At 46.3% G+C, this 57,671-nt stretch carries 50 protein-coding genes, 1 tRNA gene and 1 riboswitch (1 of these 52 cut by a window edge); of the genes, 45 read left to right on the plus strand and 6 right to left on the minus strand.

From position 1 onward, the window contains the following. The 16 genes from ACTNBR_RS00845 to ACTNBR_RS00920 all read left to right on the plus strand — a co-directional run. Positions 1 to 257 carry the final stretch of a tRNA dihydrouridine synthase gene (locus tag ACTNBR_RS00845; RefSeq protein ID WP_441017336.1) on the plus strand. It extends 685 nt beyond the left edge of the window, so 257 of the gene's 942 nt are visible here — the last part of the coding sequence; the start codon falls outside the window, past its left edge; its stop codon occupies positions 255 to 257. A gap of 64 nt (positions 258 to 321) precedes the next feature. Beyond that, entirely contained in the window at positions 322 to 1,146 is an 825-nt protein-coding gene (locus tag ACTNBR_RS00850) for an amino acid kinase family protein (protein ID WP_441017333.1), read from the plus strand. Between the two features lie 53 nt (positions 1,147 to 1,199). Continuing rightward, on the plus strand, positions 1,200 to 2,114 hold the full coding sequence (locus ACTNBR_RS00855; protein ID WP_441017330.1) for a DMT family transporter: 915 nt from the start codon (positions 1,200 to 1,202) through the stop codon (positions 2,112 to 2,114). A gap of 126 nt (positions 2,115 to 2,240) precedes the next feature. Then, positions 2,241 to 2,936 (plus strand): UMP kinase, encoded by a 696-nt coding sequence (gene pyrH / locus ACTNBR_RS00860; protein WP_427807091.1) that lies wholly within the window; start codon positions 2,241 to 2,243, stop codon positions 2,934 to 2,936. Between the two features lie 28 nt (positions 2,937 to 2,964). Further along, the gene (gene frr / locus ACTNBR_RS00865) at positions 2,965 to 3,516 is read left to right on the plus strand and encodes a ribosome recycling factor (RefSeq protein WP_427807090.1); all 552 of its coding nucleotides are present in this window, start codon (positions 2,965 to 2,967) and stop codon (positions 3,514 to 3,516) included. Positions 3,517 to 3,628: 112 nt separating this feature from the next. Then, complete coding sequence (locus ACTNBR_RS00870; protein ID WP_427819763.1) at positions 3,629 to 4,345, plus strand: isoprenyl transferase; 717 nt, start codon at positions 3,629 to 3,631, stop codon at positions 4,343 to 4,345. Continuing rightward, on the plus strand, positions 4,338 to 5,141 hold the full coding sequence (locus ACTNBR_RS00875; protein WP_441017327.1) for a phosphatidate cytidylyltransferase: 804 nt from the start codon (positions 4,338 to 4,340) through the stop codon (positions 5,139 to 5,141). The genes ACTNBR_RS00870 and ACTNBR_RS00875 overlap by 8 nt, the downstream gene beginning before the upstream one ends. Positions 5,142 to 5,201: 60 nt before the next feature. Next, complete coding sequence (dxr, locus tag ACTNBR_RS00880) at positions 5,202 to 6,344, plus strand: 1-deoxy-D-xylulose-5-phosphate reductoisomerase (protein WP_427807087.1); 1,143 nt, start codon at positions 5,202 to 5,204, stop codon at positions 6,342 to 6,344. Between the two features lie 3 nt (positions 6,345 to 6,347). Beyond that, positions 6,348 to 7,376: an RIP metalloprotease RseP gene (gene rseP / locus ACTNBR_RS00885; protein WP_427819766.1), complete on the plus strand. Its 1,029-nt coding sequence runs from the start codon at positions 6,348 to 6,350 to the stop codon at positions 7,374 to 7,376. A 151-nt stretch (positions 7,377 to 7,527) separates the two neighbouring features. Beyond that, entirely contained in the window at positions 7,528 to 8,031 is a 504-nt protein-coding gene (gene greA / locus ACTNBR_RS00890; protein ID WP_427819767.1) for a transcription elongation factor GreA, read from the plus strand. Between the two features lie 179 nt (positions 8,032 to 8,210). Then, positions 8,211 to 9,827 (plus strand): dicarboxylate/amino acid:cation symporter, encoded by a 1,617-nt coding sequence (locus ACTNBR_RS00895; RefSeq protein ID WP_427807083.1) that lies wholly within the window; start codon positions 8,211 to 8,213, stop codon positions 9,825 to 9,827. A 77-nt stretch (positions 9,828 to 9,904) separates the two neighbouring features. Beyond that, positions 9,905 to 11,557 carry a dicarboxylate/amino acid:cation symporter gene (locus ACTNBR_RS00900; protein ID WP_441017320.1) on the plus strand — a complete coding sequence of 551 codons (1,653 nt, stop codon included), beginning with the start codon at positions 9,905 to 9,907 and terminating at the stop codon, positions 11,555 to 11,557. A gap of 101 nt (positions 11,558 to 11,658) precedes the next feature. Next, positions 11,659 to 11,703, plus strand: a riboswitch (PreQ1 riboswitch). Between the two features lie 125 nt (positions 11,704 to 11,828). After that, positions 11,829 to 12,803 carry a nucleoside hydrolase gene (locus ACTNBR_RS00905; RefSeq protein WP_427807081.1) on the plus strand — a complete coding sequence of 325 codons (975 nt, stop codon included), beginning with the start codon at positions 11,829 to 11,831 and terminating at the stop codon, positions 12,801 to 12,803. A gap of 13 nt (positions 12,804 to 12,816) precedes the next feature. After that, the gene (locus ACTNBR_RS00910; RefSeq protein ID WP_427807080.1) at positions 12,817 to 13,377 is read left to right on the plus strand and encodes an ECF transporter S component; all 561 of its coding nucleotides are present in this window, start codon (positions 12,817 to 12,819) and stop codon (positions 13,375 to 13,377) included. Between the two features lie 2 nt (positions 13,378 to 13,379). Then, a complete protein-coding gene (locus ACTNBR_RS00915) occupies positions 13,380 to 14,039 on the plus strand; it encodes an SDR family NAD(P)-dependent oxidoreductase (protein ID WP_441017317.1) in 660 nt (219 codons plus the stop codon). 196 nt (positions 14,040 to 14,235) lie between these two features. Beyond that, entirely contained in the window at positions 14,236 to 15,339 is a 1,104-nt protein-coding gene (locus ACTNBR_RS00920; RefSeq protein WP_427807078.1) for a phosphotransferase enzyme family protein, read from the plus strand. Positions 15,340 to 15,451: 112 nt separating this feature from the next. Here the strand turns inward: ACTNBR_RS00920 and ACTNBR_RS00925 are convergent, their stop codons facing one another. Beyond that, complete coding sequence (locus ACTNBR_RS00925) at positions 15,452 to 16,516, minus strand: AAA family ATPase (RefSeq protein ID WP_427807077.1); 1,065 nt, start codon at positions 16,514 to 16,516, stop codon at positions 15,452 to 15,454. A 192-nt stretch (positions 16,517 to 16,708) separates the two neighbouring features. Between ACTNBR_RS00925 and ACTNBR_RS00930 the strand changes: the two genes are divergently transcribed. Next, positions 16,709 to 17,317 carry a VanZ family protein gene (locus tag ACTNBR_RS00930; protein WP_427807076.1) on the plus strand — a complete coding sequence of 203 codons (609 nt, stop codon included), beginning with the start codon at positions 16,709 to 16,711 and terminating at the stop codon, positions 17,315 to 17,317. Positions 17,318 to 17,354: 37 nt separating this feature from the next. On the opposite strand, the gene ACTNBR_RS00935 is transcribed toward ACTNBR_RS00930, so the two are convergent. Then, complete coding sequence (locus ACTNBR_RS00935) at positions 17,355 to 18,152, minus strand: ABC transporter permease (protein WP_427807075.1); 798 nt, start codon at positions 18,150 to 18,152, stop codon at positions 17,355 to 17,357. Beyond that, positions 18,145 to 18,912, minus strand: a complete 768-nt coding sequence (locus ACTNBR_RS00940; RefSeq protein WP_427807074.1) for an ABC transporter ATP-binding protein — start codon at positions 18,910 to 18,912, stop codon at positions 18,145 to 18,147. Before ACTNBR_RS00940 ends, ACTNBR_RS00935 begins: the two co-directional genes overlap by 8 nt. A 179-nt stretch (positions 18,913 to 19,091) precedes the next feature. Between ACTNBR_RS00940 and ACTNBR_RS00945 the strand changes: the two genes are divergently transcribed. The 14 genes from ACTNBR_RS00945 (at position 19,092) to ACTNBR_RS01010 (ending at position 35,035) form a co-directional block, all read left to right on the plus strand. Then, positions 19,092 to 19,697: an epoxyqueuosine reductase QueH gene (locus ACTNBR_RS00945; protein WP_427819833.1), complete on the plus strand. Its 606-nt coding sequence runs from the start codon at positions 19,092 to 19,094 to the stop codon at positions 19,695 to 19,697. Positions 19,698 to 19,760: 63 nt separating this feature from the next. Further along, a complete protein-coding gene (argH, locus tag ACTNBR_RS00950) occupies positions 19,761 to 21,140 on the plus strand; it encodes an argininosuccinate lyase (RefSeq protein ID WP_427807072.1) in 1,380 nt (459 codons plus the stop codon). Positions 21,141 to 21,323: 183 nt separating this feature from the next. Then, complete coding sequence (gene asd / locus ACTNBR_RS00955) at positions 21,324 to 22,409, plus strand: aspartate-semialdehyde dehydrogenase (protein ID WP_427807071.1); 1,086 nt, start codon at positions 21,324 to 21,326, stop codon at positions 22,407 to 22,409. A gap of 109 nt (positions 22,410 to 22,518) precedes the next feature. Beyond that, complete coding sequence (gene ppk1, locus ACTNBR_RS00960) at positions 22,519 to 24,633, plus strand: polyphosphate kinase 1 (RefSeq protein ID WP_427807070.1); 2,115 nt, start codon at positions 22,519 to 22,521, stop codon at positions 24,631 to 24,633. A 27-nt stretch (positions 24,634 to 24,660) separates the two neighbouring features. After that, entirely contained in the window at positions 24,661 to 26,739 is a 2,079-nt protein-coding gene (locus ACTNBR_RS00965) for a DNA topoisomerase (RefSeq protein WP_427819778.1), read from the plus strand. Continuing rightward, on the plus strand, positions 26,736 to 27,401 hold the full coding sequence (locus tag ACTNBR_RS00970) for a UDP-N-acetylglucosamine pyrophosphorylase (RefSeq protein WP_427807068.1): 666 nt from the start codon (positions 26,736 to 26,738) through the stop codon (positions 27,399 to 27,401). Before ACTNBR_RS00965 ends, ACTNBR_RS00970 begins: the two co-directional genes overlap by 4 nt. Positions 27,402 to 27,435: 34 nt before the next feature. Next, complete coding sequence (locus ACTNBR_RS00975; protein ID WP_427819779.1) at positions 27,436 to 28,311, plus strand: HAD family hydrolase; 876 nt, start codon at positions 27,436 to 27,438, stop codon at positions 28,309 to 28,311. Then, complete coding sequence (locus tag ACTNBR_RS00980; protein ID WP_427819780.1) at positions 28,308 to 29,183, plus strand: NAD(P)-dependent oxidoreductase; 876 nt, start codon at positions 28,308 to 28,310, stop codon at positions 29,181 to 29,183. Before ACTNBR_RS00975 ends, ACTNBR_RS00980 begins: the two co-directional genes overlap by 4 nt. Before the next feature lie 2 nt (positions 29,184 to 29,185). Next, a complete protein-coding gene (locus ACTNBR_RS00985; RefSeq protein WP_427819781.1) occupies positions 29,186 to 29,986 on the plus strand; it encodes an MBL fold metallo-hydrolase in 801 nt (266 codons plus the stop codon). 452 nt (positions 29,987 to 30,438) lie between these two features. Next, positions 30,439 to 31,461 carry a recombinase RecA gene (gene recA, locus ACTNBR_RS00990; RefSeq protein WP_441017398.1) on the plus strand — a complete coding sequence of 341 codons (1,023 nt, stop codon included), beginning with the start codon at positions 30,439 to 30,441 and terminating at the stop codon, positions 31,459 to 31,461. Positions 31,462 to 31,479: 18 nt separating this feature from the next. Beyond that, positions 31,480 to 32,079, plus strand: a complete 600-nt coding sequence (locus ACTNBR_RS00995; RefSeq protein WP_427819782.1) for a regulatory protein RecX — start codon at positions 31,480 to 31,482, stop codon at positions 32,077 to 32,079. Between the two features lie 118 nt (positions 32,080 to 32,197). Further along, on the plus strand, positions 32,198 to 33,742 hold the full coding sequence (gene rny / locus ACTNBR_RS01000; RefSeq protein ID WP_441017395.1) for a ribonuclease Y: 1,545 nt from the start codon (positions 32,198 to 32,200) through the stop codon (positions 33,740 to 33,742). A 134-nt stretch (positions 33,743 to 33,876) separates the two neighbouring features. Continuing rightward, positions 33,877 to 34,419, plus strand: a complete 543-nt coding sequence (locus ACTNBR_RS01005) for an NUDIX hydrolase (RefSeq protein ID WP_427807062.1) — start codon at positions 33,877 to 33,879, stop codon at positions 34,417 to 34,419. Positions 34,420 to 34,492: 73 nt separating this feature from the next. Beyond that, complete coding sequence (locus ACTNBR_RS01010) at positions 34,493 to 35,035, plus strand: stage II sporulation protein M (RefSeq protein ID WP_427819783.1); 543 nt, start codon at positions 34,493 to 34,495, stop codon at positions 35,033 to 35,035. A 15-nt stretch (positions 35,036 to 35,050) separates the two neighbouring features. Here ACTNBR_RS01010 and ACTNBR_RS01015 read toward each other — a convergent pair whose 3' ends face one another. Then, positions 35,051 to 36,373, minus strand: a complete 1,323-nt coding sequence (locus ACTNBR_RS01015) for a polysaccharide biosynthesis protein (protein WP_441017314.1) — start codon at positions 36,371 to 36,373, stop codon at positions 35,051 to 35,053. A gap of 148 nt (positions 36,374 to 36,521) precedes the next feature. Here ACTNBR_RS01015 and ACTNBR_RS01020 point away from each other — a divergent pair, with 148 nt between their 5' ends. The 8 genes from ACTNBR_RS01020 (at position 36,522) to tpiA (ending at position 43,875) form a co-directional block, all read left to right on the plus strand. Further along, positions 36,522 to 36,974, plus strand: a complete 453-nt coding sequence (locus ACTNBR_RS01020; protein WP_427807059.1) for an RrF2 family transcriptional regulator — start codon at positions 36,522 to 36,524, stop codon at positions 36,972 to 36,974. A 43-nt stretch (positions 36,975 to 37,017) separates the two neighbouring features. Next, positions 37,018 to 38,202: a cysteine desulfurase NifS gene (nifS, locus tag ACTNBR_RS01025; RefSeq protein WP_427807058.1), complete on the plus strand. Its 1,185-nt coding sequence runs from the start codon at positions 37,018 to 37,020 to the stop codon at positions 38,200 to 38,202. Between the two features lie 16 nt (positions 38,203 to 38,218). Beyond that, positions 38,219 to 38,662 carry a Fe-S cluster assembly scaffold protein NifU gene (nifU, locus tag ACTNBR_RS01030; RefSeq protein WP_427807057.1) on the plus strand — a complete coding sequence of 148 codons (444 nt, stop codon included), beginning with the start codon at positions 38,219 to 38,221 and terminating at the stop codon, positions 38,660 to 38,662. A 35-nt stretch (positions 38,663 to 38,697) separates the two neighbouring features. Further along, positions 38,698 to 39,795, plus strand: a complete 1,098-nt coding sequence (gene mnmA / locus ACTNBR_RS01035; protein WP_427807056.1) for a tRNA 2-thiouridine(34) synthase MnmA — start codon at positions 38,698 to 38,700, stop codon at positions 39,793 to 39,795. 32 nt (positions 39,796 to 39,827) lie between these two features. Continuing rightward, entirely contained in the window at positions 39,828 to 40,631 is an 804-nt protein-coding gene (locus tag ACTNBR_RS01040) for a histidinol-phosphatase HisJ family protein (protein ID WP_441017311.1), read from the plus strand. Positions 40,632 to 40,792: 161 nt separating this feature from the next. Continuing rightward, positions 40,793 to 41,806 carry a type I glyceraldehyde-3-phosphate dehydrogenase gene (gap, locus tag ACTNBR_RS01045; protein WP_427807053.1) on the plus strand — a complete coding sequence of 338 codons (1,014 nt, stop codon included), beginning with the start codon at positions 40,793 to 40,795 and terminating at the stop codon, positions 41,804 to 41,806. A 113-nt stretch (positions 41,807 to 41,919) separates the two neighbouring features. Next, complete coding sequence (locus ACTNBR_RS01050) at positions 41,920 to 43,113, plus strand: phosphoglycerate kinase (protein WP_427807051.1); 1,194 nt, start codon at positions 41,920 to 41,922, stop codon at positions 43,111 to 43,113. A gap of 12 nt (positions 43,114 to 43,125) precedes the next feature. Next, positions 43,126 to 43,875: a triose-phosphate isomerase gene (gene tpiA, locus ACTNBR_RS01055; RefSeq protein ID WP_427807050.1), complete on the plus strand. Its 750-nt coding sequence runs from the start codon at positions 43,126 to 43,128 to the stop codon at positions 43,873 to 43,875. Positions 43,876 to 43,967: 92 nt separating this feature from the next. On the opposite strand, the gene ACTNBR_RS01060 is transcribed toward tpiA, so the two are convergent. Continuing rightward, a complete protein-coding gene (locus tag ACTNBR_RS01060; RefSeq protein WP_427807049.1) occupies positions 43,968 to 44,609 on the minus strand; it encodes a flavin reductase in 642 nt (213 codons plus the stop codon). A 188-nt stretch (positions 44,610 to 44,797) separates the two neighbouring features. On the opposite strand from ACTNBR_RS01060, the gene gpmI reads away from it, so the two are divergent. Continuing rightward, entirely contained in the window at positions 44,798 to 46,336 is a 1,539-nt protein-coding gene (gene gpmI / locus ACTNBR_RS01065; protein ID WP_427807048.1) for a 2,3-bisphosphoglycerate-independent phosphoglycerate mutase, read from the plus strand. A gap of 274 nt (positions 46,337 to 46,610) precedes the next feature. Further along, positions 46,611 to 47,900, plus strand: a complete 1,290-nt coding sequence (locus tag ACTNBR_RS01070) for an aminotransferase (RefSeq protein WP_427807046.1) — start codon at positions 46,611 to 46,613, stop codon at positions 47,898 to 47,900. Between the two features lie 52 nt (positions 47,901 to 47,952). On the opposite strand, the gene ACTNBR_RS01075 is transcribed toward ACTNBR_RS01070, so the two are convergent. Beyond that, complete coding sequence (locus ACTNBR_RS01075; protein ID WP_441017308.1) at positions 47,953 to 52,206, minus strand: acyl-CoA dehydratase activase-related protein; 4,254 nt, start codon at positions 52,204 to 52,206, stop codon at positions 47,953 to 47,955. 293 nt (positions 52,207 to 52,499) lie between these two features. Between ACTNBR_RS01075 and ACTNBR_RS01080 the strand changes: the two genes are divergently transcribed. The 4 genes from ACTNBR_RS01080 (at position 52,500) to polA (ending at position 57,597) form a co-directional block, all read left to right on the plus strand. Continuing rightward, positions 52,500 to 53,333 carry a hypothetical protein gene (locus ACTNBR_RS01080; protein ID WP_427807044.1) on the plus strand — a complete coding sequence of 278 codons (834 nt, stop codon included), beginning with the start codon at positions 52,500 to 52,502 and terminating at the stop codon, positions 53,331 to 53,333. 57 nt (positions 53,334 to 53,390) lie between these two features. Next, the gene (locus tag ACTNBR_RS01085; protein WP_427807043.1) at positions 53,391 to 54,692 is read left to right on the plus strand and encodes a diaminopimelate decarboxylase; all 1,302 of its coding nucleotides are present in this window, start codon (positions 53,391 to 53,393) and stop codon (positions 54,690 to 54,692) included. A gap of 61 nt (positions 54,693 to 54,753) precedes the next feature. Then, a tRNA-Leu gene (locus tag ACTNBR_RS01090) sits at positions 54,754 to 54,836 on the plus strand. Positions 54,837 to 54,978: 142 nt separating this feature from the next. Next, positions 54,979 to 57,597, plus strand: coding sequence for a DNA polymerase I (gene polA, locus ACTNBR_RS01095; RefSeq protein WP_441017305.1), 2,619 nt, complete (start codon positions 54,979 to 54,981; stop codon positions 57,595 to 57,597). Positions 57,598 to 57,671: the final 74 nt, after the last annotated feature.

Below are 57,671 nucleotides of genomic sequence, written 5' to 3' on the forward strand. Positions count from 1 at the left end.
TCGGAATGATAAAAGGTAAAGGGGCTCCGGAAAAAGAAAGAATTCATGAGTTTCACGACCGCCTTTTGAAAGAATATATAGAAGTGAACTCCGGGGATACGCCGGTTCTATTTAAAATGAAAGAACTCTGGGCATACATGGGAGAAATGTTTCCGGATTCCGGTAAATATCTGAAGAAAATAAAAAAGGCACAGAAGGTGGAGATTTATGAGAAGGCTGTAGACGAATTGTTTCTGGCGTGCGATATGAAGATCTGAGAAAAGAAAACATGAGTTGAGAAATTCTGAGATAAGGAAATATGAAATAAGAAATTCTTTGTGTATGGGAAGAGTTTATGATATGATGGTCCTGATTGTGAAATTTAAAGAAAAAAGTGAGGTGTCACAAATGGATAAATACTTAGAAGAAGTGGAGAAGAAGGCGGCGATTCTGATCGATGCGCTTCCGTATATCCGCGATTTCAGCCAGAAAATTATCGTGATCGAATACGGCTGCAGCGAGTGGCTGAGCGGGATGGAAGAACAGCAGTTGATGAAGGACATCGTTCTTCTTAAAAGCGTAGGCATGTATCCGGTCGTTGTGCATGACACGCGAATGGGAATGGACAAGTTCCGTGAGAACAAGCGGATCGCAAAGCTCTTGGAACTCTGTGGAGTGAAGGCAATCGGCGTTTGCGGAATCGACGTGCAGACGTTACATATGATTCTGGATAACGATTACATTCCGGTCATCGTTCCGAATGATATTGATAATGAATCCGAGTATATTGACCCGAAGGAGACGGCATTGGAAATTGCAGTCCGGCTTGGGGCAGATAAGCTGATCTATCTTTCTAAATATCCCGGAATCTATATAGATGAAAGCCGCAAGGAGGTCTATCCGCGCCTTACCGTGCCGGCAGTGCGTTCGCTGGAAAAAGAAAGAAATTTCCCGGAGGGACTCAGGAAAATTCTGGACTTTGCATTGCTTGCGACAGAACAGGGAGTTAACCGGGTACATATGCTGGACGGCAGGATCCGCCATGTGCTTCTTCTGGAATTTTTCAGCGTTGCAGGTGCGGGAACGATCATCATCAAAGATGAAAACAAACTCTATGATCACGAGCTGAAGAATAAGAATATCATTGAGTATAAAGAAAAAGAGTAACTGGATCGTTACGGGAAAAAATAGAATCTAAAGGATACACAAGGTAACTAATCATGAAGAAAATGAGTTTGAAAAATATTACAATGCTGTTTCTGACGGCATTTATCTGGGGCGTCGCGTTCGTGGCGCAGAGCGTGGGGATGAATTACATCGGGCCATTCACGTTCAGCTGCGTGCGGTCGATCCTGGGAGGAATCGTGCTGATTCCGTGCATCTGGTTTCTGGATCGTTTGAAAATGAAAGAAGAAGGGGTAACGGAAAAGCGCACGATGTCAGAAAAAGAGAAGAAGACCCTTCTCATAGGAGGAATTTGCTGTGGGATTGCGTTGTGTGTGGCATCCAATCTGCAGCAGTTTGGTGTGAAATACACGACCGTCGGAAAGGCAGGTTTTATCACCGCATTATACATCGTGCTGGTGCCGATCTTTGGAATTTTCCTGAAGAAGAAAGTAGGAGTGAAGGTGTGGATCAGCGTGGCAATCTCAGTCGTGGGACTGTACCTGCTCTGCATGACTGAGAAATTTTCTATCAGCAAAGGTGATTTTCTGGTACTTCTATGTGCCATTGTATTTTCCATCCATATCCTGGTGATCGATCATTTCTCACCGCTGGTGGACGGCGTGCGTATGTCCTGCATCCAGTTCTGGATTACGGGAATTATCTCCGCGATCCCGATGTTTCTCTTTGAAAAGCCATCACTGTCCGCCATTTTTGCGGCTGCGGTTCCGCTGCTTTATGCAGGTGTGATGTCCAGTGGAGTTGCCTATACACTTCAGATTGTGGCCCAGAAAGATGCGGACCCGACGGTGGCTTCCCTGATCCTGAGTCTTGAATCCGTGTTCTCCGTGCTGGCCGGATGGGTGGTACTCGGACAGGTGATGAGCATGCGAGAAATCTGCGGATGCGTGCTGATGTTTGCCGCGATCATACTTGCACAGCTTCCGGAAAGAAAAACAGTTCAGCCGTAAGGATGAATCGGTGACTGGAAAGAGAACCAGGAAAGAAATAGAACTTCCATTTTAAAAACAGGTATGATATACTATTTACATAGTGCGAGCTATATGCAAACTGAAAAGACAGGAGCAAGAAGACAGATGAAGAGAGTACTTTTAAAATTAAGCGGAGAAGCGCTTGCAGGTGATAAGAAGACAGGGTTTGACGAAGCAACATGTATCGGGGTTGCCGAGCAGGTGAAGAAGATTGTGGACCAGGGCATTCAGGTGGCGATCGTGACCGGAGGAGGTAACTTCTGGAGAGGAAGAACCAGCGAGACGATCGACAGAACGAAGGCAGACCAGATTGGTATGTTGGCAACGGTCATGAACTGTATCTATGTATCCGATATTTTCCGTCATGTGGGTATGAAGACAGAAGTATTTACCCCGTTCGTCTGCGGTGCATTTACCACATTATTTTCCAAGGATGCCGCAGTAGAAGCACTGAACGAAGGAAAGGTTGTGTTCTTCGCGGGAGGAACAGGGCATCCGTATTTCTCAACAGATACAGGTGCTGTATTAAGAGCAATCGAGATCGAAGCGGATGCGATGCTCCTTGCAAAGGCAATTGACGGAATCTATGACAGTGATCCGAAGGTAAACCCAGAGGCGAAGAAGTACGATGAGATTTCCATTCAGGAGATCATCGATAAGAAGCTGATGGCAGTGGATCTGACCGCATCCATTATGTGCCTTGAGAATAAGATGCCGATGCTGGTATTCGGACTGAACGAAGAAAATAGTATTGTTGAGACTATGAGCGGACACTTTACCGGCACGAAAGTTACGGTATAGGACGCTTGAATTAGAGGAGGAAGAAACCATGAATGAAAGATGTAAAGTATACGAGGAGAAGATGCAGAAGACACTGAAGAATCTGGATGGAGAGCTTGCATCAATCCGTGCAGGAAGAGCGAATCCGAATATTTTGAATAAACTGACGGTTGATTATTACGGAACACCGACTCCGATTCAGCAGGTAGCGAACATCTCCGTACCGGAAGCACGTTTGATCCAGATCCAGCCATGGGAGAAGAAGCTGATCCGTGAAATTGAGAAGGCAATCCAGATGTCAGACATCGGAATCAACCCGACAAACGACGGCAGTGTGATTCGCCTGGTATTTCCGGAACTGACCGAGGAACGAAGAAAAGAACTCGTGAAGGATGTTAAGAAGAAAGGTGAGGCAGCTAAAGTGGCAGTCCGCAATATCCGCCGCGACGGCAACGATGCATTTAAGAAATTAAAAGGCACCGAAGTTTCAGAGGATGAGATCAAGGATATGGAAGAAGATCTGCAGAAACTGACCGATAAATATATCAAGGAAGTTGATAAATCTGTAGAAGCGAAATCCAAGGAAGTTATGACTGTATAACAAGTTGTGATAGAAAGAGGAGGGGCAGCAAAGAAACCTGCAGCCCCTTTATTCTGTTTTATAGAAAGTGCATAGGACGGAATTTTATCTGGAATGCACGGGAGGAAAAAGTATGAACGTACCACAGCATATCGCAATTATCCTGGATGGCAACGGCCGCTGGGCGAAGTCGAAAGGGATGCCGAGAAATTACGGTCATGCTCAGGGGAGTAAGAATGTAGAGAAGATCTGTGAAGTGGCATATAAGATGGGAGTCAAATATCTGACCGTCTATGCATTTTCCACAGAGAACTGGAACCGTCCGCAAAGTGAAGTGGACGCACTGATGACACTGCTTCGCAATTATATGAAGACCTGTCTGAAAACGGCGGAGAAGAACCGCATGAAGGTACGGGTGATCGGAGACAAGACCCGTCTGGATGACGATATCCGTACCCGGATCGAAGAACTGGAAGAGGCATCGAAGAATAACGACGGGCTGAATTTTCAGATTGCGATCAACTACGGCAGCCGCGACGAGATGGTCCGTGCCATGCGGAAAATGATGAAAGACTGTGAGGCAGGAAAGATTACTTCCGATGAAGTGACCGAAGAAGTATTTGAAAGCTATCTGGACACCCACGGAATTCCGGACCCGGATCTGCTGATCCGGACCAGCGGCGAACTCAGATTATCCAATTATCTGTTATGGCAGCTGGCTTATACCGAATTCTATTTCACCGACGTTCCGTGGCCGGATTTCACAAAAGAAGAATTAGAAAAGGCTATTATGCAATATAATAACAGAGACAGACGTTACGGTAAGATAAAGGAGGAAGAAGATGTTTAAGACAAGACTTCTCAGCGGAATTGTACTGGTCATCATCGCATTTCTGACCATTTATAGCGGAGGATATGTGTTATGGACTACACTGGCTCTGGTCAGCCTGATCGGACTCAGAGAACTCTATCAGGTTGTGAACTGTGAGAAGAATCCGCTTGGAATCGCAGGATATCTGGCAGCGATCGCCTACTACGTGGTGCTCCTTGCAGCTTCCGGCAATTTCCAGCTTCAGGTTATGGTATTCATCGCCGCACTGGTCGTTGTGATGGCAGTCTATGTATTTTCATTTCCGGAATTCAAATCAGATCAGGTAACGATGGTATACTTCGGGATCCTCTATGTGGCAGTTATGCTGTCCTTCATTTACCAGACGAGAAATCTGGAAGACGGACTGTTCCTCGTGGGACTCGTGTTCCTCTGCTCCTGGGGATGTGACACCTGTGCCTACTGTGTCGGAGTACTGATTGGAAAGCACAAAATGGCTCCGAAGCTGAGCCCGAAGAAATCCATCGAGGGCGCGGTCGGCGGTCTTGCGGGAGCCGCACTTCTCGGAGCACTTTACGCACTCGCCATCAACAGATGGGGCGGCACGACGGTCAGTCCGGCCGAATTTGCACTGATCTGTTTCGTGGGAGGTATGATCTCCATGATCGGAGATCTGGCAGCGTCAGCGATCAAACGAGACCACGATATTAAAGATTACGGAAAACTGATCCCGGGACACGGCGGTATCCTGGATCGATTTGACAGCGTGATTTTCACAGCACCTGTTATTTACTTTATGGCAATGGCAATCATGTAGTGCTGCACGGCGGACCGTAACAAGTTTGGAAATAGAAAGCCATACAGGCAGGAGGCGCAAATGAAAAAAATAGCAATACTTGGATCTACAGGGTCGATCGGAACACAGACCCTGGAAGTCGTAAGAGAGAATAAAGATATCGAAGTGCTTGCTCTTGCAGCCGGAAATAATATCACATTGCTGGAGCAGCAGATCCGCGAATTCCATCCCAGACTCGTCGGCGTATGGGCCGAGGAGAAAGCCGAAGAACTGAAAAGCCGGATCCGCGACACCGGTACAAAGGTCGTAAGCGGAATGGACGGACTTCTGGAAATCGCACAGATTGAAGGAAGCGAGATACTGGTCACGGCGATCGTCGGAATGATCGGCATCCGGCCTACGATCGCAGCCATCGAAGCGGGCAAGGATATCGCACTGGCAAATAAAGAAACACTGGTAACGGCAGGGCACATCATCATGCCGCTGGCTAAGAAAATGGGTGTGAAGATCCTTCCGGTGGACAGCGAACACAGCGCGATCTTCCAATCCCTGCAGGGAAGCAGACGGAGCGAAGTGAAGAAAATCCTTCTGACCGCATCAGGCGGACCGTTCCGCGGAAAGAAACAGGAGGATCTGCTGAATATCCGCGTTGAAGATGCACTGAAGCATCCGAACTGGGCAATGGGACGCAAGATCACCATCGATTCTTCTACCATGGTCAACAAAGGACTCGAAGTGATGGAGGCAAAATGGCTTTTCGATGTCGATATCGATGATGTACAGGTGGTCGTTCAGCCACAGAGCGTAATCCATTCCATGGTTGAATTCGTAGACGGCGCGGTGATCGCACAGCTCGGCACGCCCGATATGAAGCTGCCGATCCAGTACGCACTTTATTATCCGGAGAGACGATACCTTCCCGGAGACCGAGTCGATTTCTGGAAGATCGGACATCTGGATTTCGAAGAACCGGATATGGATACGTTTTATGGTCTGGAACTCGCCTACGAGGCAGGACGGACAGGGGGAACACTGCCGACCGTATTTAACGCGGCAAATGAGCTGGCAGTCAGCCAGTTTTTGAACCGGGAGATCAAATACCTGGAAATTATAGAGATTATCGAGGATTGTATGAGAGCGCATAAGACGATTGAAAACCCGACTGTGGAACAAATACTGGAAACAGAAGCGGCAACCTATGAAAGAATCAGAAGCAGGAGGTAGTAAATGGGAATCGTACTTGCGATTTTTATCTTTGGTTTTATCGTGTTCTTCCATGAACTGGGACATTTTATCCTGGCCAGAAAGAACGGAATCGACGTAGATGAGTTCTGGATCGGAATGGGTCCGACTCTTCTGCACAAAAAAATCGGCAATACCGATTATTGTCTGAAACTCCTTCCCATCGGAGGCGCATGTATGATGGGAGAAGATGAAGTCGATGATTTGAGCGAGGGAAGCTTCAACAGCAAATCCCCGTGGCGGCGGATCTCCGTCATTGCGGCAGGACCGGCCTTTAACTTCATACTTGCATTCATCTGCAGTATCATTTTTATCGGCATCATCGGTGTCGATAAGCCGGTCGCAGGAAGCGTAACCGAAGGAAGCCCGGCCTATGAAGCAGGACTTCAGGCGGGAGATAAGATCGTGAAGATCGGCAGCAAACACATATATATTTTCCGTGATATCTCTGTCTACGAACAGCTTCACGCGGGAGAAGAACAGGAGATCGCTTATATTCGTGACGGAGAAAAGCATTCCGTCATTCTCACTCCGGTACAAAATGAAAACGGATACTATATGATCGGGATAACAAGCACCGGATATGAGAAAGCCGGTATTTTCGATATGCTAAAATACAGTGTCTTTGAAGTACGCTATTGGATCGATTCCACGATCAGCGGCCTTCGGATGCTGTTCACCGGCAAAGTAGGAGTGAGCGAACTCTCCGGACCGGTGGGAGTTGTCAATATTGTAGATAATACCTACAAACAGTCCAAATCAGGCGGCGCTCTGCTGGTGTTTGTCAATATGCTGCGACTTGCCATACTCCTTTCCGCCAACCTGGGTGTTATGAACCTGCTGCCGATTCCGGCACTGGACGGAGGAAGACTGTTGTTCCTGATCGTCGAAGTCATACGAGGCAAACGTATACCGCCGGAAAAAGAAGGATATGTACACTTGACAGGAATGGTATTCCTGCTCGGACTCATGGCATTTGTCATGTTCAATGATGTAAGGAAGATCTTCTTTTAAAATGAAATTCGATGGTGTGTGGAGAAAATGATACCACACAGCATCGGATTTTCTATTTGCGGTAGCGTGTGGATGTAAAATGGAGTGAACTTTTTATTATTCAGATGAAGGTAAAAGAAAACAATATATATAATAGAAAGGAAGAGATATCATGCGAGAGCAGCTGACAGAAAGTGATGTTAAAAAAATCCGGGAGGAAATCGAATACCGTAAGCTTGTTGTCCGGAAGGAAGCGATAGAAGCAGTAAAAGAAGCAAGAGCACACGGGGATTTAAGCGAAAATTTCGAATATCATGCGGCAAAGAAAGATAAAAACCGAAACGAAAGCCGAATCCGCTATCTGGAAAGAATGCTGAAAACAGCAGTGATCGTATCGGATCAATCAGAAGATGGAGTAGCCGGAATCAATAACAGGATCACCGTTTATTTTCCGGAAGATGACGAGGAAGAAACATTCAAACTGGTCACTTCCATTCGCGGAAATTCGCTGAACGGATATATCAGCACCGAATCTCCAATCGGAAAAGCAATATTCGGACATAAGGTTGGCGATACCGTATCGGTGAAAGTCAGTGACGACTATTCTTATGATATAAAGATTGTTAAAATTGAGAATACGACGGATGATGAAGAGGATAGGATTCGGGCGTATTAGTTGTGGTAGTGATCGCTTGGACTTACAGAATAAATTAAAAGTAGTTTGTGATTATTCTGCAGATGTTGGTTCGCCGCAAAACAAGTCAATGCCAGAGATGTATTTTCATCTGATGATTGGTACTATGCGAAAAAAGAAAGTTAGAAAAATGATATATTCATGAAAAGGAGGTGAAATATTTGGCAAACATAACACAGACAGAAAATTTTTCCCTTACTGCATCATCAATAGACGCCATTTCAGAAATAGCCAACCGCTGTTGCACAGGGTACAAAATGGAGAGAAAAGACGTGATTCGCATCCGTCTTTCAATCGAAGAGAGTCTGGGAGTTTGGCTGAATACATTGGGAGAAGGTGCAACGGTATCATATAAAACGGGAACCAGGTTTTTGAGGTCATATTTCCAGATCAGTGCCAAGGGAGAAGCGTGCAATCCGTACAGCGTAGAAAGTGAGGACTTCGGCCACGGAAGTAAGAATATGTTGGTGAATATCGGATTGATTCCCGAGTATTCTTATGTGGACGGCAAAAATATTTTGACATTTCAAATGAAGAAAAAGGCACTAAACCCTGTGCTGTCGCTGCTGATGATTATACTATCGTCAATAGTTGTGGGAATTCTCGGCAGATTGTTGTTTAGTCCCGATGTTCTTGCTATGATAAATGAAAATATTATTTTGCCCATTGAGGACGCTGCCTTCCGCATCCTGTCCTGTATTGCGGGGCCGATGATTTTCCTTTCGGTTGCGTGGGGAGTTTATGGCATCGGAGACGTTTATACGTTGGGAAGAATCGGGAAAAAGCTGATGCTCAGCTTCGTGTCGGTTGTGTTTTTATTTAGTGCTGAAGGTGTTTTGTTTTATCCGTTTCTCGGCAACGGTATTTCGGCACATTCTTCCGTATCCTCCCAGTTTGGCACGCTGTTTGAAATGATACTGAATATTTTTCCTGCCAATATCTTATCACCTTTTGTTGAGGGAAATACGCTTCAAATCATTTTTCTTGCCTTTGTCATCGGTTTGTCCATGATATTTTTGGGTCAGCGAACATCTGCGGTGGCAAAAGCGGTGGAACAGATTAACTATATAATAACATTCTTAATGGGTACAATTTCAACTTTTGTTCCTTATTTTGTGTTTATTGTAATTTTGAAGATAATCTGGTCGGACAGCTACAAGACTTTACTGAATGTATGGAGATTTGCACTTGTCTTTTTTGTTGCATGGCTGGTATGTGCCTTCATTCTGATCTGCGGTGTATCCATGCTGAGAAGAGTCAGTCCCATTTATCTGGTCAAATCCTGTCTGCCTTCCTACCTGATTGCTCTTACTACGGCATCTTCTGCGGCCACCTATGAGTCAAATATGTCTGTGTGTGAACGAAGGTTTGGGATTGACGCTTCCCTTTCCTCTTTTGGAATTCCCTTTGGAATGGTACTGTTCAAGCCTTCTACCGCGCTTTATTACATACTGATTTGCTTCTATTTCAGTAAGGATTTTGATATTCAGGTTTCGGTAAGCTGGATCGTGACCGCAGTTATTATCACAGCCGTTTCCGCAGTGTCCACGCCCCCGATTCCCGGAGGTGCGGCGGCAACATATACGATGCTTTTTTTGCAGCTTGGAATTCCTGCGGAGGCACTTGTCATCACCGTTGCACTCGACATGATTTTTGACTTTTTCCTTACATCCGGGGATATGCTGTTGCTCCTTGTTGAGCTTTTCAGTATTTCATCGAAAATCGGTATGCAGAATATGGATGTGATAAACAGGTGTCGGCAGGGACGTTCGAATTGATGACACAAGATGCTCCGGAACCATTTACACACAGGAACCGGAGAACATGATGAGAGAAAAAGGAGTGGTGAGGGAAAATGAGTAAAATAACATTGAATGCACATCCGGGTGAAATATCAAAAGGGATCGAGTTTATCCGGGAAGTTCTTACGGAGAAGAAAGTCTCAAAAAAAGAGATCGCAGGTACGCTTTTGACGGCGGAAGAGGTTTTGGCAAAGCTGATTGCCAATTCTCAAAATGAAACGGATACGGTTCAGGTGCAGGTCAAATCCTTCCTGGGAAATGTCCGCATTCATATGAGCTGCAGAGGAGATCAATTTGATATTGCCGATCTTCAGAGCCTGTTTGATTATTCGGACGAGATGGACGTGGAGACGGAAGTGGTTATCCGAAACCTGATGAACAAAGTTTTGGGAGATAATATTACCATTAGTAACAAACGTCATGTAAATATCGCGGATATTCAGGTTAAGGTATCTCAGTACCAACAGCTGATATATACGTTGCTCGCGTTGGGACTTGGACTTCTGGTCGGTTTGGTTTTTAAATTTTTTGTTCCGGATTTTATTACAGCGGCAATATCTGAAAATATTTTTGCGTCTGTATCGACTATGTTTTTAAATTCACTGAAAACAATCGTCGCACCTCTGGTGTTTTTCTCGATTGCATCCAGCATTGCAGATTTCGGAGATTTAAAAGCGCTGGGCAAAATAGCCGGTAAAGTCGTCGGCTGTTATCTGTTTACCTCTGTCATTGCCATAACCATTGGATATCTGGTCTATCAGATGTTCCCGATTGGTGATCCGGCTCTTGTAGAAGCAGTATCGGTGGATGCCGCATCCGCAATCTCAAATAGTGGTGGGATCAGTGTTTCTATAAAAGATACCATCGTGAACATCATCCCCACCGACTATATCAGCCCGTTCCTCAAGGCGGACATGCTGCAGATTATTTTCATCGGGGCACTTCTTGGACTGGGCGCTTCCAAATTATCCGATCGAGACGCAGGGTTCAGAAGAGCAATTTTCAGCGCAAACGCTGTATTTTCCAAAATAACGGCCATAATCATTTCCGTTATGCCCTATGCCGTATTCTGCTCCATGGCAAAGATGGTAATCGACATGAATATCGGCAGCCTCATAAAAGTGGCTGCATGGGTTCCGGTATGTTACATAGGAGATATTTTGATGATTGCTGTATACCTGATTTTGATTCTGGCAGTCGCAAGACTCAATCCTCTGAAATTTTTAAAGAGCTTTTTCCCGGTCATGCTGACGGCTTTTACTTTAGGCTCCAGTAATGCGACGATGCCTGCTACAATCAAGACATGTGATGAAAAGCTTGGTATCTCCAAAAAGGTTTATTCGTTCTCTATTCCTCTGGGGGCAACGATCAACATGGACGGAAGCTGTATAACGCAGATCATCAGTGCCCTCTTTATGGCGAAAGTCTTCGGGGTAACCATAACAGGATCTACACTGGTAACATTGATCGTAGCGATTCTGGCCCTGTCTGTCGGAGCACCGGGCGTTCCCGGCGGATGTCTGGTATGCATCTCGATCCTGCTTCCGCAGATTGGAATTCCGGTAGAAGCCATCAGCCTGATTATGGGAATCTATACACTGGTGGGTATGGGGCATACTTGTACGAATGTAACCGGAGACGCAGCGGTTACTACAATTGTTGCCAGATCGGAAGGATTGGTTGAGCTGAACAAGTATAATTCATAAAGTGACTGGGGGACGGGTACATAGTCACCTGGATTACTACAAAAGATGCGGAATGGATAAAAAATGATTGCCAGATCATCTGAACTGTGCTACACTATCTTTCGAAACTGGTTCGAAAACCTCCCAGTATAAAAAACTAGGCAAAGTAAATCTGAATATTTTCAGGCTGCAGGAATGCGGCCTGGTTCATGATGCTTTTGTTTATAGAGGTTTCTGTAAACAAAAGCTATTTTTTTGCCTTTGAAAATGATTAGGAAAGGGAAAAAAGAAAATGGAACGAAGGAAAGTGATCATTGACTGTGATCCTGGAATTGATGACAGTCTTGCGATTATGATGGCGCTTAAATCGGAAGAGATGGAAGTGCTCGGAATTACGATCGTGTGTGGAAACGCTCCTGTCGAGATGGGCTTTGAGAATGCCAAGAAGGTTTTGCGGCAGATGGGCAGGCTGGATGTACCGATTTTTGTCGGGGAAAAGAGGCCGATCAGGCGGGAATATGTGAATGCGCTTGATACGCATGGAGAAGATGGACTTGGGGAGAGCTATTTGCCGGAGGTGGATGGCTATGAACAGCAAATGGGAGCCGTTGATTTTATGGCATCTGTGCTGAAAGAGGAGAAGGTCTCTGTGATCGCACTGGGACCGATGACGAATCTCGCGGTGCTGATCGAGCGGGATGTGGATGCATTTCTCAATATAGATGAGCTGTTATCCATGGGCGGAACGTTTAAAAGTCATGGAAACTGTTCGCCGGTTGCGGAGTATAACTACTGGTGCGATCCGGATGCGGCGGCGCTTGTGTACGATACAATGTATGAAAATGGCAGGCAGATTCATATGGTTGGACTTGATGTGACGCGGAAAATCGTTCTGACTCCGACGATTTTGGAATATATTTGCCGTCTGGATCCAGAAACGGGAGATTTTATCAGGAAGATTACAAAGTTTTATTTTGATTTTCACTGGCAGTGGGAGCACATTATCGGGTGTGTGATCAATGATCCGCTTACGGTGGCGTATTTTATCGATCGGAATATTTGCCGGGGCTTTGATTCTTATGTACAGATTGAAACACAGGGAATTTCTCTGGGACAGTCGGTGGTAGATTCGATGAATTTTTACAGAAAAAAGCCCAATGCAAAAGTGATGACGGAAGTAGATGTACTGCGCTTTTTCCGGCTGTTCCTCTCAAGAATATTAGATGTGAAGCCGGAAGAACTGGGTGTTTTGAAGGACATGATATAGGAGGACTTGGAGTATGACTGAAAAGACGAGAAAAACGCCGGCATATAAAATTTGCCTGATTGCATTTGCTATTTGTATTAATCTTATCGGAGGACAGATTGCGCTGTTTCTGAAACTTCCGATTTATCTGGACAGTATCGGGACCGTTTTCATTGCTGCGGTTCTGGGGCCATTTTACGGGATGCTTCCGAATCTGATCAGCGGTGTGCTGATGGGGATAACCGTTGATATTTATTCACTGTATTATGCACCGGTTGGGATTATACTTGGGTTTGTGACCGGTCTAATATATAGAAAATACAATCCGAAGAAGTTGTGGATTTTGGTGGCGGCGCTTGTGATCACCATACCGTCCACGATTGCAAGTTCGTGTATTACGGCGTTTTTATTCGGCGGAATTACGTCCTCGGGATCCACGATTCTGGTTCAGTTACTTGCCAGAACACCGCTTGGACTGGTGGGAAGCTGCTTCGTTGTGCAGTTTATTACGGATTATATCGACAGAGTCATTTGCCTGTATATGGTCGTGATTTTAAATAAAGTATTGAAGAAATATTTGAAGGAGAGCTTGTAGAGATGAATGTATTGATTACCGGGACCGCCTCCGGGATTGGAAAAGGGTGTGCGGAACATTTCTTAAAAGAAGGGCATCGTGTGTTTGGATTTGATAGAAAAAAATCCGCGATCGCAGATGAGAATTACACCCATTATTGTCTGGATATACGGGAAAAATCTGCATATCCGGAACTTCCGGGAATCCAGGTATTGATCAATAACGCCGGTGTCCAGAATGATCTTGATATTGACGTGAATCTGAAGGGGACGATATCGATTACTGAGCATTATGGGATTCAGCCTGACATTCGTTCGATTGTCATGATCGGATCGGCAAGCGGCCATACCGGCTCGGAATTTCCGGAATATGCTGCCAGCAAGGGAGGCGTTCTTGCTTATACCAAGAATGTGGCTATGCGGGTGGCGGCGTACCGTGCCACCTGCAACAGCCTGGACTTCGGTGGGGTTATGACCGAACTGAACAGGCCTGTGATGGAAGATGAGACGCTGTGGAATGAGATTATGAAATTGACCCCGTTGAAGCGGTGGATGACGGTGGAAGAAGCGGCGGAGTGGATCTATTTTATGGCTGTTACAAACCGGTTTTGCACGGGGCAGAATATCCTGATCGATGGACTGGAAGCGGGGAACTGCAATTTTGTCTGGCCGGAAAAAGAATGATTGCGAATCCTTAGCTCGTGTGCTAACATTATTCTAAAGTAAATGAATCCATATATGAACCGATAGTGCGGAAGGACGTCCGGTCATGTATGGAGCTTGAAGGTGTCCGGGGGCAAGTCCCTCAGCCACCATTTTATTTGGCCGTTGGGTGACTATGTACCCGTCCCCAGCCACCGCCACCTAAGGAGGAAATGATATGTTTGAGACACTGAAGATTGTCGGAGAGAAGTTCCGGCTTCCGGGCGAGCCGTATTCTTACAATGTGATTGCGATGGGCAATATTAATTCTACTTATAAAGTGACTTATGTGAACGAGAAGTCGTTTAAGTCTTATCTGTTTCAGAAGGTTAATACGAATGTGTTTAAGAGTCCGATTGAGATTATGGAGAATATTGATCATGTGACGTCGTTTATCCGAGCGAAGTATCCGGACCAGATTACGCTTCATTTTCATCATACGGATGAGGGGACGAATTATTTTGTTGACGGGGATGATGCGTTCTGGCGTGTGATTAATTATGTCGATTCGGTGACGTTCAATGCATCGGATGATCTGCGTGTGATTGAAGCGACGGGGAAGGCGTTTGGGAATTTCCAGACGCAGCTTTCTGATTTTGACGGTTCGATCCTGCATGAGACGATTCCGGATTTTCATAATACGAAGAAGCGGCTGGATACGTTGTTTGATGATGTGGAGATGGATGAGTGCGGTCGCGTGAGGGAAGTGGCTGAGGAGATTGCTTATATCGATTCGGTCAGGGAGCAGGCGGCGGAGCTTAGTGTGAGATTTGAAAATGGTGAGATTCCGAAGCGTGTTACGCACAATGATACGAAATGCAATAATGTTCTGTTCGACAGTGTGACGAAGGAGCCTATCGTGGTAATTGATCTGGATACGATCATGCCGGGGATGTCGATGTATGATTTCGCGGATGCGGTACGGTTTATTGCCAATACCGCGGTGGAGGACGAGCCGGATACTTCGAAGGTATTCTTTGATACGGCGAAATTCCGTGCGTTTGCAAATGGGTTTATCGGGGCGACGAAGGATTCTCTGACTGAGATTGAGATTGAAAATCTTGTTAAGGCGACGTTTTCGATTACGATTGAGCTTGCGTCCAGATTTCTGGATGATTATATTACCGGAGATAAATATTTCCGATGTGAATACCCGAAGCATAATCTGGTCCGGACCCGTTGCCAGCTGCAGCTGGCGAAGGATATCGCGCGGAAGACGGATGAGCTGGAGTGGATCATCCGGGATGTTCTTGAGAAATGTGCGGATCCGGAAACGTTATAAAGATGTAAATCGGTAAAAAAGAGGAACGTTTTGCGATGAATTTCGGTATGCGGCAGAGGATGATTTTATGCCGCAGAAATCCGAATAGGGCAGAAACGTTCCTTATAGTTTATCAATAATAAATTTTTCCAAGCAGGCGGCTCAGATTGCCTGTATCAATCTGTTCGATCAGTTCTCCTCGTGCATAATAAATGCTGATCACGGATTCGCACAGGGTCCGGCAGATGCGTTCCAGATCGCGGACGCCGTCTTCCGGGCAGAGGCGGATCAGTTCTTTTACAGCATCTTCTTTTAGTTCCAGTCCCTGCGGATGTGCCGGTTCATGAGCCAGAGGATCGCAGAGATAATCCAGAGAGTCCAGATGATATTCGGTGATCAGTTTCGGCCAGACGTAGCCTTCTACAATTCGTTCTTTGTCAAACGGTGTGTAGGATGGAAGCTCCACGATGTCAAGCCGGTCTTTGAGAACCGGGGAAAGCGGCTCGAGACTGTTGGCAGTCGCGATGAAAATCGCGTTGGACAGATCCAGCGGAAATCCGAGATAGTTGTCTACGAACCGGGAACGGTCGCTGTCCAGAAGATCGAGCAGTACATTTTCAGGGCAGCCGTGTTCCAGTGAATCCCCCATTTTGTCGATTTCATCGAGAAGGATCACCGGGCAGAAGCTCTTGGAGCGGATCAGTGCATCCACGATCCGTCCCGGCCTTGCGTTATGGAAAATGGTCTGGGTGCCGCGAAGGAACAGTGCGTCGGAGATTCCTGCGAGGGAAATCTTGACGCAGGGTCTTCCCATTGCTCTTGCAATGGAGGCGGCGATGGAGGTTTTTCCGACGCCCGGAGCCCCCGCAAGAAGAAGAACGGCGCCATAATTCTTGCCAAGGTGCTTCTGGCAGGCCATGTATCGGAGGATTTTTTCTTTTACGTCCGTCATGGCATAGTGGGAACAGTCCAGAATACGTTTTGCCTGTATCAGATTAATATCCGGGACTTTGTCACCTGCCTGCCACGGAATCTTCAGCATCGTGGTCAGGTAGGCTTCTTTTATATCAGCCGGATCCAGTTCAATAAGGAAATTCTGTATTTCTTCCGGCATACACTCAAATAACTCCGGCGCGATCCGGTTCCGAAGGCGGTATTTCAGTTGGTCGTGACGGGAGAGGGATTCTGTTTCATTCATGATCTTGTACTCCAATTTTGACTTTTTTATTCGTTGGAAGTATTATAATATATTTGCAGGAGAATTTTCAATTACAGATTGATTGATAATTGATCTTGTGTATGTTAACATGTTACTGTTCATACAGTAGCCGACATTTACTGCTGGCTGTATGCTTGAGATAGAGATGATGAATCGGGAGCGATAGAAAACGTGAAGGAAAAAATCATAGTAATTATAAAAAATATACTTACGAACGTACTGACGGCATTGTATCAGCCACTTGGCTTTGCAGTTATTCTGGCAGTGTTGTTCATGTTTCTTTATTTATATGCGCGGGAGCACGGATGGAAGGAAGCAGCCGGAGCGTGGTGGAGTGCGTTCAAAGCCGATTCTTTGTTTCGTAAATTGTTTGCGCTGGCATTTTATACGGCGATACTTCTGTTTCGGACGCTGCTGAACCGGGATATCTGGGCGAATCCGCTTTCGGATGTGATCGGAGTCTGGGGGCTTTATAATGCAAACGGACAGTTTACGACGGAAGCGATTGAGAATGTTTTGTTATTTATTCCATTTATTGTTTTGATCATATGGTGTATGGGGGAAGGGCTGTTTGGGAAGAGATTGAGCCTGGGACCGGTACTGTGGAAATCGGTGGAGATTGCTTTCCTTTGTTCACTCGCGATCGAGTGTTTGCAGTTGTTCTTCCGAATCGGAACATTTCAACTGAGTGATCTGTTCGATAATGTACTGGGCGGTGCAATCGGAGGTATGATTTACTGGATCGGATATAAAGTGAAAGATCATGGTAAACCGCTGTAACCTGAGAAGGGCCACAGCGGTTCCGGTGACTGTTATGCTAACATTTCTTCAGGCAGTACTTTTCAACGGTGCTTATGATTCCGTATAGTCCCAGTGCAATGAAGCACAGGATGCAGATGGAGAGAATGAGAAGGTCCAGCTTGAATACCTGACTTCCGTAGATGATCATGTATCCCAGTCCTTCCCGCCCGCCGATGAATTCGCCGATGACGACGCCGACCAGGCAGAGGCCGATGTTGACTTTCATGGTGCTGACGATGGCGGGGATGCAGCTTGGAATAACGACTTTGGTCAGGGCATGAAAGCGATTGCCGTGCAGGGTGTAGATCAGTGTGAGTTTGTCGGGATCGACGGTGATGAAGTTCGCGTAAAGATTTAAGATGCTGCCGAAGATGGCAACGGACATTCCTGCGACGATGATCGTGGTCTTATTGGCTCCGAGCCATACAATGAGCAGCGGAGCAAGTGCGGACTTGGGCAGACTGTTCAGGATGACCAGGTAGGGATCGAGTACTTCGGAAAGTCCCGGGCTGAACCAGAGCAGGACCGCAATGGCAAGACTCAGGAGAATCACGAGCGCGAAGCTCAGGAGAGTCTCATAAAGGGTCACTCCGATATGCAGAAAGATGCTTCCATCCAGAATCATGTCCCTGAGACAGAGGGCAATGCGCGAGGGACTGCTGAAGATGAAGGAATCAATGATCCCGGTGTTTGCTGTGAATTCCCACAGGAACAGGAATCCAAGAAGGATGGCGGCGCGGGAGAAACGGACGATCTTCCTGCGGCGGCGCTGTTTGTTCAGGTAATAGATCTGGCCTTGGGAAAGTTCATTCATTGGGATTTAACTCCTTCCATATGAGATTGAAATAGGATTTGAATTCCGGGGCATTGCGCCGTTTCAGAGGTGTTAGATCCGGCTCCTGGAATGTGATGGGGACGGTCTGTAGTATGGTGGCGGGGCGGGCGGTGAGGACGATCACGCGATCGGCAAGGCTGATGGCTTCCGCCAGATCGTGTGTGACCAGAATTGCGCTTTTTTTCTCTTTTCGGATGATCTGGCCGATGTCGTCCCCGACCGTCAGTCTTGTCTGGTAGTCGAGCGCCGAGAAAGGTTCATCCAGCAGGAGAAGATCCGGCTCCATAACCAGTGTGCGCACGAGGGCGGCCCTCTGCCGCATTCCTCCGGAGAGTTCCGAAGGGCGGGAATTAGCGAATTGATCCAGTCCGTAGATGTCCAGCAGTTCGCGTGCTTTTTCTTTGGCACGGGCGGTCATGCTGTGCTGGATTTCCAGACCGAGGAGTACGTTGTGATAGACGGTGCGCCATTCCAGAAGTTCATCCTTCTGAAGCATATAGCCGATGTTGGTGGCGCTGCCGCGTAAGTATTTTCCATTTAGCAGGATCAGCCCTTTTTCGGGTTCCAGAAGACCTGCAATCAGGTGTAAGAGTGTGGATTTTCCACAGCCGGACGGACCGACGATGGCGAGAAAGTCGCCTTCTTTCATAGAGAACGAAATGTGTTCCAGCGCTTTGGTTTCGCCGTCCATGTTGTGATAGGCATAATTGATATCTTTGACTTCCAGCAGATATTCCATAGGTAACCTCCAGTCTCATGAATGATACGGGGAAAGATTCTATATATTATTTTATGAAAAGATACACATATCTGTTCGGAAACGGTAATATTTGATAAGAAATACGAAGAAACATATAAGATCCGGGAAGGAAAGAAGAGAGGAGTAGGGAAGAAGTGAACAGGAATTATCAGAAGGAGATGGAGAAGGTGATCGGATGCCTGGAAGAGGAAGAAAAGGTCCCGAAGCTTCTGCTCCACAGCTGTTGTGCACCGTGCAGCAGTTATGTACTGGAATATTTATCGCAGTATTTTGAGATCACGGTGTTTTACTATAATCCGAATATTTTTCCGGAAGAGGAATTCTATAAGAGAATCCGGGAACAGGAGCGGCTGATCCGGGAAATGCCTGCGAAGTATCCGGTTCATTTCCTTGCGGGAAATTATGACAGTGAGAAATTTTATGCCATGGCAAAAGGGCTGGAGCAGGTGCCGGAGGGCGGCGAGCGCTGTTTTAAATGTTATGAGCTGAGACTCAGGGAAGCGGCAAAGGTGGCGGCAGCGGGCGGATTTGACTATTTTACCACGACGCTCAGCATCAGTCCGCTGAAAAATGCCGCAAAGCTCAATGAAATCGGCGAGCGTCTGGCGGCGGAATATCAGGTTGCGTATCTTCCGTCTGATTTTAAAAAGAAGAACGGATATAAGCGTTCTACCGAGCTCTCCAGAGAGTATGGATTATACAGGCAGGATTACTGTGGCTGTATTTTCTCGAAAAAAGAGCGGATGGAAACTTTACAGAAGTAGGAAAACTGTGGTACACTCAAAAAGGTTTACTAAGTGATGAAAAGGCAGAAAAGAGGGAAAGCGATGGCACAGTTATGGGGAGGACGCTTTACGAAGGAGACGGATCAGCTCGTTTATAACTTTAATGCGTCCATTTCATTCGACAAACGGTTTTACGAACAGGATATTAAGGGAAGTATCGCCCATGTGATGATGCTTTGTAAGCAGGGAATCCTGTTTGAGGAAGAGAAGAAAGAAATTATTGCAGGTCTGGAAAGTATTCTCCGCGATGTGGAGAGCGGCAGACTTGAGATTACAGATAAATATGAAGATATACACAGTTTTGTGGAGGCGAATCTGATCGAGCGGATCGGGGATGTGGGTAAGATGCTCCACACCGGGCGCAGCAGGAATGACCAGGTGGCACTGGATATGAAGATGTATATCCGGAGTGAGATTATTTCCCTGCAGGGACTGGTGGTGGATCTTTTGCGGGAGCTTCTGGAGATCATGAAGCAGAACGTTGATACGATCATGCCGGGATTTACACATATGCAGAAAGCGCAGCCGACGACGCTGGCGCATCATATGGGAGCTTATTTTGAAATGTTCAAGCGGGATCATTCGCGTTTGAAGGATATTTATAAACGGATGAACACCTGTCCGCTGGGAGCAGGAGCGCTTGCGGGAACGACTTATCCGCTGGATCGGAACTATACGGCAGAGCTTCTTGGATTTGACGGGCCGACGCTCAACAGTATGGATTCCGTTTCCGACCGGGATTATCTGATCGAACTGATGAGTGCGCTTTCCACGATCATGATGCATCTGAGCCGGTTTTCGGAAGAGGTGATCATCTGGAATTCGAATGAGTACCAGTTTGTCGAGATTGATGACAGCTACAGTACGGGAAGCAGCATCATGCCGCAGAAGAAGAATCCGGACATTGCCGAGCTGGTGCGCGGTAAGACGGGACGTGTCTACGGTGCATTGATGTCGATTCTGACAACGATGAAAGGAATCCCTTTGGCATATAATAAGGATATGCAGGAGGATAAGGAACTGATCTTTGATGCGATCGACACGGCGAAGGGCTGTCTGGCCCTATTTACCGGAATGATCTCTACAATGAAGTTCAACAAAGAGCGGATGAACGAGAGTTCACGCCACGGTTTCACCAATGCCACAGATGCGGCGGATTACCTGGTGAATCATGGAGTGCCGTTCAGGGATGCACACGGGATCGTAGGTCAGTTGGTTCTCTACTGTATCGATAAGGGAATTGCGCTGGATGATATGTCTCTGGAAGAATACAAAGCGATCTCACCGGTATTTGGGGAAGACATCTATGACGCAATCAGCATGGAGACCTGTGTGAACAAGCGGAAGACGATCGGAGCACCGGGACCGGATGCGATGCGTAAGGTCATTGAGATCTATACGAAATATCTGGAAGAGTGCTAATATAGTTACTGTTCACACAGTAGCCAGCATTTACTGCCGGCTACGTGCCAACAGCGTACATGGCACGCGGATTTGGAATGGAAAATAGCTTGCATTTCTTAGGGAAATGGGTTATTATACTTGGGACACGTACAAATGTGTTCCGACTAAAGACAAAATAGAGAAAAGAAATGAGGAAAAGCGATGAAAAAGAAATTAAAAGTTGGGATTCTTGGAGCGACCGGAATGGTTGGACAGCGTTTTATCGCCCTTCTGGAGAATCACCCATGGTTTGAGGTTGTCACTGTAGCAGCAAGCCCGCGTTCTGCAGGCAAAACATATGAAGAGGCAGTTGGAGACCGTTGGAAAATGGACACTCCGATGCCGAAGAAAGTAAAGAAACTGATCGTACATAATATTAATGAAGTAGAGGAAGTTGCATCTACTGTTGATTTTGTTTTCAGTGCGGTCGATATGACGAAAGAAGAGATCCGTGCGATCGAAGATGCTTATGCTAAGGCAGAGACACCGGTTGTTTCCAATAACAGTGCACATCGCTGGACACCGGATGTACCGATGGTTGTACCGGAGATCAACCCGGAGCATTTTGAAGTGATTGAGGCTCAGAGAAAACGTCTCGGAACAAAACGCGGATTCGTAGCCGTAAAACCGAACTGCTCGATTCAGAGCTATGCACCGGTGCTTACCGCCTGGAAAGAATTCCAACCGACCGAAGTTGTAGCTACAACGTATCAGGCAATTTCAGGAGCCGGAAAAACCTTTAAAGACTGGCCGGAAATGGTAGAGAATATTATTCCGTATATCGGCGGCGAAGAAGAGAAGAGTGAACAGGAACCGCTTCGTCTCTGGGGCAGAGTGGAAAACGGACAGATCGTGAAAGCGAAAGAGCCTGTGATCACGACCCAGTGTATCCGTGTTCCGGTTCTGAACGGACATACCGCAGCGGTATTTGTAAACTTTGCAAAGAGCCCGACAAAAGAAGAGCTTCTTGAAAAACTGGAAAACTTTAAGGGTCTTCCGCAGGAACTGGAGCTTCCAAGTGCGCCGAAGCAGTTTATCCGTTATCTCGAAGAAGATAACCGTCCGCAGGTAAAACTGGATGTGGATTATGAGAATGGAATGGGAATCACGGTCGGACGTCTGAGAGAAGACACATTGTTTGACTGGAAATTCGTAGGACTTTCCCACAACACAGTACGTGGAGCGGCAGGCGGAGCAATCCTGTGTGCAGAGACACTTGTTGCGAAGGAATATATCAAGGCAAAATAAGAGAACATCTGATAGGCCGTTTCATTTGAACAAATGTTACGGCCTTTTTAAACTTATTTTATAGGGGAAGATATTTGCCACGGTATCAGGCAAGACAGGGGGAAGGATTATGGACAAAGAAATGCTGAATTATACACAGAACAGAGAGCTTTCCTGGCTGAAATTCAATCACCGGGTTCTGGAAGAGGCACAGGATCCGACGGTTCCGCTTCTGGAGCGGATGAAATTTGTTGCGATCTTTACCAGCAATCTGGATGAGTTCTTTATGATCCGTGTTGGGAGCCTGTATGACATGGCCCAGACGGATCATACGGCGGTTGACAGTCGTTCGGGCATGACGCCGAAAGAACAGCTGGATGCGATTTTTGCGGCAGTGGCACCGCTATATAAGGAGCGCGACAAGACATACTCTGAGATTAAAAAGCTGCTGAGCCCGTATGGTGTCTGCGGGCTTTCCATAAAGGAACTGGAAGCACAGGAAAAGAAGTACGTTAAGAAGTATTTTAAAGATCAGATTCTGCCGATCCTTTCGCCACAGATCGTGGACGCGAATCATCCGTTTCCTCATCTTCTGAATAAAGCCTTGTATGTAATCGCCAATCTGAAGCAGGACAACAAGTCCATGCTGGGAATCGTGCCGGTACCGCAGTTTGTATCCGACATTCTGTATTTGCCGGGGCATGACATCCGTTATATCCGGATGGAGAAGGTGCTGATGGAATATTTGAATCTGATCTTTGAAAAATACGAGGTTACAGACCGGAACTATATCTGCGTGACGAGAAATGCGGATATTTCCCCGGATGACGAATCCCTGGAGATCAACGATGATTTCCGATTCCGTATGCAGGAGACGCTTCATAAACGTCGCAGAATGGCGGTCGTTCGTCTGGAGACGGCAGAGCCGCTTCCAAAAGATGCGGAAAAGTATTTCTGTGATAAATTTAAGATCACCCCGGCTCAGATCTTCCGGACCAAAATGCCGATGAAGCTGGATTACATTTTCTCGATTATGGATAAAGTGCCGTCTTCCATGAAGCGTCCGCTGGTGGATGAACCGTTCACCCCGCAGCCGTGCCGTTACCTGACCGACGACAGTGTGATGAAGCAGGTAAAAAAGAAGGATGTTCTTTTATCCTTTCCATATGAGAGTATGGATCCGTTTCTGCGTCTGATTAAAGAGGCTTCTCAGGACCCGTCGGTTCTAACAATCAAGATCACGATCTACCGTCTTGCAAAGAAAGCAAGACTGGTGGAATATCTCTGTGCGGCGGCTGAAAACGGGAAGGAGGTCACGGTACTGATCGAGCTTCGTGCACGGTTCGACGAGCAGAATAACATTGACTGGTCGGAACGGCTTGAGGAGGCAGGCTGCAGGGTGATCTATGGATTTGATGGTTACAAGGTGCATTCGAAAATCTGTCTGATCACATACCGGAACAAGAATGAAATTCAGTATATCACGCAGGTGGGTACGGGAAATTACAACGAGAAGACGGCTGCAATGTACACCGATGTTTCACTGATTACGGCAAATAAGAGCATCGGAAATGATGCGTCCGTATTTTTCAAAAATATGTCGATCGGCAATCTGAACGGGAGCTATGAGAATCTGATCGTATCGCCGACAAGCCTGAAACCGAAGATCCTGCATCTCATAGATGAGGAAATCAAAAAGGGTGCCTCCGGGCGGATCGTCATGAAAATGAATTCGGTGACGGATGTGGATTTTATCCGCAAAATATCGGAAGCGTCTCAGGCCGGAGTGAAGATCGATCTGATCGTCCGGGGAATCTGCTGTATCCTTCCGGGCGTGCCGGGTTATACGGAAAATCTGAAAGTAACCAGCATTGTTGGACGTTTTCTGGAACATCCCAGGATTTTCTGTTTTGGAGAAGGACCGGATCAGAAGGTATACATCGGCTCAGCGGACATGATGACGAGAAATACCGAAAAACGTGTGGAAGTGGCCTGCCCGGTTTACGACAGCCGGATCAAAGACCAGCTGGTACATATGCTGGAAATCATGCTGGAGGATAACCAGAAAGCACGTGAGCTGCAAAGTGACGGCAGCTATAAAAAGAAAGAAAAAGGGACCAAAAAAGTCTGTGCTCAGGAGTATTTCATGAAGGAAGCGCTTACGGTAAAGAGACCGAAAAAGGCGGATGAAGCAGGTCTGTGGGTGCGGATTCTAAAATGGTTCTTTGGAAAACAACATCGATAGGACGGACAGGAGTATTTGTAATTATTTATGGGTAAAAAATCAGTTTATATAGCCGAAAAACCGAGTGTTGCGCAGGAATTTGCCAAGGCGCTGCACCTGAATTTAAAAAGAAAGGACGGGTATCTGGAGGCGGATGAAGCCATCGTAACCTGGTGTGTGGGGCATCTGGTGACCATGAGTTATCCGGAAGCTTATGATGAGAAATACAAACGCTGGAGCCTTCAGACGCTCCCTTTTATTCCTAAGGAATATAAATATGAAGTAATCCCGGCTGTGAAGAAACAGTTTGAGATTGTGAAAGGTGTGCTCACCCGGGAAGATGTGGAGCGGATCTATGTCTGTACCGACTCCGGACGGGAAGGAGAATATATTTACCGGCTGGTGGAGCAGATGGCTCATGTGAAGGGAAAAGAACGCCGCAGGGTCTGGATTGATTCCCAGACGGAGGAAGAGATCCTGAGAGGGATCCGGGAGGCGAAGGATCTGTCCGAGTATGACAATCTTTCGGCTTCCGCTTATCTTCGGGCCAAGGAAGATTATCTGATGGGAATTAATTTTTCCCGACTTCTTACACTCAAATACGGGAACAGCATTTCCGGTTATCTGGGAAATAACTACACCGTCATTTCCGTAGGACGCGTGATGACCTGTGTACTGGGGATGGTGGTGCGCCGCGAGCGTGAGATCCGTGAATTCGTCAAAACTCCGTTCTACCGTGTCCTGCAGAGTGTGGATGTGGACGGGCACAGCTTTGACGGTGAGTGGAGAGCGGTGAAGGACTCCCTATATTTTGAATCGCCGAAACTGTATAAAGAAAATGGATTTAAGAAGCGGGAGGATGCCGAGAACCTGATCGCACACCTAAATGAAGGGCCTGCGGAGACGAAGATCCTTTCCATCGAAAAGAAAAAAGAAAAGAAGAATCCGCCTCTTTTATTTAACCTGGCAGAGCTGCAGAATGAATGTTCCAAACGGTTCAAGATCAGTCCCGACGAAACGCTGCGCATTGTGCAGGAATTATATGAGAAGAAGCTGGTGACTTATCCGAGAACGGATGCCCGTGTGCTTTCCACTGCGGTTGCGAAGGAAATCACGAAGAATCTGAACGGGCTGAGCAAATATCCTGTGGCGGCGCCTTATATGCAGGACATTCTGAATTTCGGCAGCTACAAGAATCTCGCGAAGACACGGTATGTCAATGATAAACAGATTACGGACCATTATGCGATCATTCCCACCGGACAGGGGCTGCCGGCTTTGAATTCGGTTGCGCCGGTGGCGAAAAACGTATATGATGTAATTGTACGGAGATTTCTCAGTATTTTCTATCCGCCTGCAGTATATCAGAAAGTGGCTGTGACGACACAGATGCAGGAAGAACAGTTTTTTGCAAGCTTCCGTGTGCTGGCTGAAGAGGGATATCTGAAGGTGGCAGGGATCCCGGGGAAGAAAGCGGCATCGCCAAAGGGAACTGCCGTCGATGCGGAGTCTTCTGAAAATCCGGCTTCGGATGGGGAGAATGAAACACAGGATCTGGATGCGGCGTTTTTTGAATGTATTCAGAAGCTGAAAAAGGGAATGGTTCTTCCTGTGAAAGGCCTTGCGATCAAGGAAGGAGAAACCTCTCCTCCGAAACGATATAATTCGGGTTCTATGATCCTTGCGATGGAAAATGCGGGGCAGTTGATCGAGGATGAAGAGCTGCGCGCACAGATCAAAGGTAGCGGAATCGGTACCAGTGCCACACGCGCGGAGATTCTGAAGAAATTATTTAACATCAAATACCTGGCGCTGAACAAGAAGACACAGGTGATCACACCGACACTTCTCGGCGAGATGATCTATGATGTGGTGGACCATTCTATCAAGTCACTTTTGAATCCGGAACTGACTGCGAGCTGGGAAAAGGGGCTCACATATGTTGCAGACGGTGATATCACGCCGGATGAATATATGAGAAAGCTGGAGCAGTTCATTATAACCCGTACAAACGGCGTGCTGGGTTTAAATAACCAATATCAACTGAGAGGCTGTTATGACAAGGCGGCTGAGTTTTATAAAAAACCTGTGAAGAACACAGAAAAAGGGAAAGGGAAAAAAGAATGAAAGAAATGACTGTAAAAGAAATGTACACATTGGAAGAGACGATTGCGAAGGACATTTTTGAAGGTGTTACCTATCCATGGGAAGTACTGCCGAAGATCAGCAGCTTTATTTTAGAACTGGGTGCCACACTTCCGGAGGAAGAATATGAAAAGCGCGGTGAAAATGTGTGGGTGGCAAAGTCCGCAAAGGTGGCTCCGACTGCATTTATCGGCGGCCCGGCGATCATCGGAAAGGAAGCGGAGATCCGTCATTGTGCATTTATCCGCGGAAATGCGATTGTAGGGGAAGGCGCTGTTGTGGGAAATTCCACTGAGCTTAAGAATGTCATTCTTTTCAACAAAGTGCAGGTTCCACATTATAATTACGTCGGTGATTCGGTTCTCGGATATAAATCCCACATGGGTGCCGGTTCGATTACGTCCAATGTGAAATCTGATAAGAAGCTGGTTGTGATCAAGACTCCGGAGGGAGGTATTGAGACCGGTATGAAGAAATTCGGCGCGATGCTGGGAGATAATGTGGAAGTCGGATGCGGAACGGTTCTGAATCCGGGAAGCGTGGTTGGAAAAGGAACGAATATTTATCCACTTTCCATGGTAAGAGGCTATGTTCCGGCAAACAGTATTTATAAAAAGCAGGGCGAGGTCGTAGAAAAGAGATAATTTCTTCGGTTTCCGGGAAGTTTGGAGAAACAAGATGAGATACAAATGTGTAGTTTCCGATCTGGATAAAACGCTTCTGAATGAGGAGAGTACGCTTTCTGCGACGACGCGGGATGCGCTTGAACGGCTGATCGAGGCGGGAATCCTGGTGGTCCCGGCAAGCGGGAGGCCGTTTGGGGCATTTCCGGAGTGCATCACGAAAATGGACGGGATCCGGTATGCGATCACTTCCAACGGCGTGGTACTGATGGATGTCGAGAAACGGGAACAGATCTGGTCCCTGAAGCTTCAAAGCCAGGTGGTCAGGAGTGTGTTTGCACTTTTAGAACATTATTCTGTGACTTACGAGGCATTCATCGACGGAAAGGCGTACACCGGTCAGGACTATTTTGACTGCCCTGAGATGTTTGGTGTACGGCCTGAGATTCGCGGTTACATTCAAAGTACCCGTCATGCAGTACCGGATATCCGGAGCTTTCTCAAGGAGCATGAGAAGGAACTGGACTGCATGGATGTGATCGCAAATCCAAAAGAAAAAGACGAGATCCTGAAGCTGGTTCGGGAAACGATTCCCGGAATCTATGTGACGACCAGTACCCCGCATCTGATCGAAATATCGGACGAGGCGGCGGGTAAACATGCCGGACTTAAGAAACTTCTGGAAATGCTGAAGATCGACCCGTCGGAGGCCATCGCGTTCGGTGACGGGGACAATGACAGCGAAATGCTTCGGGAAGCAGGACTTGGAGTAGCGGTATCTAATGCGGGTGAGCTTTGCAGGGCGGCTGCCGATATGATCACAGCTTCCAATGAGGAAGATGGTGTGGCAGAGGCGCTTTATCGGGTTTTCCCGGAAATATTCGGGAGTAAAACAGGCGGAATCGGGAAAAGGAAAGGAATCAAGAAATGAGAAAAGTAGGATTTATCGGTGTAGGGATCATGGGAAAATCCATGGTGCGTAATTTGATGAAGGCAGGATTTGAACTGCATATTTATGCGAGAAATCGTGCAAAGGTGGAAGATGTAATCGGGGAAGGAGCCCTGTTTCATGACTCAATTGCTGCCTGCGTAAAGGGATGCGAGACGGTCATTACGATCGTTGGTTTTCCGCAGGATGTGGAAGAAGTATACTTCGATGAAGGAGGCATTCTGGAATCTGCAGATGCCGGTGCTTATCTGATTGATATGACGACGACCAGTCCACAGATTTCTGTGAAGATTAGTAAAGAAGGGGAAGAAAAAGGATTTCATGTGCTGGATGCGCCGGTCACCGGAGGGGATACCGGGGCGAAGGCCGGAACCTTATCCATTCTGGTCGGCGGAAAGGAAGAAGATTTCGAGGCATGTATGCCACTTTTTGAGGCCATGGGAACCAATATCAACTATCAGGGTGAAGCAGGCTGCGGCCAGCATGCGAAGCTTGCCAACCAGATTATGATCGCGGGAACCCTTACAGGAGTCTGCGAGGCTCTGAGCTATGCGAAAGCGAAAGGTCTGGATATGCCGACTTTATTAAAATCGGTTTCCACAGGAGCAGCGGGAAGCAAACAGCTCGACACCTTCGGACCGAAGATCCTGGAGGAGGATTATGCACCGGGATTCTTTATGAAGCATTTCATCAAAGATATGAAGCTGGCGCTGGTGGAGGCAAATATCAGCGGACTCAGTCTGGAGATGCTCAGTCTTGTTCTTGCAAATTACGAGGAGCTTGAGGCAGAAGGGCTGGGAGATCTCGGAACTCAGGCACTGATGAAGTACTACGAAGTACAAGAGGAGGAATAACCATGAAACTTACGGTGTTAGGGACTGGAAATGCAGCGGTGACGGAATATTTTAACACCTGTTTCGTATTGTCAGATAATCACAGGCACTTTCTGGTAGACGGTGGCGGTGGAAACCGCATCTTAAAAGCGCTGAAGGACGCACAGGTACCGTTGGAAGAAATCCACGATATTTTCCTGACTCACGAACATCTTGATCATATTCTTGGCGTTATCTGGCTGATCCGTATGATTGGACAGAAGATGAATCAGGGAAAATATGAGGGTGATCTCAGAATCTACTGCCATTCGGATCTGGTAAATAAGGTGGTGACGATCGCGGAGCTCACTATTCAGAAGAAGGTGACAAAGCATATCGGAGAAAGGATTCAGATGATTCCTCTGGAAAACGGGGACCGGAAGATGATCATGGATTGTCCGGTCACCTTCTTTGATATCCAGTCGACGAAAGCGAAACAGTACGGATTCTCCATGATCCTACCCGGCGGCACAAAGCTCTCCTGCTGCGGAGACGAACCCTATAACCCATGCGAATACGAGTATGTAAAGGACAGCGACTGGCTGATGCATGAGGCATTCTGCCTATATAGCGAGGCCGATCGATACAAACCTTACGAGAAACACCATAGCACGGTGCGGGAAGCATGTGAACTTGCCGAACGGCTGGGCGTGGCAAATTTGATTTTGTATCACACTGAGGAAGACCATCTGAAGAACAGGAAGGAATTGTATACGGCTGAGGGAAAAGCGTATTATCACGGAAATCTGTATGTTCCGGAGGATATGGAATGGTTTGAAATATAGTGCGGGAAATCTTTGGATAGAATGATTTCTTATATTTGATTTGGAAGCAACACTTTGGCTCTGCGGCTGAAGTGTTGCTTCTTTCTGGTACAGCTTTTTATCGCAACAGGATCCGTGAAATTGCTTGTAAAGAAGATTTTGGTATGGTATCATTCAAGGAGGTAAGGATCAGAGTATTTTGATCCTTTCCGTTTTCAGTTGCCATGCATATGAGAAAATGGTTCGGTGGACCATTTTTGAGTGGCACATTTTCAGAGAGATGACGATGGCATTGTGGTTCGGTTCTGCAATAGATCATTCGTCATAATAAGAACAAAACTGCTTGACAAAACAGAACGTATGTACTATTATTGATTTACGACAAACATTCGTTCGATAGAGTCGGAATTCCAAAAGTAAACTTTGATGAGAAAATTCAGTAAAGATAAAGGAGAATTTGAATTATGGCAGCAATGAGTGATGAGAATAAAAAGAAAGCGCTGGATGCAGCGATTGCAAAACTGGAGAAGGATTTTGGAAAAGGAACTGTGATGAAGCTGGGGGATCCGGCCGCACAGGTTCAGGTGGAGACTGTACCGACAGGATCCCTGAGTCTCGATATTGCGCTCGGAATGGGCGGCGTACCGAAGGGACGTATCGTGGAGATCTACGGACCGGAGTCCAGTGGTAAGACGACGGTCGCACTTCATATGATCGCCGAAGTCCAGAAGCGCGGAGGAATTGCAGGATTCATTGATGCGGAGCACGCGCTGGATCCTGTGTATGCGAAGAATATCGGTGTGGATATTGATGAATTATATATTTCCCAGCCGGACAGCGGTGACCAGGCACTGGAGATCACGGAGACGATGGTGCGCTCCGGAGCGATCGATATCATTGTTGTGGACTCCGTAGCTGCACTTGTACCGAAACAGGAGATCGAAGGTGACATGGGAGACAGTCATGTCGGGCTTCAGGCGCGTCTGATGTCCCAGGCACTCAGAAAACTGACGCCGGTAATCAGTAAGTCGAACTGTGTAGTGATCTTCATCAACCAGCTTCGTGAGAAGGTCGGTGTGATGTTCGGTAATCCGGAGACCACTACGGGAGGTAGAGCTCTGAAGTTCTATGCTTCTGTGCGTATGGATGTAAGAAGGATCGAGACTCTGAAGCAGGGCGGTGAGATGGTAGGAAACCGTGTCCGTGTCAAGATTGTGAAGAATAAGATCGCGCCGCCGTTCAAAGAAGCGGAGTTTGATATCATGTTCGGAAAAGGAATTTCCAGAGAAGGAGATATCCTTGATCTTGCCGCAAACGTGGATGTGATCAATAAGAGCGGTGCATGGTATGCATATAACGGAGAGAAGATCGGACAGGGCAGGGAAAATGCAAAGACTTATCTTGCTTCTCATCCGGAGATTATGGAAGAAGTAGAAGAAAAGGTCAGAGAGCATTACGGACTTGGCGAGGGTGCCCCGGAGACACAGGAAGACTGATTCGGCAGGTGAGAATGCATGATTATTACGGAAATAGAGTCGGTCACAAAGACAAAATTCAGGATGTATTTAGATGGAGAATATGTATGTATGCTCTATAAAACGGATCTGAAGAGTTATGGCCTTGAGAAAGGCAGCGAAATTACGGATGAGATCTGGAGCAGACTGAAAGAGGAAGTACTTCTGAAACGGGCAAAGCTGAGAGCCATGCATTTGTTGACGGATATGGCGAGAACGGAGGAGCAGCTCAGGCAGAAGCTCAGACAGAACGGATATCCGGAGGACGTGACGGAAGCGGCGATTGCGTATGTGAAGTCTTTTGGATACATAAATGACGAGAACTATGTCCGAAATTTCATTGAGAGCAGGAAGGGCAAGAAGAGCCGCCGTGAGATCGAGGCACTTCTTGCACAGAAGAACGTGTCCGGAGAACTCGTTGACAAGGTTCTGGAAGAAGTTTATGCAGAGCATTCGGATCGGGAGGCAATTCGGGAGATCATGCATAAAAAGCACTGGAATCCGGAAGAGATGGATCCTGTCAGCTTGCAGAAAGCATATGCCAGTCTGGCACGCAAAGGCTTTCGCTATACGGACATAAAAAAGGCGTTTAAGCCCTAATCGTCAAGTGATACAAGTTTTGGCACGGAATGCTTGACATATTTGTGAAAACAGTATAGAATTTAAGTGTTGTATTTGTACAATGAAAACTAAATAAGGAGGTGCTCCTGTGCCAATAATGAGTATAATTATTGCTGTGGTTGTCACACTTATTGTGGCGGTGCCGATTACTTATTTTGCTACCGTGTCGAAGTTAAAAAGTGACGCGGATTCTAAAATCGGAAATGCTGATACAAAAGCAAGAGAAATCATAGATGATGCATTGAAGACGGCAGAAGCAAAAAAGAAGGAAGCTCTCTTGGAAGTAAAAGAGGAATCGATCAGAACGAAGAACGAACTCGAGAAGGAAACCAAAGAACGTCGGGCAGAGTTACAACGTTATGAGAAGCGAGTCCTTTCTAAAGAGGAATCCGTTGACAAGCGTTCGGAAGCAATGGAACGCAGGGAAGCGACATTTACTTCGAGAGAAGAAGCGATTAAGCAGCGCGAAGCAAAGGTAGAAGAACTTAGCAAACAAAGAGTACAGGAACTAGAAAGAATCTCAGGACTTACCTCCGAACAGGCAAAAGATTATCTGTTGAAAACTGTTGAAGATGATGTGAAACATGACACTGCGAAAATGATTAAAGAGCTGGAGAATCAGGCGAAGGAAGAGGCTGATAAGAAAGCGAAGGAATGCGTCGTGACGGCGATTCAGAGATGTGCTGCAGATCATGTTGCTGAAACTACAATTTCTGTAGTACAGCTTCCGAGTGATGAGATGAAGGGAAGAATTATCGGACGTGAAGGTCGGAATATCCGTACCCTCGAAACATTGACCGGTGTGGAGTTAATTATTGACGATACTCCGGAAGCGGTTGTTTTATCCGGATTTGACCCGATCCGCAGAGAAGTGGCAAGAATTGCCCTGGAGCGTTTGATTGTTGACGGACGAATTCATCCGGCGAGAATCGAAGAAATGGTAGAAAAAGCACAAAAAGAAGTGGATACAATGATCCGCGAGGAAGGTGAAGCAGCAGCGCTGGAAGTTGGTGTACATGGTATTCATCCGGAACTGATTCGACTTCTTGGACGAATGAAGTTCAGAACAAGCTATGGACAGAATGCACTCAAGCATTCTATTGAAGTAGCACAACTTTCCGGACTTCTCGCAGGTGAGATCGGACTTGATGTCCGTTTGGCTAAGAGAGCCGGACTTTTACATGACATTGGTAAATCAATTGATCATGATGTAGAGGGCTCACACATTCAGATTGGTGTGGATTTATGTAGAAAGTATAAAGAATCACCTACAATTATCAATGCAGTAGAAGCGCATCACGGTGATGTAGAACCAGAGACTCTGATTGCATGCATCGTTCAGGCGGCAGACACGATCTCTGCGGCAAGACCGGGTGCGAGAAGAGAAACATTGGAAACATATACAAACAGATTAAAACAGTTAGAAGATATCACGAACCAGTTTAAGGGCGTTGATAAATCTTTTGCAATTCAAGCAGGTAGAGAGATTCGTGTAATGGTAGTTCCAGAACAAGTATCTGATGACGATATGGTATTGCTGGCAAGAGATATTTCAAAACAGATTGAATTCGAATTGGAATATCCGGGACAGATAAAAGTAAACGTAATTCGCGAATCAAGAGTTACGGATTACGCAAAATAAGCAGGAAATAACAGCTATTCAGAAGGGGTACCTTCGGGATAGCTGTTTTTTGCTGGATAGAATGGGCTCAGAGTAATCCTGCATGATGTGGTGGGATTGAGTTATGATAATACGGGAAAAGAGGGATGGATCATATGGAAAAAGAAATGACCAGAGTGAAACGAATACGAATGTATCAGGGCGCGATCGTAGATGTTTATCGTGACTATATGCAGTTTTCCAATGGAAATACAGAGGAGTGGGATTATATTCATCACCGGGGAGCAGCTGCAGTAGTGCCTGTAACGGATGACGGGCGTATTATTATGGTTCGTCAGTATCGGAATGCTCTGGAACGGTTTACACTGGAGATCCCGGCAGGGGCACTGGATGATCCGGAAGAGCCGGGAATCAACTGTTCGGCAAGAGAATTGGAGGAGGAGACAGGATACCGGTCAGAGAACCTGGAATGGCTGATTACATTAAGAACAACCGTTGCATTCTGCAATGAGCGGATTGAAGTATATGTGGCAAAAAATCTTGTACCATCGAAACAGCATCTGGATCCGAATGAATTCGTCAATGTGGAATTACATACAGTAGAAGAACTGAAACAGATGATATTTGACGGTGAGATTGAAGACTCTAAAACAGTGGCCTCTATTCTGGCTTACGATGCAAAGTATAATCGGAAATAAGTGAGTAAAATGTGAATCAGCGAGGAAAACCCGACATATAATGGAATATCTTGAAAAAAGGGAGGCCATGGGAGTGCAGCTTCATCAAAGTAAGCAGCAGCTGGTGCTTGTTTTCGTGTCCGGGTTCCTCTTGGGAATCGTCTATGCCAATCTCGCTGCGGACAGTTTTAGTACAGTAACAGGAGTGTTTCATGAATCATTTTTTACCCAGTATGCACAGTCGGAGATTGATATAGGAGAGTATTTCCCGTATTTGTTGCGATACAGGATGTTGCCTGCAGTGTTCCTGGGACTTGCGGGGGGTACAAAGTTTAAGAAAACAGCGGCGATCGGAACATTGCTCTGGACAGGCTTTTCGGCAGGAATCGTAGCTGCTGCGTCTGTGCTCCGTCTTGGTGCCCGGGGTATGCTTCTGTGTATAGCCGGAATGTTACCACATTTCTTTTTTTACAGCCTGGCCTACATAGTGATTCTGTGGTATTTGTATCATTATCCACAGTCAGAGTGGAATGCGGGAAAAACAGGATTTGTGGCCATCATGATTCTGGCAGGGATCATGACAGAAGCGTATCTGAATCCGGGAATCGTAAAATGGTTTCTGAAATTGATCTGTTAAAAGAGTCTGGCTTGGCTAGTCAGACTCTTTTCGCTTGCCATAATGGAGAAGTCCGTAAAGAGAAAGTGCAGATATGAGAAACTGGCTGGCAAGAAGCCCGTGCAGATATGCGAGGATCCCATATTTGGGGATCAGAAAATACACGCTGCAGATTCGCATCAAGAGTCCGGCTGTGTTGGTAAGAAATGTGAACGATGTTTTGCCGAGACCGTTCAATATACTGATTAATGCTGTGTTGGTATATAAGAACGGACAAATAAAAGCCAGTGTTATAATGAAATTGCCGGCCTCGCTGTTGTGGAAAATAAGATTTCCCATAATATTTCCGAGAACGAAGAACCCGGCCATGCAGAGAAAACCAAGAGAAAAACAGCAGAAGACAACCTTTCGTATCAATTTGGGCAGATTATCTCGCAAATCAGAGACCTGGAGCTCCGCGACGGTCGGAAGAAGCATGGTGGAGACGGAATTTGTGATCGCAGATGGAAACAGGATGCAGGGGAGCGCCATACCGGTCAGAACCCCGTATGTACTTAAGGAGTCGGATAAAGTCAGTCCATACATTTGAAGACGCAACGGAATCAGGATTGCTTCCGCACTCTGAAGAAGATTGAGTAACACCCGGTTTGCCGTCAAGGGAATAGAAAGGTGAAGCAGTTCCCTTGCCGGTATAAGAAAATCCTGAAGTTTCCCGGACGGAGAAAACAGAGTTTCGTGCAGCATAAAGATGCTGTAAATTGCTGAGACTATTTCTCCGCAGACCATGCCCAGTACTGCGATGGTAACAGGGGTTCCCATGAAAAAATGCAGGCCGATCTGACACAAAAAAACAACGGAAAGTACTCTGAACAGCTGCTCCAGAAGCTGGGACACGGCTGGTACTTCTGTTTTTTTCATTCCAAGATAATATCCACAAATACAGCTGTGGATTGCAGCAAAGGGAAAAGCAAGGGACATGGAGGTTAGCAGTTCTGCGCATCGCGGTTCCTGTAATATGGTAGAAGCAATCGGTTCTGCGCGCTTTTGAACGACAATCAGTGCAGCAAAAGAGAGAATCATACTGAGAAACAGTGCGGTTTTCAAAGCATTTTGGCAGGTTTTCTCCTGATTCAGAGCCTTGTACTTGGCAACAATGCGCGAAAGCGCAGTCTGAATCCCTGCGGAGGTGAGAGAAAAGCATAGGGTGTAGACCGGAAAAATAAGCTGATACAGGCCTACTCCTTCGGCCTGAAAGGTTCGGCTCAGGAAAATCCTGTAAAAGAATCCAATCACTCTTGTAAGTAATCCTGTAAAGGTTAATATAAAAGTTCCTCTGATAATGGTTTGCTTCCTGGACATAATGACTCCTAGAAGGATATTTGTTAAAGCTTATTCGGAAAAGTGACTTGACAGAACATCTGTATAGTGATATTCTCTTTATGAATTATTCCTAGCAAAAAACTAGGAATAAAACAGGATATACTGGTAATGAATAGAAGGTGATGGCGTGAAACTATCCACAAAAGGAAGATATGGACTGCGTGCATTTATAGATCTGGCAGAATATGAAGGGGTGGGGCCGGTGTCGATCAGCAGCATTTCCGAACGACAGGATATTTCCGAACGATATCTGGAACAACTGATGGCCAAGATGAAGAAGGCAGGTCTGGTCAAAAGTGTAAGAGGAGCCGGAGGCGGTTACATACTGGCCAGAAAGGCATCGGAAATATCGGTTGGAGATGTGCTTCGGGCATTGGAAGGAAGTGTTGAGCCGGTAACGTGTGCAGCATTTCACCCGGAAGAGACCTGTACCGTCAAAGACCGTTGTGTTGCGAAATACGTCTGGCAGAAAGTCAATGAGAGTGTAACTGCTACAGTAGACGGCATTATGATCGATACTCTCATAAAAGAAACGAACCAGAAAGAAACGAATCAAAAAGAAGAAAATCAAAAAATATAGAATGTAAAAGATGGAATATACAGACAAGAAGGAGGAAGAACTTATGAATAAAGTCATATATTTGGATAATGCTGCAACTACAAAGACAGCCCCGGAGGTAGTGGAGGCGATGCTGCCTTATTTTACAGAGTATTACGGCAATCCCTCAAGTGTGTACAGCTTTGCATCCGGTAACAAAGAGAAGATCAATGAGCAGAGAGAACGCATTGCAGAGATGCTCGGAGCTGCTCCCAATGAGATCTATTTTACGGCAGGCGGATCGGAATCCGACAACTGGGCACTGAAGGCAACGGCGGAAGCGTATGCAGAGAAAGGAAAGCATATTATCACGACGAAGATTGAGCATCATGCGATTCTTCATACCGGGGAATATCTCCAGAAACGCGGTTATGAAGTGACGTATCTGGATGTGGATGAGAACGGACTTGTGAAGTTGGATGAGCTGGAAGCGGCGATTCGCCCGGATACGATCCTGATTTCCGTTATGTTCGCCAACAATGAGATCGGTACCATCGAACCGATCAAAGAGATCGGTGCCATCGCGAAAAAGCATGGTGTGCTGTTCCATACGGATGCAGTTCAGGCATTTGGACAGGTACCGATCGATGTAAATGAGTGTCAGATCGATATGCTGAGTGCCAGCGGTCATAAGCTGAACGGACCGAAAGGAATCGGGTTCCTTTATATCCGCAAGGGTGTTAAGATCCGCTCCTTTATTCATGGCGGCGCACAGGAGAGAAAGCGCCGTGCCGGAACGGAAAATGTACCGGGAATTATCGGGCTTGGAACAGCAGCAGCAAGGGCAGCGGCTACCATGGAGGAACGTGCAAAGAAAGAGATTGAAATGCGTGACTATCTGATCAGCCGGGTGCTTGATGAAATCCCGTATACAAAGCTGAACGGACACCCGGAAAAGAGGCTTCCGAATAATGCAAACTTCAGTTTCCGGTTTATCGAAGGGGAATCCCTTCTGATCCGTCTGGATATGGCAGGTATCTGTGGATCAAGCGGTTCTGCCTGCACTTCGGGATCTCTGGATCCGTCCCATGTGCTGATGGCGATCGGACTTCCACACGAGATCGCGCATGGATCGCTGCGGCTGACACTGAATGAAGAGATCACCAGAGAAGAGATCGACTATGTCGTAGAACAATTGAAAACGATCGTAAGTGATCTGAGAAATATGTCACCGCTTTATGAAGACTTTATGAAAAAACAGGAGAAATAACAGGAGGTAAATATAGATGTATTCAGAAAAAGTAATGGATCATTTTCAGCACCCGAGAAATATGGGTGAGATTGAAAATGCCAGTGGAGTGGGAACAGTAGGTAATGCGAAATGTGGAGATATCATGAGAATTTATCTTGATATTGACGATAACGGTATCATCAGGGATGTCAAATTCAAGACTTTCGGGTGCGGAGCTGCCGTTGCGACCAGTAGTATGGCGACGGAGCTTGTGAAAGGCAAGAATATTCAGGAGGCAATGCAGATCACGAATAAAGCCGTTATGGAAGCACTTGACGGTCTTCCGCCGGTAAAGGTACATTGTTCTCTTCTGGCGGAAGAAGCAATTCATGCAGCACTCTGGGATTATGCGCAGAAGAATGGAATTAAGATCGAAGGACTTGAAAAACCGAAGTCCGATATTCATGAAGGAGAAGAGGACGAGGAAGAAGAGTACTAGTATACTAGAACTAGACTTTGCCGCGGAGAAGAAGGATGGAGAAAAAGAAAGTTGTTGTTGGAATGTCCGGCGGTGTGGATTCTTCCGTTGCTGCCTACCTGCTAAAGGAACAGGGATATGATGTGATCGGTGTCACAATGCAGATCTGGCAGGATGAAGAAGAAACGGTGCAGGAGGAAAACGGTGGATGCTGTGGCCTCAGTGCAGTGGAAGACGCGCGCCGGGTAGCTGCCGCACTGGATATTCCGTACTATGTGATGAATTTTAAGAAAGAATTTCAGAAATATGTCATTGACTATTTTATGGATGAGTATCTGAACGGACGGACTCCGAATCCGTGTATTGCGTGCAACCGGTATGTGAAATGGGAAGCACTTCTTACGCGAAGTATGGAAATCGGTGCTGATTATATTGCGACAGGGCATTACGCAAGAATCGATGTACTTCCAAACGGAAGATATGCGATTAAGCATTCGGCAACCAGAATGAAGGACCAGACATATGCACTTTACAATCTGACACAGGATCAGCTGAAACGGACTCTGATGCCGGTGGGAGAGTATTCCAAGGAAGAGATCCGTGCTATTGCAGAGAAGATCCATCTCAAAGTGGCCAGTAAACCGGACAGTCAGGATATCTGCTTTGTACCGGACGGGGATTACGCGGAATTTATCCGAAGAGAAAGCAAAAAAGAAGTACCCGAGGGGAATTTTGTCAGTACCGACGGGAAAATCCTTGGAAGACATAAAGGAATTACACATTATACCGTCGGACAGCGCAAGGGCCTGGGCCTCTCTCTCGGACACCCCGCATTTGTTCTGGAGATTCGACCGGAAACGAACGAAGTCGTAATAGGAACGAATGAAGAATCCATGACACGGTTCGTGAAGGCAAATCGTCTGAACTTTATGGCAGTTGAAGATATCGAAGGCGAGATGCGTGCATTTGGCAAAATACGATACAATCATAAAGGTGCACCGTGTACGGTCAAAAGAACGGGTGAAGATGAAATCCTTTGCACATTTGACGAACCGGTAAGGGCGGTGACGCCGGGGCAGGCATTGGTTCTTTATGACGGAGATTACGTGCTGGGAGGCGGAACGATCATTACAGACAGAAACACATCCCTGTAGTACAAGACGGCATCGTTCCGGAAAGGAGAAAAATGTGCAGCGACTCACATATGCATACACGCTTTTCGGGGGATTCCGAAGCAGACCCGGAGAGCATGATTCTTGCGTCCATATCGAAAGGACTCGAAAGTATCTGCATCACAGACCATGAAGATATGGACTATGTCTGTGAAGGAATCGAATTTATATTTGGCAGAGAAGAATATTTCCGCACATTTTCAGAGCTTCGGGAAAAATATAAGGATCAGATCGATCTGCGAATCGGTGTGGAAATCGGACTTCAGCCGCATCTCCCGGAAAGAATTCACTCTTTCCTGAAAGGATATTCTTTTGATTATGTGATCGGATCCGTACATGTGATTCGGGGAAAGGATCCATATTACAGAGACTTCTTTGATGGGCGGACGGATAGGGAAGCATATCGGGAAGTGCTGGATGAGACGCTGACCGATATCAGCTGTTGTCCGGATTTTGATACGCTGGGGCACCTGGATTACTCCGTGCGCTACGGTACACATAGAGAAGAAGAGTATTCCTACCAGGCATTCTCGGATCAGATCGACGAAATCCTGCGTTTTCTGATCGAACATGGAAAGGGGCTTGAATTGAATACGGCTGGACTTAAGTATGGTCTTCCCTTTGCACACCCACATCCGGATATCCTGAAACGTTACCGGGAACTGGGAGGCGAGATCGTGACGATCGGCTCAGATGCCCACAGGGAAGAGCATATCGCTTATGGATTTGACAAGGTTTCCGGGATCCTCGAAGACTGCGGATTTCGATATTATGCAGAGTTTAAAAATAGGGAGCCGGTTTTCAGGAGAATTAAATAAAAAATGGAAAACAGCCCACAAAAATGCAAAAGACACTTGAATTTTTGTTCGGGATTTAGTACAATAAAACATGGTTGATGAATCTTTAACAATGTTAATCATTTATCATTTCTGTAGCTGTAACAAACAGTAATACAATTAAACTTTAGGAGGACTAAATCATGGCAGTAAAAGTAGCAATCAATGGATTTGGACGTATCGGACGTCTTGCGTTCAGACAAATGTTCGGAGCAGAAGGATATGAGATCGTTGCAATCAACGACCTTACATCTCCTAAAATGTTAGCTCACTTATTAAAATACGATTCTACTCAGGGAAAATACGCATTAGCTGATACTGTAACAGCTGGCGAAGATTCTATCACTGTTGATGGAAAAGAAATCAAAATCTACGCTGAAGCTAAAGCTGAAAACCTTCCATGGGGAGAACTTGATGTAGATGTAGTTCTTGAATGTACAGGATTCTACACATCTAAAGCAAAAGCAGAAGCACATATCACAGCAGGTGCTAAGAATGTTATCATCTCAGCTCCGGCAGGAAATGACCTTCCGACTATCGTTTACAATGTAAACCATGAAAAGATTACAAAAGATGATCATATCATTTCAGCAGCTTCTTGTACAACAAACTGTCTGGCACCGATGGCTAAGGCACTGAACGATCTTGCACCGATCAAATCTGGTATCATGTGTACAATCCATGCTTACACAGGTGATCAGATGACTCTTGACGGACCGCAGAGAAAAGGCGATCTCAGAAGATCTCGTGCAGCAGCATGCAACATCGTTCCAAACAGCACAGGAGCAGCTAAAGCTATTGGTTTAGTAATTCCTGAATTAAATGGAAAATTAATCGGATCTGCTCAGCGTGTTCCGACCCCGACAGGTTCTACTACAATCCTTACAGCAGTTGTTGAAGGAAATGTAACTGTAGATCAGATCAATGCAGCTATGAAAGCAGCTTCTAACGAATCTTTCGGATACAATACAGATGAAATCGTTTCAAGCGATATCGTTGGTATGACATATGGTTCATTATTCGATGCTACACAGACAATGGCTATGCCGCTTGACAACGGAACTACAGAAGTTCAGGTTGTTTCTTGGTATGACAATGAAAATTCTTACACAAGCCAGATGGTAAGAACAATCAAACACTTCGGAACATTACTGTAAGCCGGATGTTTGGCAATTGAATCTGACGGATTATTTCCAGAATAGACTCACAAAGGGTCCGGTCTTATTTGGGACCGGACCTTATTTTTTAAGAAATTAAGGAGGCATATGACATGCTTAACAAAAAATCAGTAGATGACATTAATGTTAAGGGCAAAAGAGTCCTTGTAAGATGCGATTTTAACGTACCGCTCATCGATGGAAAGATCACAGACGAGAACCGTCTTGTCGCAGCACTTCCGACCATCAAGAAATTGATCGCTGACGGCGGAAAGATCATTCTTTGCTCTCATCTTGGAAAACCGAAGGGAGAACCGAAACCGGAATTATCTCTTGCGCCGGTAGCTGTAAGACTTTCTGAACTTCTTGGACAGGAAGTAAAATTCGCTGCAGATCCAGAAGTAGTAGGACCGAACGCGAGAGCTGCAGTAGAAGCTATGAAAGACGGCGATGTGATCCTTCTTGAAAATACACGTTACAGAATTGAAGAGACAAAGAACGGCGAAGCATTCTCCAAAGAACTCGCTTCTCTTTGTGATGTATTTGTAAACGATGCATTTGGTACTGCTCATCGTGCACACTGCTCTAACGTAGGTGTTACTCAGTTTGTTGATACAGCAGTTGTAGGATACTTAATGCAGAAAGAAATCGATTTCCTTGGAAACGCAGTCAACAATCCGGAAAGACCGTTTGTTGCTATTCTTGGCGGAGCAAAAGTTTCCAGCAAGATCTCTGTAATTGAGAACCTGCTTGAAAAAGTTGATACACTGATTATCGGTGGTGGTATGTCTTACACATTCAGCAAAGCTCAGGGCGGATCTGTTGGTAATTCTCTTCTGGAAGAAGATTATTGTGAATATGCTCTGAATATGATCAAGAAAGCAGAAGAAAAGGGCGTTAAGTTATTACTTCCGGTTGATAATGTGATTGCGGACGACTTCTCTAACGATGCAAACACCAAGATCGTTGGACGCGGCGAGATCCCGGATGGATGGGAAGGTCTTGATATCGGACCGGAAACTGCTAAATTATATGCAGAAGCTGTTAAAGAAGCTAAGACGGTTGTATGGAACGGACCGATGGGAGCATTCGAAATGCCGAAGTTTGCTGCAGGAACAGAAGCTGTAGCGAAAGCTTTAGCTGAGACAGATGCTGTTACGATCATTGGTGGCGGCGACAGCGCAGCAGCTGTTAACCAGCTTGGATATGGTGACAAGATGACTCATATTTCAACAGGTGGCGGAGCTTCTCTTGAATTCCTTGAAGGAAAAGAACTTCCGGGCGTAGCTGCAGCGAACGATAAATAGGAGGAACATAAAATGGCTAGAAAGAAAATCATTGCCGGAAACTGGAAGATGAACATGACTCCGTCTGAAGCAGTTGAACTGGTAAATACATTAAAACCACTGGTAGCAACAGAAGACGCAGATGTTGTATTCTGTGTACCTGCTATCGACATCATTCCTGTTATGGAAGCTGCTAAAGGAAGCAACATCCAGGTAGGTGCTGAGAATATGTACTTTGAAGAGAAAGGTGCATATACAGGAGAAATCTCTCCGGCAATGCTTACAGATGTAGGAGTTAAATATGTGGTTCTCGGACATTCTGAGAGAAGAGAATATTTTGCAGAGACGAATGAGACCGTTAATAAGAAAATGCTGAAGGCATTTGAACATGGAATTACACCGATCATGTGCTGTGGAGAGACTCTGGAACAGAGAGAACAGGGTGTAACAATGGATTTCATCCGCCAGCAGGTTAAAGTTGGATTCCTGAATGTTACTGCGGATCAGGCAAAGACAGCCGTAATCGCTTATGAACCGATCTGGGCGATCGGAACCGGCAAGACTGCTACGACAGAGCAGGCACAGGAAGTTTGCAAGGCAATCCGTGAATGCATCGCTGAGATCTATGATGAAGCGACAGCAGAAGCAATCCGTATTCAGTACGGCGGATCTGTAAATGCTGCTACTGCACCGGAATTATTTGCTCAGCCGGATATTGACGGCGGCTTAGTAGGCGGCGCAGCTCTGAAACCGGATTTCGGAAAGATCGTTAACTGGAAATAAGAGAACGATCCATCTTAAAGAATATTATTAAAGAACATAATAAAAATCCCGCTCCGGCGATAAACCGGAGGCGGGATTTTTTAGTGAGATTATTAATCAACTTTTTTGAATTTATCGGCTCCCTGCTTGCAAATCGGGCAGATGAAATCAGCCGGAAGTTCATCCCCTTCATATACGTAGCCGCAGATCTGGCAGACATATTTTGATACAGCCTGTTTTGGAGCTTCTTCTTCTTCCGGAAGATAGGTTGGTGCGTTTTTCGGGCTCTTTCCTTTTACTACTTTATGATAATAAGAATAGGTCATTTCCGGAACAGAAGTATCGTATACTTCGGCAGCGATCACTTCGCCAAGGAATACGGTGTGCGTGGAAGTTTCCATCTTATCTACTACCTTACAGACAACATATCCGCAGGTCTGCTTTAAAACAGGAGCACCGGATACGAGTTCGAAATCAACCCCATCGAATTTGTTAATCTCTTTTCCGGACTGAAAACCGAATTTTCCGATCAGTTCGGCCGGTGATGCTTCTGATAAGATAGAAAAAGAGAAGACGCCTGCTTTTTCGATACATTCGTTTGTGTAGTTGTCATGGTTGATACTTGCAGCAATGGTAGCCGGAGAAGACGTGATCTGCATCACGCTGTTTGCAACGCATCCGGTCGGGCGATCACCGTCCATCGTTCCAACGATGTATACGCCATATGACATGTTTCTGAAAATTTTTGTATTCATGAAATACCTCCTTGATAAAAACGATAATTATTACTGATATTAATTATACCATTTTATTTACATTTGTCAATTAAGAGTTTGTTGAAAAATGGTCAAATAATTCACAATGTATTGCAAGTATAGGCAAAATCATGTAAAATACGAGGGTAGAGCGTTTTAAATCTATTTGATGAAGGAGTGTATAACAGATGAGTAAGAAACCAACGGTTTTGATGATTTTGGACGGTTATGGATTAAATGAAAAAACAACCGGTAATGCAGTTGCAGAGGCAAAGACACCGGTTATGGATAAACTGATGGCAGAGTGTCCGTTTGTTCGAGGCAACGCAAGTGGACTGGCTGTAGGACTTCCGGACGGACAGATGGGTAATTCAGAAGTAGGCCACCTGAATATGGGAGCCGGAAGAATCGTTTACCAGGATCTTACAAAGATCACGAAAGCGATCCAGGATGGAGATTTCTTTGAGAATCCGGAGCTTTTAAAGGCATGTCAGAACGCGAAGGAGAACGGAACTGCGCTTCATATGTTCGGTCTGGTTTCCGATGGAGGCGTCCACAGCCATAATACCCATATTTACGGACTTCTTGAGCTGGCAAAACGCCAGGGTCTTTCAAAAGTATATGTTCACTGTTTCCTTGACGGACGTGATACACCTCCGGCATCAGGAAAAGACTACGTACAGGAACTGGTGAATAAAATGGCTGAGATCGGTGTCGGTGAAGTCGCTTCTGTGATGGGACGTTACTATGCGATGGACCGCGATAACAGATGGGACCGTGTAGAGAAAGCCTATAATGCACTGGTTAAAGGAGAAGGACTTACGGCAGAGGATCCGGTGCAGGCCGTTCAGCAGTCCTACGATAAGGATGAGACAGATGAGTTCGTTGTGCCGACGGTTGTTCTGAAAGATGGCGCACCTACCGCAACAATCCAGAACGGCGATTCTGTGATTTTCTTTAACTTCCGTCCGGACCGTGCAAGAGAGATCACCAGAACATTCTGCGATGATGAATTTACCGGATTCGACCGCGGAGAGAGAATTAAGACAACGTATGTATGTTTCACAGAATATGATGTTACGATTCCGAACAAATCCGTGGCATTTGTGAAGACTGAGATCACCAATACCTTTGGCGAATTCCTGGCAGCAAATCATATGACACAGGCAAGAATCGCGGAAACAGAAAAGTATGCGCATGTAACCTTCTTCTTTAATGGAGGAGTAGAAGAACCAAATGAAGGCGAAGATCGTATTCTTGTGAAATCGCCAAAGGTTGCGACCTATGATCTGAAGCCGGAGATGAGCGCTTATGAAGTATGTGATAAACTGGTGGAAGCAATCAAATCCGATAAATATGATGTTATCATCATCAACTTTGCAAACCCGGATATGGTAGGACATACTGGTGTGGAAGCAGCTGCTATCAAGGCTGTAGAAGCAGTGGATGAATGCGTAGGAAAGACCGTTGACGCGATCAAAGAAGTAAACGGACAGATGTTCATCTGTGCCGATCACGGAAATGCAGAACAGCTGATCGACGAGGAGACCGGCGAACCGTTCACCGCTCATACAACCAATCAGGTTCCGTTTATTCTGGTCAATGCAGAAGGTTACGGACTCAGAGAGGGAGGATGTCTGGCCGATATCGCACCGACTCTGATCGAACTGATGGGCATGGAACAGCCAAAAGAAATGACTGGAAAATCACTGCTGATTAAAAAATAGAAATATCTGCAGGTATAGTGTTGTTTAAACAGGGCGGAATAAAATGGGAGACGTATCAAATGCGTCTCCTTTTTGCATTTTACACTGTTTGTCGATTCTGATGAAGTAATAAATGAATAAAACTAAATATAAAATTTCAAATTATCATTATAAAATGCCGAAAATCTGTTTTTGAATTGAATAAAATGCAGGAAATGGTTGACGAAACGTCATTCTTTCGATATACTATCATTCGGTGAGATAAAATTCAGTGCGATAAAATGGAGGATTTGCTATGACTGCATATAAAGATTTGAGTAGAGAAGAATTGCTGGAGCTTAAGAAAGAACTGGAAGTAGAATTTGAAGATGTGAAGGGAAAAGGTCTGAAGCTTGATATGTCAAGAGGAAAACCGTCTAAGGCACAGCTTGATCTTTCGATGGGAATGATGGATGTGCTGAACGGTGATTCGGATCTGGTATGTGAAGAAGGCGTTGACTGTCGAAATTATGGTGTGATAGATGGTATTAAGGAAGCAAAGCAGCTGTTTGCGGATATGATGGAAGTACCGAAAGACAACATCATTATTTTCGGAAATTCAAGTCTGAATGTGATGTATGATACCGTGGCACGTGCGATGACACATGGTATTATGGGCAGTACTCCATGGGCAAAGCTGGATAAGGTAAAATTCCTCTGTCCGGTACCGGGTTATGACCGCCATTTTAAGATTACAGAGCATTTTGGTATTGAGATGATCAATATCCCGATGACACAGGACGGACCGGATATGGATCTGGTGGCTCAGTATGTAGAAAATGATCCAAGTGTAAAAGGAATCTGGTGTGTGCCGAAATACTCTAATCCACAGGGAATCACTTATTCAGACGAGACCGTTCATCGTTTTGCCACACTGAATCCGGCAGCCGAGGATTTCCGTATTTTCTGGGACAATGCGTATGGTATCCATCATTTATATGAAGACAAACAGGACTATCTGATCGAGATCCTGATGGAATGTAAAAAGGAAGGACATCCGGATATGGTTTATAAATTTGGTTCCACTTCCAAGATCAGTTTCCCTGGTTCCGGTATCGCAGCAATCGCAGCATCTGATAATAACCTGAAAGAGATCCGGCAGATGATGTCCATTCAGACGATCGGACATGACAAATTGAATCAGCTTCGTCATGTGCGTTATTTCAAAGATATTCATGGAATGGTAGAGCATATGAAGAAGCATGCAGATATTCTGCGTCCGAAGTTCGAAACGGTTCTGAATGTTCTCGAAACCGAGCTTGGAGGATTGGAGATCGGTTCCTGGATCGCTCCACGTGGAGGATATTTTATTTCCTTTGATTCCATGGAAGGATGTGCGAAAGCGATTGTCGCTAAGGCGAAAGAAGCAGGACTGATCATGACGGGAGCGGGAGCAACCTTCCCGTATGGCAAGGATCCGAAAGACAGCAATATCCGTATCGCACCTTCATTCCCGACACCTGAAGAGCTTGCAGTTGCCGCACAGGTTTTCGTTCTCAGCGTGAAGCTGGTAAGTATCGATAAACTGCTCAGTGAAATGGAATAAATAACAAATATAAAAAAGCGCAGGTCTGAGATTTCGGATCTGCGCTTATTATTTATGCTGTTTCGTTCATTTTCTTGTAAGCCGTTGAAAGCATCAATTTGATACGGTTCAGCTGGTTTACTTCGCTGGCACCCGGGTCGTAGTCGATCGCTACAATATTGGATTCCGGATGACGGCGTCTGAGTTCTTTGATGACTCCTTTTCCAACTACGTGGTTCGGCAGGCAGGCAAATGGCTGCGTACAGACAATGTTGGATGCACCGCTCTTGATAAGCTCCAGCATTTCACCGGTCAGGAACCAACCTTCACCGGTCTGGTTTCCGAGAGAGACGATCTCACTTGCCATTTCAGCAAGCTCTTCAATATGGGATGGAGCGTCAAAACGTTCACTTGCTTTCAGAGCATCCACTGCCGGTTTGCGGAACCATTCCAGAGCACGGATACCAAGATTTCCAAGTCTGGCAGATGATTTCTTCATGCCCAGATGTTCTGCCTTGAAATTGGTATTGTAGAAGCAGTAGAGCAGGAAATCCACAAGATCCGGCACGACAGCTTCGGCGCCTTCCTGTTCCAACAGATCCACCAGATGGTTGTTGGCGGCAGGAAGGAATTTCACAAGGATTTCTCCGACTACACCTACGCGCGGTTTCTTTACGTCTTTGATTGGAAGAGTATCGAAGTCATGTACGATTGCGCGGCAGAGACGTTTGAATTCTCTTCGGCTCTGATGATCCTTGGTTATGAATCGGATGGCTTCTTCCTCCCATTTCTTATGTAATGCATTTGCAGAGCCCGGAACAGCTTCATATGGCCGTACCCGGTAGAGGCAGCGCATAAACACATCGCCGATTATCGCCCCGTAAACACCTTTGATCACAAGAGACGGGGTGATCTTAAAGCCTGGATTGCTCTCCAGTCCGCTCAGGTTGATCGAAATCACCGGAATGTGTGCATAGCCGGCCTTTTTCAGTGCACGGCGGATGAAACCGATATAGTTGGATGCACGGCAGCCGCCGCCGGTCTGGCTGATGATCACGGCAAGCTTGTCCGTATCGTATTTGCCGGACAGGATGGCGTCCATAATCTGTCCTACTACGATGAGAGACGGATAGCAGGCATCGTTATTTACATATTTGAGACCGGTATTTACGGCGTTTTTATTATCGTTCTTCAGTACTTCGATCTTATAGCCCGCTTTACGGAAAGCCGGCTCAATGAGATTGAAGTGGATCGGTGACATCTGCGGGCAAAGGATGGTGTAGTTTTCCTTCATTTCCTTTGTAAACTGTACTTTCTCAATCGATGCAGGGCGTATCTCGCGTTTCATTTGTTTCTGTTCACGTACGCGGATTGCGGCGATCAGAGAACGGATTCGGATACGGGCAGCTCCCAGGTTGTTGACCTCGTCGATCTTAAGAGAAGTATAAATTTTGTCGGAACCGGTCAGAATGTCGGCAACCTCGTCTGTAGTAACTGCATCCAGACCGCATCCAAAGGAATTGAGCTGGATGAGATCCAGGTCATCGCGGGTCTTCACATAGTTTGCGGCTGCGTAAAGGCGGGAATGGTACATCCACTGGTCCATAACGTTGAGCGGACGCTCGACCGGATTCAGATGGGAAATGGAGTCCTCGGTGAGGACTGCAATACCGTATGCGTTGATCAGTTCCGGTATTCCGTGGTTTACTTCCGGGTCGTAGTGATAAGGACGACCGGCGAGCACAATGCCTCTGGTTCCCGTCTCTTCCATATATGCAAGAGTCTCTTCCCCTTTTTTACGGATATCCGCACGGCAGCTTGCAAGTTCTTCCCAGGCAGCATGCGCTGCAGTCCGGATTTCAGACTCCGGAATCTTTTTCAGAGATCCGAACTTATTTACAAGGCCTGTCGTAACCGTCTCTTCACTCGTAAGTGCGAGGAACGGATTCAGAAACTCGACCTCTCCTTTTACGATCGGGTCCATATTGTTCTTGATATTTTCCGCGTAGGATGTAACGATCGGGCAGTTGTAGTGATTGTCGGCATCTTCGAATTCGCTTCGCTCGTATGGAACACAAGGATAGAAGATAAAATCCACTTTCTTGTTGATCAGCCACTGTACATGTCCGTGTGCAAGTTTGGCCGGATAACACTCGGATTCACTTGGAATGGACTCGATACCCAATTCGTAAATCTGATGTGTGGACGGAGGGGAGAGAACCACACGGTATCCCAGTCTGGTAAAGAAAGTGAACCAGAACGGGTAGTTCTCATACATGTTGAGAACACGCGGGATTCCCACCGTGCCACGGTAAGCCTCCAGTTCGCTGAGCGGTTCATATCCGAAGTATCGTTCGTTCTTATAGGCGAACAGGTTCGGAATATGGTTGTTGGTCTTCTCTTTTCCGAGACCTCGTTCACAGCGGTTGCCGGAAATGAAACGTCTGCCGCCGCTGAACTTATTGATGGTCAGACGACAGTTATTGGTACAGCCTTTACATTTGGACATGGTCGTACTGTATTCCAGTGCGTTGATGTCTTCGATGGAAAGCATGGTTGTATTCTTACATTCTTTGAACTGGTACCGTTCGCGAGCAATGAGAGCGGCACCGAAGGCTCCCATGATTCCGGCGATGTCAGGGCGAATTGCCTGACAGCCTGCGATCTTCTCAAAGCTTCGAAGTACCGCGTCGTTATAGAAGGTTCCGCCCTGAACAACGATCCGTTTGCCAAGTTCAGATGCATCGGATACTTTGATTACTTTGAACAGAGCGTTTTTGATTACAGAGTAAGCAAGTCCTGCAGAAATGTCGGCCACTTCCGCGCCTTCTTTCTGTGCCTGCTTAACTTTGGAATTCATAAATACGGTACAGCGCGTTCCGAGATCGATCGGATGTTTTGCAAATAAAGCTTCATGGGCAAATTCTTCCACGGAGTAATTCAGAGATTTTGCGAATGTCTCGATGAAAGAACCGCATCCGGAAGAGCATGCCTCGTTGAGCTGAACACTGTCTACGGTCTGATTTTTAATTTTGATGCATTTCATATCCTGACCGCCGATGTCGAGGATACAGTCTACATCCGGTTCAAAGTAGGATGCGGCGTAATAGTGAGACACTGTTTCTACCTCACCCTCGTCAAGAAGAAGAGCCGCTTTGATCAGTGCTTCCCCATAACCGGTTGAGCAGGAGTGGACGATGGAGACGCCCTCCGGAAGTTTGCTGTAAATGTCTTTGATGGCAGTGATCGTGGTTCCGAGCGGATCTCCGTCATTACCATGATAAAAGGAATACAGAAGTGTTCCGTCTTCTCCGACCAGTGCTGCTTTGGTGGTCGTAGAACCTGCATCAATCCCGAGATAGGCATTGCCGCGGTAGCTGGCAAGATCCCCCACCGGAACCTGATGCTTTGCATGGCGCTGCTGGAATTCCAGATAGTCTGCCTCGGAGGAAAAAAGTGGTTCCATACGTTCTACTTCGAATTCCATCTGGATTTTTGAGGCAAGTTTCTGCCGCATCTCGTTCAGCGAAGTCTCTACTTCCTTTGGAGAATTAAGCGCAGACCCGATCGCCGCAAAAAGATGAGAATAGGTCGGTGCGATCACATGTTCATCATCCAGCTTCAGTGTACGGATAAATGCTTCACGCAGTTCCGGAAGAAAATGCAGAGGACCGCCCAGAAATGCGACATGGCCGCGAATCGGCTTTCCGCAGGCAAGACCGCTGATCGTCTGATTCACAACAGCCTGAAAGATGGACGCGGCAAGGTCTTCCTTGGTGGCACCTTCGTTGATCAATGGCTGGATATCAGATTTTGCAAATACACCGCAGCGTGCGGCAATCGTATAGAGTGCTTTGTAATTCTTTGCATATTCATTCAGACCCAACGCATCGGTCTGGAGAAGAGAGGCCATCTGATCAATAAAAGAACCGGTACCTCCGGCGCAGATCCCATTCATACGCTGTTCGATATTTCCGTTCTCAAAATAAATGATCTTCGCGTCTTCGCCGCCAAGCTCGATGGCTACATCCGTCTGCGGAGCATAATCCTGAAGGGCGGTAGACACGGCAACGACTTCCTGTACGAACGGAACACCCAGATGCTTTGCCAGAGTCAATCCGCCGGAACCGGTGATCATCGGGGATACCCGGATCGAACCAAGCTTATAGATCGCCCGGCCGAGAAGGTCTGACAGTGTCTCCTGGATATTGGCAAAATGGCGTTCGTAGTCAGAAAACAGCACTTCATTGTTCTCGCCAAGTACTGCAATTTTAACCGTTGTAGAACCGATGTCAATTCCAAGTGTATGTAACTCTTTCTGACTCATAAAATACTACTCCTTACTTAACTGATAGAGCCTTAAAAAGGCTCGTATATGTCAATATAACTACCTATTAAATAGTGTGTGCCGTTAGCTTCGGCAACATTTTTCATTATACGACAGAATGGATGAAAATACAAATGGAAGTTCGATTAAGAATGTAGAAAATATATGAAAATGTCATAAAAAAGATGTAGAATTTGTTAAAACGGCGGTAAACTTAAGCGGAAGAATTGACAAAGACAAAGTCAAAGGATACAATAACAAGAGTATAAAAAATACAGAAATGGAGTCAGTTTATGAGAAAATGGATGGATAAAATGGAACGTAAATTCGGCAGATATGCGGTGAAGAATCTGACAGTCTATCTGCTGGTGTGTTACGGTGTGGGATATCTGCTTTCGTTCTTATCTCCGCAGCTTTTGAGTTATTTTACGCTGGAACCGGGGCTGATCCTTCAGGGACAGATCTGGCGCCTGATCAGCTGGGTGATCATTCCACCTAATTTCAGCCTGATCTTTGTGATTTTTATGATGCTCCTGTACTATTCGCTGGGAACCTCGCTGGAGACGATCTGGGGGTCGTTCCGGTATAATGTGTATATTTTCTCGGGAATCATTTTCACCATTATCGGCGCATTTATCGTGTATGTTATCACAGGCGGTATGGTTGGTTTCGGAGGTATTTTCAGTACGTATTATATCAATATGTCTATTTTCTTTGCATGTGCGGCGATCATGCCGGATCTGCAGCTTTATCTTTATGGAATCATTCCGGTGAAGATGAAGTGGCTGGCTATACTGGACGCAGTACTGATTTTATGGGATTTTGTGGCAGGCGGAATCGTTACCAGGATTTCGATCGTTGCATCGCTCCTTAACTTCCTGATTTTCTTCCTGCTGAATCGGAATATGCAGCGTTATCGTCCGAAACAGGTGATCCGTAAGCATAAATTCCAGAAAGAGGTGACAAGACCGACTGCAACCTACGCAGGCGGAGCAAAGCATAAATGCGCAGTCTGCGGAAGAACAGAACTGGATGATCCGAACCTGGAATTCCGTTACTGTTCCAAATGCAATGGCAATTATGAATATTGTCAGGATCATCTGTTTACCCATGAACATGTGAAATAAATCACAGTTCAGAGAAATACAATCAAATAATCGAACGACAAGGAAGGAGAGGACACCATGGAAAAAAGACCATTCGTGACCAAAGGACAACTGGAAGAGATTGTAAAGGAATACCCGACACCGTTTCATCTCTATGATGAGAAGGGAATTCGTGAAAATGCGAAAGCACTGAAGGAAGCGTTTGCATGGAATAAAGGATACAAGGAATATTTTGCGGTGAAAGCGACACCGAATCCGTATATTCTTTCCATTCTGAAAGAGTATGGATGCGGATGTGACTGCTCATCTTACACGGAGCTTTTGATGTCAGAATCCGTAGGCTCTGTAGGAGAGGACATCATGTTTTCTTCCAACGATACGCCGGCGGAAGAGTTCCGTCTTGCGGCAAAGCTGGGTGCGATCATCAATCTGGATGACATCACACATATTGATTTTCTGGAGCAGACGATCGGAAAAATCCCGGAGACGATCAGCTGCCGGTACAATCCGGGTGGACTGTTCAAGATTTCCAACAGCATCATGGATAACCCGGGCGACGCGAAATACGGCATGACCACCGAACAGATCTTTGAAGCCTTCAAGATCCTGAAAGCAAAAGGGGCAAAGGAATTCGGCATCCATGCATTTCTTGCAAGCAATACGGTGACGAACGAGTATTACCCGACTCTTGCGAAAGTGCTTTTTGAAGTTGCTGTAAAGCTTCAGAAGGAAACGGGTGCGCATATTAAATTCATCAATCTGTCCGGAGGTATCGGAATTCCGTACAAACCGGATCAGGAACCGAATGATATCAAGGTGATCGGTGAAGGCGTGCGGAAAGTATATGAGGAAGTGCTGGTTCCGGCCGGAATGGGCGATGTTGCAATCTACACGGAGCTTGGCCGCTTTATGCTTGCACCGTACGGATGCCTTGTTACAAAAGCGATCCATGAGAAGCATACTCATAAAGAGTATATCGGCGTAGATGCGTGCGCAGCGAATCTGATGCGTCCGGCTATGTACGGTGCATATCATCATATCACCGTTATGGGAAAAGAAGAGGAACCGTGTGATCATATGTATGATGTAACCGGATCCCTTTGCGAGAATAATGATAAATTTGCGATCGACCGCATGCTGCCGAAGATTGATATGGGGGATCTGCTTGTGATCCATGATACAGGAGCGCATGGTTTCTCTATGGGTTATAATTATAACGGACGTCTTCGTTCCGCGGAAGTTCTCCTGAAAGAGGACGGAAGTACGCAGCTGATCCGGCGTGCGGAGACACCGATGGACTATTTCGCAACCTTTGATTCGCTTCCTGTTTATGATGCACTCAAAAAGAATACCGAAGAAGCAGAGAAAGATTGTCAGTAATTAAAAAAAACACTTGCGAACCGCGGATGATTGTGTTATGATTATCTACGGTTCGTGATAGGCCGGCGTGTCGGAATGGCAGACGAGGCAGACTCAAAATCTGTTGCGGGCAACCGCGTGCGGGTTCAAGTCCCGCCGCCGGCAGTATAAAAATCTGTGGCTGCGAAACCGGTAGAGTAAAGTTCTATTGGCTTCGCAGCTGCAGATTTTTTTGATTCCAGAAGGGGCTTTTGGATGTACAGGATCCCCGCTGGCAGCATGACAAGGTGCAGAAAGGAATAACGGCATGAGTAAGATTGTACTGATTGATGGACACAGTATTCTGAACCGGGCGTTTTATGGTCTCCCGGACTTGACGAATGCGGAGGGACTGCATACCAATGCGGTCTATGGATTTCTGAACATTATGTTTAAGATACTGGAAGAGGAAAAGCCGGAGTATCTGACGGTGGCATTCGATGTCCACGCGCCTACGTTCCGGCATGATATGTACTCTGAATATAAAGGAACGAGAAAACCGATGGCGGAAGAATTAAGGGAGCAGGTGCCGCTTATGAAGGAAGTCCTTCATGCGATGGGCGTTCGAACCATTGAGCAGGCGGGACTGGAGGCGGATGATCTTCTGGGAACGCTTTCCAGAAGATGCGAAGCAAAGGGAATGGAAGTCGTGATTCTTTCCGGTGACCGGGATCTCCTTCAGCTTGCCACTGACCATGTGGAAATCCGGATTCCCAAGACAAAACGTACAGGAACCGAGATTGAAGATTATTATGCGGCGGATGTGAAAGAACGGTATCTGGTCACACCGCAGGAATTTATCGATGTCAAGGCACTCATGGGAGATGCTTCGGACAATATTCCCGGGGTTCCGAATATCGGAGAGAAAACGGCGACCAGGATCATTGCGGATTATGGTTCGATTGAACATGCGTACGAGCATGCATCAGAGCTGAAGCCGCCTCGCGCCGCAAAGAATCTTGTGGAGTACTGGGAGCAGGCGAAAATGAGCAAGGTGCTCGCGACGATCAATGTCGAAGCGGATTTCCCGTATGATCTGGATGAGGCGAAACTGGGTAATCTCTACACCCAGGAGGCATATGCATATTTCCAGAGACTGCAGTTCAAGAATCTTTTGTCAAGATTTGAGATGCAGAGCGAAAATGCTTTGGAGAGTGTTTTTCAGGTCATTCATACACGCGGGGAGGCGGAGACGGTATTTGCAAGAGCAAAGCAGGCCGCAAGTGTCGGAGCTCTGGTCTATAAACAGACGAAAAATGTACTTCCGTTATTTGCCGCACAGGCCGGAATCGGAGGAATCGGTCTTGCGTTTGGCGATCAGGATATCTACTGTATCCCGGCAGAGGGAGAGATCTCTTCGGAGTTTCTTCTTGCCGGACTCGAGGCTGTGGCCGGTCAGGTAGGGCAGTTTGCGGTATTTGACCTGAAGAAACTGTTGAAAAACGTGAAAATAAATCCGGATGATGTGGATAAATGTTTCGATGTGGCGATTGCTGCTTATCTGCTGAATCCGCTGAAGAGTGAATATCCGTTTGAAGATGTGGCGCAGGAATATCTGGGACTGATGATCGATCCGAAAGCAGATGAGGAGAAAAAGATTTGTTATGAGGCGTACACGGCGTTTGCGGCAGCGGATGTCCTGCTTGGAAAATTACGCGAGACGGATATGGAAAAGCTGTTTCGTGAAATCGAAATGCCGCTGGTATTTACGCTGTTCAAAATGGAGCAGAACGGGGTAAAGGTGGAAGGAGAAGCGCTTCGTGTCTACGGAGAACAGCTTGGCGGAAAGATCACAGAGCTGGAGAAAGAGATCTATGAACTTGCGGGGGAAGAATTTAATATCAATTCTCCGAAGCAGCTGGGCGTTGTTCTCTTTGAACATCTGGGGCTTCCGAACGGTAAGAAGACAAAGACCGGTTATTCCACGGCGGCTGATGTGCTGGATAAGCTGGCACCGGATTACCCTGTGGTTTCCAAAATCCTGGAATACCGCCAGCTTAGTAAGCTGAAATCCACCTATGCGGATGGTCTGGCTGTCTATATCGGGGAAGAGGATCAGAGAATCCATGGAAAATTTAATCAGACCATCACGGCGACAGGACGGATCAGCAGTACGGAACCGAACCTTCAGAATATACCGGTTCGAATGGAGCTTGGAAGGCTGATCCGCAAGGTTTTTGTCCCGGAAGATGGTTATGTGTTTGTTGATGCGGATTATTCACAGATCGAACTGCGTGTGCTGGCGCACTGTTCCGGTGATAAGGAACTGATCCAGGCTTACCGTGAGGCGAGGGATATCCATCGGATCACTGCATCCCAGGTATTTCACACGCCTTTTGATGAGGTGACGGACCTGCAGAGAAGAAATGCAAAAGCGGTCAATTTCGGAATCGTGTACGGAATCAGTTCTTTTGGACTGAGCCAGGATCTGAGCATTACGCGAAAAGAGGCAGCCGAATATATTGAACGATATTTTGAAACCTACCCGGGAATTAAGACATTTTTGGATGATACGGTCGCCCATGCAAAAGAGCAGGGATATGTAGTGACGCTTTTCGGCAGACGGCGCCCGGTACCGGAGCTTTCTTCCAGCAACTTCATGCAAAGACAGTTCGGGGAACGTGTGGCCATGAATTCTCCGATTCAGGGAACCGCGGCTGACATTATCAAAATCGCCATGATCGCGGTAGACAAGGAACTGACAAAGAGAAAGATGAAATCGCGGCTGGTCCTTCAGGTACACGATGAACTTCTGGTAGAAGCATGGAAAGAAGAATTGGAGGAAGTGCAGGCGATTTTGAAGGAATGCATGGAAAATGCCGCTACTCTGGATGTCCCGCTTGACATTGATATGCATACCGGACAGAGCTGGTATGAGGCGAAATAGGAAGGAAAAGCTGTGGACAGGATTCATTGAGGACAGAAACATAGCGGACCAGAAAAGGATATGGACAAACTCCG

The organism is Bariatricus sp. HCP28S3_F11 (genome assembly GCF_052065395.1).
In the GTDB taxonomy this organism is placed as follows: Bacteria; Bacillota; Clostridia; order Lachnospirales; family Lachnospiraceae; genus Allocoprococcus.

Coding starts and splice junctions, on each gene's coding strand:
- tpiA (WP_427807050.1), top strand. CDS start 43,126: ATGGCTAGAAAGAAAATCATTGCCGGAAACTGGAAGATGAACATGACT.
- nifS (WP_427807058.1), top strand. CDS start 37,018: ATGAATAAAGTCATATATTTGGATAATGCTGCAACTACAAAGACAGCC.
- ACTNBR_RS00970 (WP_427807068.1), top strand. CDS start 26,736: ATGAAAGAAATGACTGTAAAAGAAATGTACACATTGGAAGAGACGATT.
- ACTNBR_RS01015 (WP_441017314.1), bottom strand. CDS start 36,373: ATGTCCAGGAAGCAAACCATTATCAGAGGAACTTTTATATTAACCTTT.
- ACTNBR_RS01085 (WP_427807043.1), top strand. CDS start 53,391: ATGGAAAAAAGACCATTCGTGACCAAAGGACAACTGGAAGAGATTGTA.
- ACTNBR_RS00915 (WP_441017317.1), top strand. CDS start 13,380: ATGAATGTATTGATTACCGGGACCGCCTCCGGGATTGGAAAAGGGTGT.
- ppk1 (WP_427807070.1), top strand. CDS start 22,519: ATGGACAAAGAAATGCTGAATTATACACAGAACAGAGAGCTTTCCTGG.
- greA (WP_427819767.1), top strand. CDS start 7,528: ATGCGAGAGCAGCTGACAGAAAGTGATGTTAAAAAAATCCGGGAGGAA.
- ACTNBR_RS01040 (WP_441017311.1), top strand. CDS start 39,828: ATGTGCAGCGACTCACATATGCATACACGCTTTTCGGGGGATTCCGAA.
- argH (WP_427807072.1), top strand. CDS start 19,761: ATGGCACAGTTATGGGGAGGACGCTTTACGAAGGAGACGGATCAGCTC.
- ACTNBR_RS00985 (WP_427819781.1), top strand. CDS start 29,186: ATGAAACTTACGGTGTTAGGGACTGGAAATGCAGCGGTGACGGAATAT.
- ACTNBR_RS00945 (WP_427819833.1), top strand. CDS start 19,092: ATGGAGAAGGTGATCGGATGCCTGGAAGAGGAAGAAAAGGTCCCGAAG.
- recA (WP_441017398.1), top strand. CDS start 30,439: ATGAGTGATGAGAATAAAAAGAAAGCGCTGGATGCAGCGATTGCAAAA.
- pyrH (WP_427807091.1), top strand. CDS start 2,241: ATGAAGAGAGTACTTTTAAAATTAAGCGGAGAAGCGCTTGCAGGTGAT.
- dxr (WP_427807087.1), top strand. CDS start 5,202: ATGAAAAAAATAGCAATACTTGGATCTACAGGGTCGATCGGAACACAG.
- ACTNBR_RS01075 (WP_441017308.1), bottom strand. CDS start 52,206: ATGAGTCAGAAAGAGTTACATACACTTGGAATTGACATCGGTTCTACA.
- ACTNBR_RS00855 (WP_441017330.1), top strand. CDS start 1,200: ATGAAGAAAATGAGTTTGAAAAATATTACAATGCTGTTTCTGACGGCA.
- gap (WP_427807053.1), top strand. CDS start 40,793: ATGGCAGTAAAAGTAGCAATCAATGGATTTGGACGTATCGGACGTCTT.
- ACTNBR_RS00925 (WP_427807077.1), bottom strand. CDS start 16,516: ATGAATGAAACAGAATCCCTCTCCCGTCACGACCAACTGAAATACCGC.
- mnmA (WP_427807056.1), top strand. CDS start 38,698: ATGGAGAAAAAGAAAGTTGTTGTTGGAATGTCCGGCGGTGTGGATTCT.
- ACTNBR_RS01080 (WP_427807044.1), top strand. CDS start 52,500: ATGAGAAAATGGATGGATAAAATGGAACGTAAATTCGGCAGATATGCG.
- ACTNBR_RS00910 (WP_427807080.1), top strand. CDS start 12,817: ATGACTGAAAAGACGAGAAAAACGCCGGCATATAAAATTTGCCTGATT.
- ACTNBR_RS00995 (WP_427819782.1), top strand. CDS start 31,480: ATGATTATTACGGAAATAGAGTCGGTCACAAAGACAAAATTCAGGATG.
- ACTNBR_RS00920 (WP_427807078.1), top strand. CDS start 14,236: ATGTTTGAGACACTGAAGATTGTCGGAGAGAAGTTCCGGCTTCCGGGC.
- ACTNBR_RS00905 (WP_427807081.1), top strand. CDS start 11,829: ATGGAACGAAGGAAAGTGATCATTGACTGTGATCCTGGAATTGATGAC.
- asd (WP_427807071.1), top strand. CDS start 21,324: ATGAAAAAGAAATTAAAAGTTGGGATTCTTGGAGCGACCGGAATGGTT.
- gpmI (WP_427807048.1), top strand. CDS start 44,798: ATGAGTAAGAAACCAACGGTTTTGATGATTTTGGACGGTTATGGATTA.
- ACTNBR_RS00965 (WP_427819778.1), top strand. CDS start 24,661: ATGGGTAAAAAATCAGTTTATATAGCCGAAAAACCGAGTGTTGCGCAG.
- ACTNBR_RS01070 (WP_427807046.1), top strand. CDS start 46,611: ATGACTGCATATAAAGATTTGAGTAGAGAAGAATTGCTGGAGCTTAAG.
- ACTNBR_RS00900 (WP_441017320.1), top strand. CDS start 9,905: ATGAGTAAAATAACATTGAATGCACATCCGGGTGAAATATCAAAAGGG.
- ACTNBR_RS00940 (WP_427807074.1), bottom strand. CDS start 18,912: ATGGAATATCTGCTGGAAGTCAAAGATATCAATTATGCCTATCACAAC.
- ACTNBR_RS00935 (WP_427807075.1), bottom strand. CDS start 18,152: ATGAATGAACTTTCCCAAGGCCAGATCTATTACCTGAACAAACAGCGC.
- ACTNBR_RS01005 (WP_427807062.1), top strand. CDS start 33,877: ATGGAAAAAGAAATGACCAGAGTGAAACGAATACGAATGTATCAGGGC.
- ACTNBR_RS00975 (WP_427819779.1), top strand. CDS start 27,436: ATGAGATACAAATGTGTAGTTTCCGATCTGGATAAAACGCTTCTGAAT.
- ACTNBR_RS00980 (WP_427819780.1), top strand. CDS start 28,308: ATGAGAAAAGTAGGATTTATCGGTGTAGGGATCATGGGAAAATCCATG.
- ACTNBR_RS00850 (WP_441017333.1), top strand. CDS start 322: ATGGGAAGAGTTTATGATATGATGGTCCTGATTGTGAAATTTAAAGAA.
- rseP (WP_427819766.1), top strand. CDS start 6,348: ATGGGAATCGTACTTGCGATTTTTATCTTTGGTTTTATCGTGTTCTTC.
- ACTNBR_RS00875 (WP_441017327.1), top strand. CDS start 4,338: ATGTTTAAGACAAGACTTCTCAGCGGAATTGTACTGGTCATCATCGCA.
- ACTNBR_RS00870 (WP_427819763.1), top strand. CDS start 3,629: ATGAACGTACCACAGCATATCGCAATTATCCTGGATGGCAACGGCCGC.
- ACTNBR_RS01050 (WP_427807051.1), top strand. CDS start 41,920: ATGCTTAACAAAAAATCAGTAGATGACATTAATGTTAAGGGCAAAAGA.
- polA (WP_441017305.1), top strand. CDS start 54,979: ATGAGTAAGATTGTACTGATTGATGGACACAGTATTCTGAACCGGGCG.
- frr (WP_427807090.1), top strand. CDS start 2,965: ATGAATGAAAGATGTAAAGTATACGAGGAGAAGATGCAGAAGACACTG.
- rny (WP_441017395.1), top strand. CDS start 32,198: ATGAGTATAATTATTGCTGTGGTTGTCACACTTATTGTGGCGGTGCCG.
- ACTNBR_RS01060 (WP_427807049.1), bottom strand. CDS start 44,609: ATGAATACAAAAATTTTCAGAAACATGTCATATGGCGTATACATCGTT.
- nifU (WP_427807057.1), top strand. CDS start 38,219: ATGTATTCAGAAAAAGTAATGGATCATTTTCAGCACCCGAGAAATATG.